Annotated in this window: 54 protein-coding genes, 4 tRNA genes and 1 pseudogene (1 of these 59 cut by a window edge); 24 read left to right on the top strand and 35 right to left on the bottom strand. The window is 67.8% G+C overall.

From position 1 onward, the window contains the following. The 3 genes in view from ABEA30_RS10565 to ABEA30_RS10555 are tightly spaced (at most 8 nt apart) and all read left to right on the top strand, a layout consistent with a single transcriptional unit that may run on beyond the window. Positions 1–652: the 3' portion of a Mu transposase C-terminal domain-containing protein gene (locus ABEA30_RS10565; RefSeq protein WP_312721201.1), read on the top strand. The gene continues 1415 nt to the left of window position 1, outside the view; the window shows 652 of its 2067 coding nt (coding positions 1416–2067); the start codon falls outside the window, past its left edge; it ends in the stop codon at positions 650–652. An 8-nt stretch (positions 653–660) separates the two neighbouring features. Beyond that, the gene (locus ABEA30_RS10560) at positions 661–1713 is read left to right on the top strand and encodes a TniB family NTP-binding protein (RefSeq protein ID WP_345582599.1); all 1053 of its coding nucleotides are present in this window, start codon (positions 661–663) and stop codon (positions 1711–1713) included. Next, positions 1714–2586: a hypothetical protein gene (locus ABEA30_RS10555; protein ID WP_345582597.1), complete on the top strand. Its 873-nt coding sequence runs from the start codon at positions 1714–1716 to the stop codon at positions 2584–2586. Here the strand turns inward: ABEA30_RS10555 and ABEA30_RS10550 are convergent. Beyond that, a complete protein-coding gene (locus tag ABEA30_RS10550) occupies positions 2530–3321 on the bottom strand; it encodes a hypothetical protein (protein WP_345582595.1) in 792 nt (263 codons plus the stop codon). The two genes, ABEA30_RS10555 and ABEA30_RS10550, sit on opposite strands and share 57 nt — an antisense overlap. 277 nt (positions 3322–3598) lie before the next feature. Here ABEA30_RS10550 and ABEA30_RS10545 point away from each other — a divergent pair, with 277 nt between their 5' ends. The 9 genes from ABEA30_RS10545 (at position 3599) to ABEA30_RS10505 (ending at position 13254) form a co-directional block, all read left to right on the top strand. Next, positions 3599–3802, top strand: coding sequence for a hypothetical protein (locus ABEA30_RS10545; RefSeq protein WP_312721216.1), 204 nt, complete (start codon positions 3599–3601; stop codon positions 3800–3802). 42 nt (positions 3803–3844) lie between these two features. After that, the gene (locus tag ABEA30_RS10540) at positions 3845–4921 is read left to right on the top strand and encodes a hypothetical protein (protein ID WP_345582592.1); all 1077 of its coding nucleotides are present in this window, start codon (positions 3845–3847) and stop codon (positions 4919–4921) included. 17 nt (positions 4922–4938) lie between these two features. Then, on the top strand, positions 4939–7011 hold the full coding sequence (locus tag ABEA30_RS10535; protein ID WP_345582590.1) for a type I restriction-modification system subunit M: 2073 nt from the start codon (positions 4939–4941) through the stop codon (positions 7009–7011). A gap of 356 nt (positions 7012–7367) precedes the next feature. Continuing rightward, on the top strand, positions 7368–8273 hold the full coding sequence (locus tag ABEA30_RS10530) for a restriction endonuclease subunit S (RefSeq protein ID WP_345582588.1): 906 nt from the start codon (positions 7368–7370) through the stop codon (positions 8271–8273). Next, on the top strand, positions 8270–11521 hold the full coding sequence (locus ABEA30_RS10525; RefSeq protein ID WP_345582586.1) for a type I restriction endonuclease subunit R: 3252 nt from the start codon (positions 8270–8272) through the stop codon (positions 11519–11521). The genes ABEA30_RS10530 and ABEA30_RS10525 overlap by 4 nt, the downstream gene beginning before the upstream one ends. Positions 11522–11573: 52 nt before the next feature. Continuing rightward, a complete protein-coding gene (locus ABEA30_RS10520; protein ID WP_345582584.1) occupies positions 11574–12062 on the top strand; it encodes a TIR domain-containing protein in 489 nt (162 codons plus the stop codon). 2 nt (positions 12063–12064) lie between these two features. Continuing rightward, positions 12065–12511, top strand: coding sequence for an HIT family protein (locus tag ABEA30_RS10515; protein ID WP_345582582.1), 447 nt, complete (start codon positions 12065–12067; stop codon positions 12509–12511). Further along, positions 12508–12999, top strand: coding sequence for a hypothetical protein (locus ABEA30_RS10510; RefSeq protein WP_345582580.1), 492 nt, complete (start codon positions 12508–12510; stop codon positions 12997–12999). The genes ABEA30_RS10515 and ABEA30_RS10510 overlap by 4 nt, the downstream gene beginning before the upstream one ends. A gap of 63 nt (positions 13000–13062) precedes the next feature. Further along, the gene (locus tag ABEA30_RS10505; protein WP_312722383.1) at positions 13063–13254 is read left to right on the top strand and encodes a hypothetical protein; all 192 of its coding nucleotides are present in this window, start codon (positions 13063–13065) and stop codon (positions 13252–13254) included. On the opposite strand, the gene ABEA30_RS10500 is transcribed toward ABEA30_RS10505, so the two are convergent. Further along, positions 13251–13415, bottom strand: a complete 165-nt coding sequence (locus tag ABEA30_RS10500) for a hypothetical protein (RefSeq protein ID WP_169836084.1) — start codon at positions 13413–13415, stop codon at positions 13251–13253. The two genes, ABEA30_RS10505 and ABEA30_RS10500, sit on opposite strands and share 4 nt — an antisense overlap. A gap of 145 nt (positions 13416–13560) precedes the next feature. On the opposite strand from ABEA30_RS10500, the gene ABEA30_RS10495 reads away from it, so the two are divergent. After that, positions 13561–15003 carry a hypothetical protein gene (locus ABEA30_RS10495; RefSeq protein ID WP_345582571.1) on the top strand — a complete coding sequence of 481 codons (1443 nt, stop codon included), beginning with the start codon at positions 13561–13563 and terminating at the stop codon, positions 15001–15003. A gap of 608 nt (positions 15004–15611) precedes the next feature. Here ABEA30_RS10495 and ABEA30_RS10490 read toward each other — a convergent pair. Next, the gene (locus ABEA30_RS10490) at positions 15612–15983 is read right to left on the bottom strand and encodes a type II toxin-antitoxin system HicB family antitoxin (protein ID WP_345582569.1); all 372 of its coding nucleotides are present in this window, start codon (positions 15981–15983) and stop codon (positions 15612–15614) included. Beyond that, positions 15983–16120, bottom strand: a pseudogene (locus ABEA30_RS15955) (toxin HicA); the annotation flags it as partial. The pseudogene ABEA30_RS15955 and the gene ABEA30_RS10490, both read right to left, overlap by 1 nt. A gap of 784 nt (positions 16121–16904) precedes the next feature. On the opposite strand from ABEA30_RS15955, the gene ABEA30_RS10480 reads away from it, so the two are divergent. Together ABEA30_RS10480 and ABEA30_RS10475 are read left to right on the top strand one after the other, a co-directional pair. Beyond that, positions 16905–17600 (top strand): DUF937 domain-containing protein, encoded by a 696-nt coding sequence (locus ABEA30_RS10480; protein WP_345582565.1) that lies wholly within the window; start codon positions 16905–16907, stop codon positions 17598–17600. Positions 17601–17693: 93 nt separating this feature from the next. Beyond that, positions 17694–20555, top strand: a complete 2862-nt coding sequence (locus tag ABEA30_RS10475) for a putative mucin/carbohydrate-binding domain-containing protein (protein ID WP_345582563.1) — start codon at positions 17694–17696, stop codon at positions 20553–20555. A 3-nt stretch (positions 20556–20558) separates the two neighbouring features. On the opposite strand, the gene ABEA30_RS10470 is transcribed toward ABEA30_RS10475, so the two are convergent. From ABEA30_RS10470 to ABEA30_RS10455, 4 genes are read right to left on the bottom strand one after another with little or no spacing between them, the layout of a single operon-like run. Continuing rightward, positions 20559–21182: an L-threonylcarbamoyladenylate synthase gene (locus ABEA30_RS10470; RefSeq protein ID WP_345582561.1), complete on the bottom strand. Its 624-nt coding sequence runs from the start codon at positions 21180–21182 to the stop codon at positions 20559–20561. A gap of 9 nt (positions 21183–21191) precedes the next feature. Beyond that, a complete protein-coding gene (locus ABEA30_RS10465) occupies positions 21192–22079 on the bottom strand; it encodes an aldo/keto reductase (RefSeq protein ID WP_345582559.1) in 888 nt (295 codons plus the stop codon). A 10-nt stretch (positions 22080–22089) separates the two neighbouring features. Next, the gene (locus tag ABEA30_RS10460; protein WP_345582557.1) at positions 22090–22485 is read right to left on the bottom strand and encodes a TadE/TadG family type IV pilus assembly protein; all 396 of its coding nucleotides are present in this window, start codon (positions 22483–22485) and stop codon (positions 22090–22092) included. Positions 22486–22508: 23 nt separating this feature from the next. Beyond that, positions 22509–22880 (bottom strand): TadE/TadG family type IV pilus assembly protein, encoded by a 372-nt coding sequence (locus ABEA30_RS10455; RefSeq protein ID WP_345582555.1) that lies wholly within the window; start codon positions 22878–22880, stop codon positions 22509–22511. A gap of 112 nt (positions 22881–22992) precedes the next feature. Between ABEA30_RS10455 and ABEA30_RS10450 the strand changes: the two genes are divergently transcribed. After that, positions 22993–24213: a pyrophosphate--fructose-6-phosphate 1-phosphotransferase gene (locus tag ABEA30_RS10450; protein ID WP_345582553.1), complete on the top strand. Its 1221-nt coding sequence runs from the start codon at positions 22993–22995 to the stop codon at positions 24211–24213. A gap of 55 nt (positions 24214–24268) precedes the next feature. On the opposite strand, the gene ABEA30_RS10445 is transcribed toward ABEA30_RS10450, so the two are convergent. The 16 genes from ABEA30_RS10445 to ABEA30_RS10370 all read right to left on the bottom strand — a co-directional run bounded on the left by ABEA30_RS10445 (position 24269) and on the right by ABEA30_RS10370 (position 38350). Next, positions 24269–25450 (bottom strand): YihY/virulence factor BrkB family protein, encoded by a 1182-nt coding sequence (locus ABEA30_RS10445; protein ID WP_345582551.1) that lies wholly within the window; start codon positions 25448–25450, stop codon positions 24269–24271. A 47-nt stretch (positions 25451–25497) separates the two neighbouring features. Further along, positions 25498–26049 (bottom strand): MerR family transcriptional regulator, encoded by a 552-nt coding sequence (locus ABEA30_RS10440; protein WP_345582549.1) that lies wholly within the window; start codon positions 26047–26049, stop codon positions 25498–25500. Positions 26050–26198: 149 nt separating this feature from the next. After that, positions 26199–26675: a bifunctional nuclease family protein gene (locus ABEA30_RS10435; RefSeq protein ID WP_345582547.1), complete on the bottom strand. Its 477-nt coding sequence runs from the start codon at positions 26673–26675 to the stop codon at positions 26199–26201. A gap of 14 nt (positions 26676–26689) precedes the next feature. After that, on the bottom strand, positions 26690–27370 hold the full coding sequence (ftsR, locus tag ABEA30_RS10430) for a transcriptional regulator FtsR (protein WP_345582545.1): 681 nt from the start codon (positions 27368–27370) through the stop codon (positions 26690–26692). Further along, entirely contained in the window at positions 27370–27861 is a 492-nt protein-coding gene (locus tag ABEA30_RS10425; protein ID WP_345582543.1) for an FHA domain-containing protein, read from the bottom strand. Before ABEA30_RS10425 ends, ftsR begins: the two co-directional genes overlap by 1 nt. A 97-nt stretch (positions 27862–27958) precedes the next feature. Then, on the bottom strand, positions 27959–28744 hold the full coding sequence (locus ABEA30_RS10420; protein ID WP_345582541.1) for a DUF881 domain-containing protein: 786 nt from the start codon (positions 28742–28744) through the stop codon (positions 27959–27961). After that, the gene (locus tag ABEA30_RS10415; RefSeq protein ID WP_345582539.1) at positions 28737–29069 is read right to left on the bottom strand and encodes a small basic family protein; all 333 of its coding nucleotides are present in this window, start codon (positions 29067–29069) and stop codon (positions 28737–28739) included. Before ABEA30_RS10415 ends, ABEA30_RS10420 begins: the two co-directional genes overlap by 8 nt. A 9-nt stretch (positions 29070–29078) precedes the next feature. Continuing rightward, positions 29079–29849: a DUF881 domain-containing protein gene (locus ABEA30_RS10410; protein WP_345582537.1), complete on the bottom strand. Its 771-nt coding sequence runs from the start codon at positions 29847–29849 to the stop codon at positions 29079–29081. Next, the gene (locus tag ABEA30_RS10405; RefSeq protein ID WP_386085975.1) at positions 29846–30436 is read right to left on the bottom strand and encodes a CDP-alcohol phosphatidyltransferase family protein; all 591 of its coding nucleotides are present in this window, start codon (positions 30434–30436) and stop codon (positions 29846–29848) included. Before ABEA30_RS10405 ends, ABEA30_RS10410 begins: the two co-directional genes overlap by 4 nt. 5 nt (positions 30437–30441) lie before the next feature. Beyond that, complete coding sequence (locus tag ABEA30_RS10400) at positions 30442–31455, bottom strand: glycosyltransferase family 4 protein (RefSeq protein ID WP_345582535.1); 1014 nt, start codon at positions 31453–31455, stop codon at positions 30442–30444. Continuing rightward, positions 31452–32276 carry an LpxL/LpxP family acyltransferase gene (locus ABEA30_RS10395; RefSeq protein WP_345582533.1) on the bottom strand — a complete coding sequence of 275 codons (825 nt, stop codon included), beginning with the start codon at positions 32274–32276 and terminating at the stop codon, positions 31452–31454. Before ABEA30_RS10395 ends, ABEA30_RS10400 begins: the two co-directional genes overlap by 4 nt. A 1-nt stretch (position 32277) precedes the next feature. Continuing rightward, positions 32278–32820 carry an HIT family protein gene (locus ABEA30_RS10390; RefSeq protein WP_345582531.1) on the bottom strand — a complete coding sequence of 181 codons (543 nt, stop codon included), beginning with the start codon at positions 32818–32820 and terminating at the stop codon, positions 32278–32280. Further along, positions 32817–34853 (bottom strand): threonine--tRNA ligase, encoded by a 2037-nt coding sequence (gene thrS, locus ABEA30_RS10385; RefSeq protein ID WP_345582529.1) that lies wholly within the window; start codon positions 34851–34853, stop codon positions 32817–32819. Before thrS ends, ABEA30_RS10390 begins: the two co-directional genes overlap by 4 nt. An 81-nt stretch (positions 34854–34934) precedes the next feature. Beyond that, positions 34935–35759 carry an EamA family transporter gene (locus ABEA30_RS10380; protein WP_345582527.1) on the bottom strand — a complete coding sequence of 275 codons (825 nt, stop codon included), beginning with the start codon at positions 35757–35759 and terminating at the stop codon, positions 34935–34937. 34 nt (positions 35760–35793) lie between these two features. Then, positions 35794–37644 carry a pyruvate kinase gene (locus tag ABEA30_RS10375; protein ID WP_345582525.1) on the bottom strand — a complete coding sequence of 617 codons (1851 nt, stop codon included), beginning with the start codon at positions 37642–37644 and terminating at the stop codon, positions 35794–35796. A 22-nt stretch (positions 37645–37666) separates the two neighbouring features. Continuing rightward, complete coding sequence (locus tag ABEA30_RS10370) at positions 37667–38350, bottom strand: FMN-binding negative transcriptional regulator (protein WP_345582523.1); 684 nt, start codon at positions 38348–38350, stop codon at positions 37667–37669. Between the two features lie 97 nt (positions 38351–38447). Between ABEA30_RS10370 and ABEA30_RS10365 the strand changes: the two genes are divergently transcribed. Beyond that, positions 38448–39143, top strand: coding sequence for a trimeric intracellular cation channel family protein (locus ABEA30_RS10365; protein WP_345582521.1), 696 nt, complete (start codon positions 38448–38450; stop codon positions 39141–39143). A gap of 3 nt (positions 39144–39146) precedes the next feature. On the opposite strand, the gene ABEA30_RS10360 is transcribed toward ABEA30_RS10365, so the two are convergent. The 6 genes from ABEA30_RS10360 to ABEA30_RS10335 all read right to left on the bottom strand — a co-directional run bounded on the left by ABEA30_RS10360 (position 39147) and on the right by ABEA30_RS10335 (position 43458). Next, positions 39147–40802 (bottom strand): nuclease-related domain-containing DEAD/DEAH box helicase, encoded by a 1656-nt coding sequence (locus ABEA30_RS10360; RefSeq protein WP_345582519.1) that lies wholly within the window; start codon positions 40800–40802, stop codon positions 39147–39149. 17 nt (positions 40803–40819) lie between these two features. Further along, complete coding sequence (locus ABEA30_RS10355; protein ID WP_345582517.1) at positions 40820–42280, bottom strand: hypothetical protein; 1461 nt, start codon at positions 42278–42280, stop codon at positions 40820–40822. Positions 42281–42500: 220 nt separating this feature from the next. Beyond that, a tRNA-Val gene (locus ABEA30_RS10350) sits at positions 42501–42575 on the bottom strand. Between the two features lies 1 nt (position 42576). Then, positions 42577–42647 (bottom strand) — tRNA-Cys (locus ABEA30_RS10345). 51 nt (positions 42648–42698) lie between these two features. After that, positions 42699–42771, bottom strand: a tRNA-Gly gene (locus ABEA30_RS10340). A 111-nt stretch (positions 42772–42882) separates the two neighbouring features. Then, positions 42883–43458, bottom strand: coding sequence for an alpha/beta hydrolase family protein (locus ABEA30_RS10335; RefSeq protein ID WP_345582515.1), 576 nt, complete (start codon positions 43456–43458; stop codon positions 42883–42885). A gap of 56 nt (positions 43459–43514) precedes the next feature. Between ABEA30_RS10335 and ABEA30_RS10330 the strand changes: the two genes are divergently transcribed. From ABEA30_RS10330 to ABEA30_RS10310, 5 genes are all read left to right on the top strand, one after another. Beyond that, positions 43515–43586 (top strand) — tRNA-Val (locus tag ABEA30_RS10330). A 57-nt stretch (positions 43587–43643) separates the two neighbouring features. After that, complete coding sequence (locus tag ABEA30_RS10325) at positions 43644–44417, top strand: sirohydrochlorin chelatase (RefSeq protein WP_345582513.1); 774 nt, start codon at positions 43644–43646, stop codon at positions 44415–44417. 33 nt (positions 44418–44450) lie between these two features. After that, entirely contained in the window at positions 44451–44867 is a 417-nt protein-coding gene (gene msrB / locus ABEA30_RS10320) for a peptide-methionine (R)-S-oxide reductase MsrB (protein ID WP_345582511.1), read from the top strand. Positions 44868–44922: 55 nt separating this feature from the next. Continuing rightward, the gene (locus ABEA30_RS10315; RefSeq protein ID WP_345582509.1) at positions 44923–45507 is read left to right on the top strand and encodes a DUF3000 domain-containing protein; all 585 of its coding nucleotides are present in this window, start codon (positions 44923–44925) and stop codon (positions 45505–45507) included. A gap of 5 nt (positions 45508–45512) precedes the next feature. After that, positions 45513–46715 (top strand): HRDC domain-containing protein, encoded by a 1203-nt coding sequence (locus ABEA30_RS10310; protein WP_345582507.1) that lies wholly within the window; start codon positions 45513–45515, stop codon positions 46713–46715. Here the strand turns inward: ABEA30_RS10310 and dxs are convergent. The 5 genes from dxs to ABEA30_RS10285 form a co-directional block, all read right to left on the bottom strand. Further along, a complete protein-coding gene (gene dxs / locus ABEA30_RS10305; RefSeq protein ID WP_345582505.1) occupies positions 46706–48625 on the bottom strand; it encodes a 1-deoxy-D-xylulose-5-phosphate synthase in 1920 nt (639 codons plus the stop codon). The two genes, ABEA30_RS10310 and dxs, sit on opposite strands and share 10 nt — an antisense overlap. 54 nt (positions 48626–48679) lie before the next feature. After that, positions 48680–49069: a hypothetical protein gene (locus tag ABEA30_RS10300; RefSeq protein ID WP_345582504.1), complete on the bottom strand. Its 390-nt coding sequence runs from the start codon at positions 49067–49069 to the stop codon at positions 48680–48682. Positions 49070–49412: 343 nt separating this feature from the next. Then, on the bottom strand, positions 49413–52226 hold the full coding sequence (acnA, locus tag ABEA30_RS10295; protein ID WP_345582502.1) for an aconitate hydratase: 2814 nt from the start codon (positions 52224–52226) through the stop codon (positions 49413–49415). 112 nt (positions 52227–52338) lie between these two features. After that, positions 52339–53469, bottom strand: coding sequence for a class I SAM-dependent RNA methyltransferase (locus ABEA30_RS10290; protein WP_345582500.1), 1131 nt, complete (start codon positions 53467–53469; stop codon positions 52339–52341). Then, positions 53466–55460 carry an APC family permease gene (locus ABEA30_RS10285; RefSeq protein ID WP_345582498.1) on the bottom strand — a complete coding sequence of 665 codons (1995 nt, stop codon included), beginning with the start codon at positions 55458–55460 and terminating at the stop codon, positions 53466–53468. The genes ABEA30_RS10290 and ABEA30_RS10285 overlap by 4 nt, the downstream gene beginning before the upstream one ends. A gap of 114 nt (positions 55461–55574) precedes the next feature. On the opposite strand from ABEA30_RS10285, the gene ABEA30_RS10280 reads away from it, so the two are divergent. Continuing rightward, positions 55575–56222: a potassium channel family protein gene (locus ABEA30_RS10280; protein ID WP_345582798.1), complete on the top strand. Its 648-nt coding sequence runs from the start codon at positions 55575–55577 to the stop codon at positions 56220–56222. A gap of 9 nt (positions 56223–56231) precedes the next feature. Continuing rightward, positions 56232–56909, top strand: coding sequence for a potassium channel family protein (locus ABEA30_RS10275; protein WP_345582496.1), 678 nt, complete (start codon positions 56232–56234; stop codon positions 56907–56909). Positions 56910–57025: the final 116 nt, after the last annotated feature.

Genomic DNA, 57025 nt, shown 5'->3' with positions numbered 1-57025 from the left:
GACCACCCCTCGGAAGGGGCTGACGGTCCCCGCCATGCCGAAGAAGGCGCTGTCTCCGAACGAGGCGTACGCGGCGCTCTCAGGCATCGCCCCGACGCCTGCGGTCGCCCTCACCCGGGACGACTACATCAGCCTCCTGCCCATCGACTTCCGCTCCATCCAGCCCTACGGCATCAACCACTCCGGGCTCATCTACGACGCCCCCGAACTGCACCCGCTGCGCGGCCAGAAGTCGGGTCTGGGGGGACGGGCCAAGGACGGCTGGGAGGTCCGTTACGACCCTGCACGGATGAATATGATCTTCCTCCGGGACCATCGGGCGGGGCGCTGGATCGAAGCGCACTGGCTCTTGGACGACAAGGCCCTCGCGCCGTTCTCCAGCGCAGTCCTGGAGGCCGCACGCAAGGCTGTGGCGCGCAGGGACGAGACCACGCCGCAGCACAAGGTCCTGGAGGAGATCATCCGTATCCAGAGTGGTCTGGATGTGACCGGGAAGGAGCGCTCAGCGGCTCGACGCAGATCAACCCCCACGGTGCCGGACCTTGCTGTCCCTGAAGAGACCGAGCCGGTTGAGGTACCGACACCGAAGCCTTCGCGCATGCCTGAGAAGAGAGCACGCGCACTACCCGATCTACCCGACCGACTGCTGTGAGGAACCCCATGACGACCCAGACCGCCTGGACCCCTGATTCCCTCAGCACGTGGCGCACCTTCGTCGCCTATCGCGCCGAGCGACCTGACCCGCTCAGCGTCAAGGAGCGGGACTCCCTGACGCCGTTGCTGCGAGAGCGATACGACGACGCCCGCATCGAGTTCGTCAACACCCCCATCGTCCTTCCGACTCCGGACTTGGAGCGCCTGATCCGGGAGTCCAAGATCGTCACAGGTCTGAACCGGGGCGCTCAGTTCACTGCCCGCCAAGCGCTGGCCGTCTCAGGTAGTCAGACACTCGGCAAGTCCACCGCCGCGATGTATCTCGGACGCACCCATGAGGACCACGAGCGCGCCAAGCACTCCCGTGAGGACGACCAAGCATTCGCCCCAGTCCTCTACGTGAGCGCACCTCCCCAGACTTCCCCCAAGGGCCTGATGATGCGCTTCGCCTCCACCTTGGGCCTCCCCCTGCGGGCTCGTTCCACGACCGACCAGGTGATGGACCAAGTTGTCGACACCCTCCGTGAACTCGGAACGACCATGGTCATCCTCGATGAGGTGCAGCACCTGAAGACCCGGGCACAGGCGGGCATGGAGGCTGCGTCAGCCTTGAAGTCCTTCTCCGAGCGCGTCCCGGCAACTTTCCTGTACGTCGGGGTCGATCTCCCACAGAGCGACTTCCTCGGCGGAGCGATGGGTGCCCAGATGCAGGGTCGGACGACGATGATCCAGATGCAGCCCTATTCCATCGGATCGGCGGCGCATCGGAAGGAGTGGGAGAAGGTCATCGCGCTCTTCGAGCGTGAGTTCCCGCTGGCTGAGCACGAGGTCGGCGCGCTCATGGATGAGGCCGCCTGGCTCCATGCCGTGACCGGAGGGGTGATCGGGTCGCTGCGCACACTTCTGCGCAAGGCTCAGATAGCCGCAATCATCGACGGTCGCGAACACTTGGACCGTGCCGCTCTGGAGCCGATCCTCCCGGACTACCGCGCTGATCTTGCCCGGGAACGCAAGGAGCGTGCGAAGGCCGAACGGCCCCGCAAGGAGGCGTCCGCGTAGGTGAGGATCGAGCCCCTACCGATTCCCACCCGGCTTCTCGGCGGCGAGGTGGTGAACTCCTACGCCGGTCGCCACGCTCGCAACAACGGCCTGCGAACCGACGAGATCGAGCAGGCCCTCCGAGAGACCGACCAGTTCCCACGGTCGAAGGGAAAGCGGCACCCCGAGCGCCTCGCTGCGTGGCGCGCGCTTGGTGGGCTGCATGAGCGAGCCTTCACCGAACCCCAAGCCGTCCATGGGAACTGGGTCATCGAACGCCCCCTGTGTTCTCGTTGCGTGCCACGCCCGGAAGAAGGCACTGGACGCCTCCCGTGGGTCGGCTGGGTCTGCCTGAAGCACAAGCGATGGACGCGGGGCGACCAGCAGGTTGACCTCGCTGGGTTTGGGGCTGCCCTCGTAGCCGAGCGTCATTGGCGAGGTACGCTGAGAGGGCGCGGGATCGTCGTGGACTCCCCGCTCCTGCTTCTCGCAGAAGAATGCGCAACGGTTGGTCTCTCGAAGGCCACACTGGAGGAGCGGGCTGAGCGCGTCCGACACCCCTCCCCTGGCCTGCTGGTCTACCCCGAAACCGTGAAGATCACGCGACTGCTGACGCGCACGTCCTTCCTCGACAGCGTGCTGAGCGAGGCTCCGTCGCGGTGGAAGCGGGCGATGGTCGAGCGCGAGGTCAGCGCGATCCTGCCTGATTCCCCGGACGCCGAGTCGTGGCGCGCGCTGGCGCGCATCTGGGACATGGTGCTCGACCTTCAGGACGTGCTTAGGGACGCGCGCTGGCTCGGACATGAGCCCAGCGACCGTTGGAACGTATTGCGCTACTCACGCCTTGCGCAGGCGCAGGACGGCAGGGTCTCCAGCGTCGACCAGATGATGTAGGTAGCGGCGGCGGAGAGCACCCTCAGTCTCGCCATCATCGGCCCTCACGACGCGCCAGCGCAGGCGCTCCTCGTCCACGGGCTCGATGCGCTCGATCATCCACGCACCCAGGACGAAGTTCGAGGGCAGAACGCCTCGCTCCGTCCGGCCCTCGGCCACGAGGAAGAGCGGCAACGGTCCACCGTCCGCGAGTCGGTTGGACACCTCCCGGGGCGAGTTCCGCCCCTCCACGAACTCGACCTGCTGCTCGAACAGATGGTCGGGGTCAAGCAGCGGGAGCGTCGCCACGGGCACACTCCCCTGGTGCCTGCGGATGATTACCCCGCCGTCCGGAACGGGCACCTCACGGGCGCTCTCGACCTTCTGGGCGAGCGCTCCCGGCCAGCGGACGCCAGCATGCCGAACGTTGAGCGGGGCAGGGTGCAGCGTGGCGCACAGCGTTCCGACGACCCGTGGGAGTCCGGGTGGCCGGGCCGACTCCTGCCACTGCTCCGGGATGACCTCCACGAGGACGCGGATACCTTCGCTGTTGAGGCGCTCCAGCCGTTCGCGGGCAGGCGTCTCTTCTGCTGGGAGGGCCTGTGGCTCCGTCGCCTCGCGAAGGTCGACCGGCTGCGGGAGTTCATCTCGAAGGCCCACGTAGAAGATCGTGCCCAGTGGGTGGTTGGTCGGCCTGGTGCTCGGGTCGATGAGCAGGAAGATGCGCCACGGGGCTGATGCGGTGGGCGTGGGCATGAGTTGGGTTGCCGGCCTTCCGGGCTGGGTGTGTCGGTCTCTCTGCTCCGCAGTCTAGGGGCTGGCCACACCTCCCCTGGCTGGTCATGGACGTCCGCGACGCGCCCAAGCGTCGAAAGAATCCCGAGACGCACGCTCCGTGCTCGTCACTGAGGTTCTTCGGCGTACCAACGGCTGAATAGCAGGGTCTCCACCCCGAGAGAAATGCCGCGAAGGGCGAATAGGACTGGCTATGAGCGAAGGAAACTACTTCTCACACGACTTAGGAGGTGGACGAATGGCTCGGAGCCGTTCCGCGTTCGTGGACAAGATCAAGAGAACCGTCGCCATGGAGCCGGACATCTACAACCGGCTCACCGAGATGGCCGGTGCCGAGCGTCGTTCGATCTCGTCGCAGATCGAGACCCTGATCGAGGACGGCGTAGCGCGCTGGGAGAAGCAGCAGCGACGCGAAGAGGCAGCGAGGGCGAAGGCCCAGTAACAAGGACGAAGCGCCCCCTTGCTTGGCGGCGGAGGGCGCTTCGTGAAGTCCGTTAGGAGGACACTGATGACGATAGCACCTGGGTCTGACCAGGCTGATAAGCCGCCGGGGAGCGTGTCGCGGCCCGGGCACTCAGAGGCCGTGAACCGGCTCGTGAGCACCCGGGCACAGATCATCGCGCTGATGCGTGACCCCCGACTGCCCCCGCTGGCGAAGCAGGTCGGCTCTCTCCTCTGGGCGATCACGGAGACCTGGGAGCGCGGGGAGACCAAGACACTCACCTACCAGCAGTTGGCCGAGCAGATCGTCTGGGAATCCCGAGATGGTGTCGTGCAGACCGCCTCGGCAGAGGGCGTGCGCAAGGCCGTGAAGGCACTCCGTGAGGCGGGCTACGTAGCGGTGGCCTCCGTGCAGCACCCCGGCAACGGCAAGCCCTCCAGCATGCAGTGCATCCCGAGGGCGACCAGTCACGCCCTCACACACGACGAGTCGGGGCCCTTCCGGGTCTGGACCAACGGCACCTTCTCGCAAAGTGCCGGTTCCTGGGAACCGGGAGTTTCCCCTAGTTACGACGAAGTGCCGGTTCCCCGGAACCGGGAGTCTGAAAGTGGCGGTTCTGGGGAACCGGGAGTTGGCAAGGTGCCGGTTCCGGGGAACCGCCCTAGTAAGGAGACCTCCTGGAAGAGCACCTCCCTGGATGAAGACGACCAACTGACCCCCCCTCCTCGCGGCGATGCCGCTGATGCCGCCGCCCTGGAGAGCGTGGACTGGGACTCCCTCACGACCGCTGGCGACGTGGTGGAACTGCTCTCGCAGGCCCTGACGACGCATGGACAGGCGGAGGTGCGCAAGCGCGCCAAACGCCGGGAGATCGAGCGAGGGGTCGGGACGCTTATGGCCAAGGGCTGGGACATGCCGAGAGTGCTCGCTGGTGTGGGGCTCTGGGCTGGTGATCGGGAACTGCGGAACGCCGATGTGCTGGACGAGATCGCCTCACGGTTGATTCGGACACAACTGGCCTCTCCCGCACGGCTGGTCTTGCACCAGCCGCTAGACCTGCTGCGCCAGTCGTTCGCGCTGGGCGAGGAAGTCCGACGTGAGCGGGAGAACGCTGCTTAGAGAACGGTGGTGGGCCAGTGAGGGTGGAGGAGTTGGGTGGGTCGCTTACTCACCGGACCCGCGCGTCTGGCTGTCGGCCCTCGCCAGTTCTCATAGCATCGAGACAATCATTCGTACAGAAGGCGAGCCGCACGTTGATCAAGCCAGACGCAAACTTCATCTGGAGCATTGCAGACATGCTGCGAGGGCCGTATCGGCACAAGGAGTTCGGCACAGTCATCCTGCCCTTCACGGTGCTGGCGCGGTTCGACTCAGTGCTGGCCGACACCAAGGAGGCTGTGCTCGAAGCCTCTGAGCGGTACGAGAAGTCCCCCAGCCTGATGCGCCACGAGATGCTGCGACGGGCCTCCGGTCACTCGTTCTACAACACCTCGCCCTTCAGTCTCGCCAATCTGGGCGACCCAGCCAACAAGGCAGCGAACCTCCTCAACTACGTGGAGGGCTTCAACGACGAGGTGCGCGAGGTCTTCGAACGCTTCGACATGCCGAAGATCATCAGCGACCTGGACGAGCGGAACCGGCTGGACGGCATCGTGGCCAAGTTCGCAGCCCTCGATGTCCACCCTGACCGGGTGAGCAATGCCGAGATGGGCGACGTGTTCGAGGAACTGATCCGCCGCTTCATGGAGTCGAGCAAGGACCTCGCTGGTGACTACTTCACCCCGCGTGAGGTCATCCGGCTGATGGTCTCGCTGCTCTTCGCGCCGGACAGCGAGGACCTATCCGACCCGCACCTCATCCGGCAGGTCTACGACCCCACCTGTGGCACGGGCGGCATGCTGTCGGAGGCCCACACGTGGATGAGGGATCACAACGGACAGGCCACGCTGAGTCTGTTCGGGCAGGAGTTCAACCGGCAGTCCTTCGCCATGGCCAAGGCCGACCTCATCATCAAGAATCAGGACTCCTCGAACATCTACTTCGGGGACACGCTGCTGGACGACGGCCACGCCGATAAGACCTTCTCCTACTGCCTCGCCAACCCTCCCTTCGGACAGGAGTGGAAGGTGCAGCAGAAGGCGGTTCTGGAGGAGCGCGAGCGGGACGGCGAGGACGGGCGGTTCGCCGCTGGCGTCCCGAGCGTCAACGACGGGGCGATGCTGTTCCTCCAGCACCTGGTCTCCAAGATGCGGCCCGCCTCTCAGGGCGGCGGACGCGGTGCCATCGTCCTCAACGGCTCCCCGCTGTTCACTGGCGACGCAGGGTCCGGTCCCTCAGAGATTCGCCGCTACCTGCTGGAGAACGACCTCGTGGACGCCATCATCGGCCTACCCACCGACCTCTTCTACAACACGGGCATCGCCACCTACATCTGGATTCTCGACAACGACAAGCCCATCGAGCGCCAGGGCAAGGTGCAGTTGATCGACGGCACTGCCCAATGGGTCAAGATGCGCAAGTCCATCGGCAGCAAGCGGCGCATGTTGTCCGAGGCAAACATCGACACCATCTCGAACCTCTACGGGGCATACGAAGACGCCGACCCTGAACTCTCCCGAGTGATGGCCACGGAGGACTTCGGCTACCGCACCATCACGGTCGAGCAACCGCTGCGACAGGTCTTCTCCGTCGACCAGGACAAGATCGACCAAGCGCTTGGACTCACGGCAATCAAGAAGTTGGACGACGACACCCGCCAGCGGCTCCGGGCCGCGCTGGAGTCACTTGACGGACAGACCACGTGGAAGTCGAAGACCGAGTTCGACAAGGCATTCGGTCCCGCACTGGCCACTCAGGAGATCGGCCTCACCCCGGCCAACCGTCGCGCCGTCGCCTCGGTGTTCGCGGGGTCAGACCCTGAGGGCGAACTCGTGACGGACCGGAAGGGCAACCCTGAACCAGACCCCTCGCTTCGTGACACCGAGAACGTGCCCCTCACCGAGGACGTGGACGCCTACGTCGAGCGCGCAGTCCTCCCCTGGGCCTCGGAGGCGTGGGTGGACGATTCCAAGACCAAGATCGGCTACGAGATTCCCTTCACCCGTGTCTTCTACAAGTACGTCCCGCCCCGTCCGCTCGCAGAGATCGACGCCGATGTGCAGGTAGCCATCGCACGAGTTCAGGCTCTCTTCGCGGAGGTTACGGCGTGACCCTCACGAGAGGATTCTGGCTGCCACAACTGCCACCAAGGTGGGCCGTGTCGCCCGCGAAGTCTCTGTTCGGGAACCGAACCGAGCCGAGCCACGATGACGACGTTCATCTCACGCCGTCCCAGAAGTACGGCGTCCTGACTCAGGAGGCGTACATGGAGGTCTCTGGGTCATCAGTCGTCCTGAATCTGACTGGCTCGGACCGGATGCGTCATGTTGAGCCGGACGACTTCATCATTCACCTCCGATCATTTCAAGGTGGAATCGAGCGGTCTGAACTCCGTGGGAAAGTCAGCATGGCTTACACAGTCCTAGCCCCTCGACGCCTTCTTGTGCCACGGTTCTACCAGTACCTAATGAAGTCGGCCATCTACGTGGGGGCACTCGGTTCAACCACCGACCAACTAAGAGACGGTCAGTCCATCAAGTACGACGGCTTCGCGCGTCTCGACCTACCCGAACCGCCCCCGGGCGAGCAGCAGGCCATCGCAGACTTCCTCGACCGTGAGACTGCACAGATAGACGCCATGATCGAAGCACAAGAAGGTCTGGTGAGCGGTCTTGCTGAGCGCCGTTCAGCCGTGATCAGCACGACGCTGGATGCGGCTCGCCCCGTTTCTCGCCAGCGATTCAAGCACGTAGTGAGTTCCGTCCGGCAGGGCTCAAGCCCACAATGCGAATCATTTCCTGTCTTGGACGATGAAGACTGGGCCGTACTTAAGGTGGGCTGCGTAAACGGCGGTGTTTTCAACCCGCGTGAGAACAAGGCCCTGCCGCCTGAGAGCATCCCGTCGCCGCAACACGTTGTACGTGAAGGTGAACTACTGGTTTCGCGCGCGAATACGCGCAACTTGGTTGGGAGCGCAGCCGTAGTTCGCGGACGGTTCGAGCACCTGCAACTTTCCGACAAGTTGTATGCCTTCGCCTTAGGCGAGAACTCACCGGAGTTCGTAGCGAACCTCTTGGCAACTCCTGCCTACCGAGAGCAGATCGAGTTGCAGGCCACGGGCGCGAGTCATTCGATGCAGAACATCACGCTTGCCTGCTTGCTAAATCTACCTATGGCCCTACCTTCGCCGGACGAACAGCGAGAGGCAGTCAAGGCGATTCGCAGCCGAACGAAGGTAATGGAAGAAATGAGCAACGAGGCCGAGCGGATCGCCGCCCTCCTCCGTGAGCGCCGAGAAGCCCTCATCACCGCCGCTGTCACGGGCAGGATCGACCCCCACACCGGCATCGAACGTCTGGAGGACGCATCGTGAGCGAGGCGTACAAGGAACTGGCCATGGAGGAAGAAGCCGTGGCCATGTTGGTGGAGCAGGGGTGGGTGCACGAGGAGGGGTCTGCCGCGCGCTACGACAAGCAGCGAGCGCTGTTCCCCGAGGATGTGTTCGCGTGGCTGGAGGCAACGCAGCCGGATGAGTTGGCCAAGATCATCAAGCCGACGATGGACACGGCAGCCCAGGCCAAGGCTCGTGAGGGCATCCTTGATGCCCTGGCGGACAGCCTCAGCAACGTGTCTGGGGGCGGGGGTGCGCTGACGGTTCTGCGCAAGGGCTTCCGCAGGGTTTCGGCTCGGTTCAAGATGGTGCAGCCAAAGCCCACCGAAACGATGAACGCGACCACGGTGCGTGACTACGAGTCGAACATCCTGCGTGTCGTTAGACAGGTGCACTACTCGACCACCAACCCGCAGAAGGCCATCGACCTGGTGCTGTTCTGCAACGGCGTCCCGGTGGCCACCATCGAGTTGAAGACCGAGTTCACCCAGTCGGTCGTACGCGGTCAGGTGCAGTACAAGAACGACCGCAACCCCGGAGCAGACGGCAAGGACGTGCTGCTGGTGTGGGGTAAGCGGGCGCTGGTGCACTTCGTGGTCACCGACAACGAGGTCTCGATGACGACCAAGTTGGACGGCCCGAAGACGACCTTCCTGCCGTTCAACCAGGGCAACGGCACCGGCATGGGCAACCCCCTCAACCCGAACGGAGCCCGCACCGAATACTTCTGGCGCAACGTCCTCGACCGCGATGCGTTCCTGATGATCCTCACCAAGTACCTCGTCATCCGCACCGACGAAAAGCCAAACCCGGTCACGGGCAAGGTCGAGAAGTCCACCTCGCTGCGCTTCCCCCGCTATCACCAGTGGGACGCCGTGGAGAAAGTCATGGAGGCAGTCTCCGAGCGAGGCGTGGGCGAGCGCTACCTCATCGAGCACTCGGCGGGCTCAGGCAAGACTGACACCATCGTGTGGACTGCCTTCCGCCTCGCCGCCCTGCACCGCGACAACAAGAAGGTCTACGACTCGGTGATCGTCGTCACCGACCGCAACGTCCTTGACAAGCAGATGTCGGCTGCGATGCGCCAGTTGGACCCCAACGGGGCGCAGATGGTGCGGATCGACGGCACCGGAGCCTCAAAGTCGGAGGAACTCGGTGAGGCTCTTCGCCTGAAGACGCCGATCATCGTCGTGACGATCCAGACGGCTCCCTTCGCGTTGAAGTACCTCCGGCTTCAGGCCGAGAAGTCAGGTGGGCACTACGCCGTGATCGCGGATGAGGCGCACTCGTCCCAAACCGGCACAGCGGCGGCGAAGTTGAAGACGGTCCTCAGCCCGAGCGAGCAGGCGGACGTGGAGGATGGGGGCGAGGTGGACGCCCAGAGTCTGCTGGCGGCGGAACTGCCCCAGCGCGCCGAGACACCCAACCTCTCCTACCTCGCCTTCACCGCGACTCCGAAGGCGAAGACCCTCGAACTCTTTGGCACCCCCGACCCGGACGACCTGGACGAGAACGGCGAGCCCCGTCCCAAACCGTTCCACCGCTACACGATGCGGCAGGCCATCGAAGAAGGATTCATCCTCGATGTGCTCCAGAACTACACCGAGTACGAAGTCGCCTACGAACTGGGGCTGAAGGCTCGCGATGAGGACATCCCCTCGGTCGACAAGGAGGCCGCGCGCAAGGCCGCACAGCGCTGGGTGATGCTGCATGAGCACAACATCTCCCAGAAGGTCGACATCATCGTCCGGCACTTCCGCGAGACCATCGCGCACCTACTGGGCGGTACGGCCAAGGCCATGATCGTCACCTCTTCGCGCAAGCACGCGCTGCGCTACTACAAGGCCATCGAGCGTTACACCGCCAAGCACGGCTACGACGACGTACACGCCCTCGTGGCGTTCTCCGGCAAGGTGATCGTCTCCGGGGAGGACACCGACATCGCCCCGGACGATCTGCTGCACGAGGGCGAGTACACCGAGGCCAGCGTGAACACAGGCACCAAGGGCAAGCCCCTCGATGAGGTGCTCAACGGTCCCGCCTACCAGGTGATGATCGTGGCCAACAAGTACCAGGTCGGCTTCGACCAGCCGCTGCTCTGCGCCATGTACGTGGACAAGCGCCTCGACGGAGTGATGGCTGTCCAGACGCTCTCCCGCCTGAACCGGACATGGGCGGGCAAGGACAAGGTGTACGTCCTCGACTTCGTGAACAAGGGCGAGGACATCCTGAAAGCCTTCCTGCCCTACTACGAGGGCGCTCAGATCGAAGCGCGCACCGATCCCGACCTGCCCAATCGCCTGGCCATGCAACTCGATGCCGAGGGGCTGGACCGCATCTACACCCATGCAGAGATCGAGCAGGCTGCCCATGCTGTAACAGACCCGGAGGCGACCCACAGTGCCGTCGTGGGTGCTGTGGACCCCGGCACGGAACGCTTCTCCAACCTCATGCGCGAAGCCCGCGATGCCGACGACGAGGAGGCACGCCTGCGCCTCGAAGCCTTCCGGTCGAATCTCTCGAACTACACCAAGGCGTACGACTTCCTGTCCCAGATCATCCCCTACGACCTGGAGATGGAGAGCCGTTCGATCTACTACCGCCTCTTGGCGAAGCGCCTGCGCGAGGAGAACGAGAGCATCATCGTGGAGATCGGCAGCGTCGCGCTGGCCAAGTACCGGGTCGAGAAGACGGGCACCCAGTCGCTGAACCTCAGCAAGGGGGAAGCGACGCCGCTGACGCCCTTGGCCGAGATGGGCACTGCCGAGGCGCGGGAGCGCGATACTGCCCACTGGTCGGAGATCATCGACGCCATCAACAGCCTGTTCGCAGACAGCGGCCTCAGCGCCGACGACGTAGTGCCTGAGATCGAGAGCGTGCTCCGAGACGCCAAGAGGGACGAGCGTCTGGTGGCGAAGGCGAAGGCCAACTCGGATGCCGACTTCAACGCGGACGGGACGGTCGTAAACGAGGTCCTCAGCAAGTTCATCGACAGGCGGGAGAAGAGCGAGGAGATCATCGCGGCCCTGCTGAGGGGCCAGAACATGACCACCTTCTCGAACCTGCTCGCCATGCTCGGTTTCCGCGAGTACCTGGCCACCGTTGACTACCAGTTCCCGGAGAACGTCGAGGTCGAGTTGACGCCGGAGAACCAAGGTCGAGCGGTTGCTGGCCACGGGGGCTCTGTGGCCGGGCGTCAGGACCCTAACTTTGTCGGACCTGTCTGGTAGGCATTGGCGAGAGCACGGGAGAGGCCCGAGGCTCGCGGAAAGGGGGCCAACTATGGCCAAGTCAGTCTTCTACTCGTTTCACTACGACCGTGACGTCATGCGCGTCCAGCAGGTGCGCAACATCTGGGCGATCCAAGGGCAGCCTCTGTTGGAACCCCAAGACTGGGAGTCCGTGAAGGGTCGGGGCAAACAGGCCATCAAGGACTGGATCGCAGACAAGATGTCGGGGGTAGACGCAGTTGTCGTGCTCATCGGTGCCCAGACCTCTACCCGGGATTGGGTGAAGTACGAGATCGCCTACGCCTGGAACAACCACCTTCCTCTGGTCGGCGTCCATATCCACGGGCTTGCCGACCCCCGAACCGGCACTGACCACAAGGGCCAGGACCCCTTCTGGGAGATGCGAGACGACAAACTCGGCGTTATGGGCCAGTACCTCAACACCTTCGATCCGACTGGAGCGAACGGATCGGAGACCTTCAGGAACTTGGAGAGGTATATGGGCTACTACGTCGAGCAGGCGAGGCCGGGGCAGGGTTGAGCATGCCTCCGCTCCAGCAAGACTGCCCCTTCTGCGAGATCGTCCAACGCGACGATCCAGACGCACGCGAGGTCTACAGGGACGAGCACGTCGTAGCCTTTTTCCCGACCGAGCCTGCCGTCCTGGGCCACACGATGGTAGTGCCACGTGAGCACGTCCCAGACGTGTGGTCGCTCTCTGAGGAGACCGCGAGTCACCTCGCCCGGGCTACGGTCCGCCTTGCCGGGGCAGTCCGGGAGGCTGTCGAGCCCGAGGGGCTGAACATCATCCAGTCCAACGGTGAGGCTGCCACCCAGACCGTCTTTCACCTCCACGTGCACCTCGTGCCACGTTGGGAGGGCGATGCGATGGGACCGATCTGGCCGGAGGAGACCGACTACAGCGAAACCGACAAGGACCGTATGCAGGGGCGACTGCGGGACGCCTGTCGAAGGATTACCCGCCCATGACCGACGAAAGCACGACCTCTCCACCGCCCGACCCTGAAGACAGGCGCAAGCACCTCGACTTCATCCAGGCCATCGTCACGCGCATGTCCGCTGCGTCCTCCAACGCTAAGGCGTGGCTCCTGCCAGTAGTGACCGCCGCGTACGGCTACGCCCTCACTCAGAAGGCGGACTCCGTGGCTCTCCTTGGCCTTGGAGCCACGCTGCTCTTCGCGTACCTCGACGCCAACTACCTGCGTCAGGAGAAGCGGTTCCGGAGCCTCTACAAGGCTGTTGCCTCTGGGCGGTACAACATCGCGACCTTCTCGCTCCAGCCAGACGACCTGCCATCCGAGGTACCGACGAAGGAGAAGGGGGATTGGCCCGCTGGCACGCCGCGATGGATCAACCGACTGCTGCCCGGGCCGAACGTGTGGCTCTCATGGTCGGTCGGCGTGTTCTACGTCCCCGTCGCGCTCTTGGGTGTCGTGATCGCCTGCATCGTCCGGTAGAACATCTGTGTGCGTACCCTCGGCAGCACCAAGTCATCCAAGGTCGATCCGAGAGGGACCGTCATGACCCAGCACCACACCCCCGACGACGCCCTCCAGGCCGACCTGGAGGCCCTCGGAGAGCAGTTTGAAGCCGAGGAGCGCGAGGACCGTCGCGTCGACGCCGAGCGCCGTCGCAAGGGCCTCCCGGAGCCTGAGCGGGACATCAAGACTTACCCCGGTTTCGCGGACGGCGGAGCGACTCCCCGGAACTAGCGACCCACGACCCAAGCCTCTTCGAGAAGCAGAGTCGCAAGCGCGTACTCACACCGATCTCGGTCGATGTCGGGCACGAGGTGGGTGAGCCGGTCGAGGGCGGCATTGCTCGCCTCGAAGACAGCGGTGATGAGGGTCTGCTGACTGGTGTCTCTCTTCATGCGCCTGGACTGTAGCCAGGAGGAAGGACAATCCCAGCCGCTTCAAGGATTCCGGGATTGAGGCAGTCCCCTACGGCTGCTGGCCTAACCGTGAGGTCGGCGCGTCGAGCCCGAGCAGACCACCATCCTCCGGGGACAATGGATCATGCGGTTCACAGAGCAACACGAGGTCGAGCGGCCAGGAGACGCCGACTGGTTCGATCTCAACGTCGAGATGGACAGCCCGCTCTACGTGGACCCCTTCCTCCTCTTCGATGACCCCGACCCCTTCTGGAGCGCCGGGCACGACGAGATCATCGACTTCTTCGACGCTGTCCTGGACCTGCTGAAGAAGGCTGACGGCCAGCGCGAGTCGATGCACTGGAAGAAGGCAGAGAGGTTCCTCCAGTTCCCCGAGCCCAAGGAGTTCGCCCTTGGGCTCTCCATGGGCCACCCAGTGGGCGCGGGCATCGGCCCAGACCTCGCACGGGAGATGTGCGAGGAACTGGAGTTCTTCAGGGAGCGTGGTCGAGGCTCGGACGACCGGCTCCTCGGGATGATGGCCGTGATCGTGAACGGCCTCGGGGTGGACCGCATCAGCGACATGGTGTGCAACATCCTGAAGCAGCGCTTCCTCACCTACACCCAGCAGGTCTGCGAAGCACTCGGCATTCCCATGCAATCGCTGAGCCTCCCGAACGCCTCCTGGACCCGGCAGGGATGCCGCTGGCAGTCCTCCACGGTTGACCTTCCGGTGAGCCCCGTCTTCAGGGGCGGAGTGCTGCTGACGCCTCAGAGGTTCCTGAAGGAGATTCCTCGCGTCACTCCCGATGGCTTCTGGTCGTGGGCCGAGAAGAACGAGAACGAGACCCTCAGGTTCGACCTCAACTACGACCTGGCCGACTCGCTGGACCGGCGCGAGAAGGCTCGAAGGGGTCGCGAGTTAGCCCACCGCGCCCTCCACCTACTGGAGGACTACGTGGACGAATCCACGAGCGAGATCGCACCCTATGACGTGGATGGTGACCCCAAGGGACTCGTCCGCTGGGAAGAGGCGGGCAAGGAGATCGCCCACGCCAGTACACCTCCTGTCGCGCCAGAGACCCAGGAGGAGTTCGAGCCCTGGCTCCGAGGGCTGGCGGAGACCTTCAAAGGGGCCGTCGAAGACAACGGCCTGTGGCGGGCGCTGTGGGACGACGGCATCACCAAGCACCGGCCCGAGAACATCGCCCAGGTCATCGCCCGCTCCACGTGGATCGAGCACTGCCGTGCCCGTGACATCGACATCTCCCGCGAGGCAGACTGCGGGCGTGGCCCCGTCGACTTCAAGTTCGCACGCGGTTGGCAGATGCGAGGGCTGATCGAGGTCAAGCACATCTCCAGCACTCAGTTCGCCCATGGGGCCGAGACCCAACTCCCCATCTACCTGAAGGGAGAGAAGGCACCCTTCGGCATCTATCTCTGCATCGGCTACCGGGACAGAGACTTCGAGGAGGAGCGGTTGGGACTCGTCAAGAGCACCTGCGAAGCCATCACCGACCAGGGCAACACGCGGCTTGTGCCGGTGTTCGTGGACGCACGCCCCAAGAAGTCTGCGTCGAAGGCTTAGGAGCATGGCGTTTACCGAACGACGCGCAGTCGAGCGATTACGGGCCGCTTGGGCGGTAACGTCGTGGCAGTGAAGCAATGGCCATGGGAGGGAGCCGTCCAAGAGGTTTTCGCGGACGTGCTTCTGCATCACGGGTGGCAGATCGAGTCGCTCACCAACACGGCAATCAAGGCCCCTGGGATCGACGTTCTGGCGCACAAACAGGATCGCTCCCTTGGGGCCGAGGTCAAGGGATACCCCTCCACCGCCTACGAAGACCCTGCGCGAGCGGGCGAGACCAAGCGCAGCAGCCCCAGCGGGCAAGTGCGGAACTGGTACGCCAAGGGCGTGCTCGCTGCGCTGATGCTCCGCGAGGCCCAGCCCCGTCGGGAGTCACTCCTCGTCCTTCCCGACGAACCGCGCTATCGCGCTCTCTTCGCTGCAACACGGACGCCGCTAGCGGGTGCTGAGGTCCACGTCCTCCTGCTCCGCAACAACGGGGACATCTGCTGTGGGAGTTGGCATCCGTGACCACTACGGACTGGCCAGATTTCACGTGATCTCAGAGTGCCAGTTCGCATCGCCAACTCTGGCCACTTACATAGACGTGTTGACCAGTTTTGATGGGATCAGACAGCCTGCGGTGTGATCGTGCATGAGGTGCTGGTGAGTCGGCGCACCACGTACTGGTTGAGACTCAGATGCTCGGCGGCGGCTTCCATGGAAAGTGTGCGGTGCAGGCTTTCGCCTACCCGAAGATTGAACTTTCCGGAGTACGCCCGCTCCGAAAGCGGCCTAGGAACGATTTCCCCTGCGTCTTCCAGGTCGGCCACGGACTCAGCGACCAGATCCACCAGACCCTGCAAGGCGGAAGCCTGCGAGTCGGCGAGCCACGTCAGCGACGGGAACTCCGCGCAGGTTGCCACGAACTCCCCGTCTTCTGCCGACCACGTCACCCGGTAGGTGTACCGGGACGCGTCAACGTGCTGGATCGAGGACATCACTTCTCCTCCTTCTTGTCGATTGCAGCGAGGACTTGCCGCACTTGGTAAGGCTTGGCCCGCCCTTCGCTGTTCTGAATGTTCACGCGTGGGTCCCCCGGCCAAGGAGTCTTGAACACTGCATGTGAGCCACCCGATCGTCGAGCAGGTCCGAAGTAGTGTTCGCAGACCCTATGGAGATCGTCGTAGCGCACATTCCGCGGGTTCTTACGCATCGCAGCCACGATCCTGTCTACCGACGCCACATCATCATGGTACCGCCTGTAGTACCATTAGACAACAGGCTGGACCTAACGGTGACCGTCGGCGCCGACGAGCACGCCCATCGGCGTCGTAGACCAACAAGCCGTACGACATCATTGGCAACCCACACCTGTGTTGCCCTGATAGCGGGGCCGCTTTTCATCGCGGCGTAGGCGGCCCCCTCCCACTCCGCCTTGTAGCAGTGGTGTGCGCTGGCGGTCACTGCAGTGACGGCCATGATTCCCGACACGGCGACGGCCGTGAGGCCGATGCGCCGGTTCAGCTTGGACATGTCTTCCCTTTCCCCCAAGACGCCCGCTCAGGCGCTGGTGGCACCAGCCTTCAGGGAAAACTTGAACGTGCCAATACGCACAGGTACGTACTTGACCGTTCCAGCGACGGTTTGCCCGGCCCGTGTCTCAGCGGCCGAGCATGGCCTCGGCCACGCCGTCGATGTCCTGCGGCTCATCTGCCACGATCAGCCACTTGTCCTCCACCGGACGGCTGGGACGAGGAGCCCAGCTGTCCAGGTGGCGCCCACGCCGCTCCGGACCGTCGTACTCGACGAGCGGGAGTCAGCGCGCCCCAGCTTCGCCACTTTCCCCGTGGCTGCCCGCCTCCCTTGGGTAGCGTGGTGCATCTGCACCCGTGGGTGCCGAACAGAGAAGGAGCACGCTCATGTTCAACTACGAAGAGATCATCGAGGAACTCCCGATGGACCAGATCGCCCATCAGGTCGGAGAGCCCCGCTCCGAGGTCGAGAACGCCGTCCGCAACGCACTGCCCGCCCTGCTGATGGGGATGGGCGCCAACGCCCAGGACCCGGCCGGCGAGGCCTCCCTGGCCCGCGCGTTGCAGGACCACGACCCCGGACTCCTGCGTGGCGGCGTCGACCTCGCCAGTGTCGACACGGCCGACGGGGCCAAGATCAGCCACCACATCTTCGGCCGAAACGAACAGGCCGTGATCAACCAGCTGGGCGGCGTCGGCGGCGGCAGCGGCCTGATCCAGAAACTCATCCCGATCCTCGCACCCATCGTCATGTCATGGCTGGCCGGCAAGCTCATGGGCCGCGACGAGCGGCAGGGCGACGCCGGGCAGCGCTCCGGCGGCGGGCTGGGCGACATCCTCGGCCAGGTGCTCGGCGGCAACCGCGACGAGCCGGCGGCCCCGCCGTCGACCGAGCAGACCAACCCGCAGTTCCGGGCCCCCGAGCCGTCCAACCGGCCAGGCGCCCCCACCATGCCGTTCCCGGACGACAACGAGAACCCGCTCCCCCAGACCCAGCAGACCAACCAGCCGAGCGGCGGCGGGCTCGGGGGCGGCGTGCTCGGCCAGATCCTCGGTGGCCTGCTGGGAGGCGGCCGCCGCTGAACTGACGACCCCGGTTGCCCAAGACCGGTCCAAGCAGTGCGTCGGGACGCCAGGCCTCAGTAGCATCGCGGCAGTCGATCTCTCGGAGCCTGCATGCGATTCGGACGCGCCCTCACCACCCTCCTCCTGGCCCTGGCACTCCTGGGCACGCCATCACCGGCGCACCCGGCCACAGGAGTCCTCTCCCGGACGCTCGAGGTGCTGCCGACGGGCAACACGGTGGTGCTCGACGTGGGTACCGGTCGCGGTACGGGCATGGCGAGGGAGTCCGCGGGCATCGCCGTGGCCACCGGCGCAGTGGTGGAGGCGCGGGTGGCCAACGGGGTGGGCAGCGTCCAACTGCAACTGCTCACCGATGCCAGTCAGACGGACCGTTCCGTCGACGTGCCGGCCAGCGGTGCCTGGGTCCGGGTCGACGCCGCAGCAGACTCCGGCCTCTTCTTCCGGCTCAAGGACGCGCGGGTGTGGACCAGCGCGCCCGAGGTCGAGTTCCGTGTCGCGAGCGGCACGCACTACACGATGCCCGAGTACCGCCTCGGCGATGGGCACGCCCGGTTCATGACCCGCTGGGACCAGAGCGCCTCCCCGTTCGCCGTGATCGTCGACCAGAGCGTGTCCATCCTGGTGCCACGGGCGGACAAGGAGACGGTCAGGACCATGCAGGGCGGTCGCTTCGCCGACCTGGACGAGGTGATCGGCTTCTATCGCGACGTGATCGACACCTACGACCACTGGCTCAGCCTGAGCGCCGACGACCCGGCCCCCCGTCACCGACCCCTTGCCCATCGCTACTTCGTCCGCCCGGACCGCACCGGTGTCGGCGCTGCGTACTACGCGGGCGGCAACTTCCTGGGCCTCAACGGCGCCACCTCCCTCCCCTACATCCTCGGCAACGACCAGTGGTTGATCCTGCACGAGATCGGGCACGGCTACGACGGCTTCATGACCTCGGCCGTGACGGTGGGAGACCTCCAACTGGGTGAGGTCTGGAACAACATCTATGCCCACGCGTACGAATCACGGGTCATGTCCGTCAGCCGCGGTTGGCTCCACGGTGAGGACAAGGCCGGGGCCCAGGCTTCGTTCGACCAACAGCGACGACAGGCCGGCGGGGTACTCGACTTCAACCGGATCGACCACCGCGCCCGACTGGACGTCTTCGCCCGGATCACCGACCTGACGGGTACCGAGGGCCTACGCCAGTTCAACCGGCACCTGCGGGACCTCCACGTCGAAGGGGCGCAGCCGAGCACCATCCGCCGCGCCGATCTCGTCGCCCTCCACTGGGGGGCACCCAACGGGGTGAACCTCATCCCATGGCTGGAGAGCCACTCCGCGGCACTCAGCCCGGACGCTGCAGGTCGGCTCCTCGACCTGGCTCCGCTCACCATGGCGATGCCACTGCGCGACCTGCTGCCCGAGGCTGAGGCCACCTCCGCCGCCTCCGCCCTGGGGCTGTCCAGCGCCGGTGACCTGGCCACGACCGAGCAGCTGCGCCAACTCGGTCCCACCACCACTGCCCGAATCCGCGCGGAGGGCGCACCCGACGCCGTCGAGGGCAGACACGTGTCGCTGCACGACGGGCCGCAGCAGGTGGCCACCGCCCCCTTCATCGACGGCGTCGCCACCTTCACCGACCTGCCGATCGGCACCTACACGGTGCGTTACCCCCAGTCCCGCAGCACCGGTTTCGTCCCCGCCTCGGATTGGCTCCTCGCCGGCACCGCGACACCGGCCGACTCCACCGTCGCCTATGCCTCGGACGCCGACTTCACCGCGGTCGGCGACGTGGAGCTGCGCCTCCTCGGGCTGGCAGACGGTCTCTTCGCACAGGTCTCCTACGACCGGAGCGGGGCCCGGGTGACGCTGACCGATCCGATGACCTCCCGCCCCCACCCGTACTTCCCGGCGTCGTCGCACCCCGACGGCTACGCCGACGTGCGCGTCACGGACCCAGACGGGCAGGTCTCCCTGCAACGCTCCTTCCTCGGCGACGGGAAATCCGCCGGTCCGATCGAGACCGTCGTGCCAGCACCGGTCGGGACGAAACTGACGATCACGCACCAGGAGGCGGCGAGCCGATTGCGCCCGGTCTCGCCCACCACCGGCGGCCCTCGCGCCGACCTGGCACCCCTCGGCCGCACCACCACCTACGTGGTCACGCCCTTCGGCCTTGCCAGGGAGGGCGACACCGCCACGCCTGCGCACGCGCTCATCGCCGAGACCACCGCCGTCCTCGAAGCCGTGGCAGCAGATGCGGCCGACCACCCCGGCGGATGGCTCGCCCCCAGGGCGGCCGCGGCCCGGGCCGCCGTCGAACTCCTGCCAGCGGACGAGCGGGAAACACTGCTCACGCGGTTCGGGGATCTTCTGGACGCCGCGCTGACACCGGCTGGCGACCCCCTCCCCAGCAGCCCGCCGCCGTCGCCCGAGCCGTCGCCCTCCGCCTCACCGACGCCGACGCCCACCCCCACCCCCACGCCCACCCCGACGCCGACACCAACCGCACCGAAGTTCGTCCCGACGGCGCCGTACACCAAGGCGGGAGTGCACCACGTCAACGGCCGCACCTGGCAGACCTCGTGTGAGCCCTACTCGCGCACGGTGCGCTGCCGCACCGACATCTGGGCCACGGTGGTCGGCCTCGAGGACGGCCAGTTCGTCCGGACGCAGGGCTGGGCCTTCAACAACCTCACCTACCTGCCCTACATGACCGAGGACGCTTGGCGCGGCAACCCGTTGGCGGCCCACGACATGGACGGCTTCACGTCCGGCGGGCGGCAGTGGCGCACCGAATGCCACACACCGCAGACGGGTAGGGGTGCGTGCCGCAGCTACACCCTCACGACGGTGTACGCGGCCACCGCCGAACCCGCGGGCGGCTACTCCTTCAGCCAGTCCAACCAGTGGGTGTTCAACAACATCGTCCTGTTCGGGGGTCCGTCGTTGCGCTGAGCCCTACTCCTCGAACGGCGCCGGGTCTCCGGCCCCGACCCGGGCCACCTCCGGCGCGTCGCCGGTCATGTCGATCACGGTGGTGGGCTCGATGCCGCAATCGCCTGAGTCGATGACTGCGTCGACCTGGTGGTCGAGGAGTTCCTTGATGGCCCACCCGTCGGTCTGCGCCTCCTCGTGCCCCGGCAGGAGGAGGGTCGACGACAGCAGCGGTGCCCCGTAGGTGGCCAACAGGTCGAGCGTGGTGCGATGGTCCGGGATCCGCACGCCCACCGTCTTCTTCTTCGGGTGCATCATCATCTTCGGCACCTCGCGGGTGGCCTGCAGGATGAACGTGTAGGGCCCGGGCGTGGCCGACTTCACGGCACGGAAGACGCGGTTGTCCATCTGTACGTACTCGCCGAGCTTGGCGAACTCGTCCACGACGAGGGTGAAGTGATGCTTGTCGTCCAGGTCGCGGATGCGCCTGATGCGCTCGATGGCCTCTGCGTTCCCGAGGGCACAGCCAAGGGCGAAGCAGGAGTCCGTGGGATAGACGATCAGGCCGCCGTCGGCGAGGATCCGGGCCGCCTGAGCAAGTGCGCGTGGCTGCGGGTTGTCTGGATGCACATCGAAGTACTGAGCCATTGATACAGGCTACTCACGGGCCAGGAGCTCGTGGCTGATCCGGGCAACTTCCTGCGCGGACAGCGTGAGTTCCATCGCGGCCGCCGAATCCGCGATGGTCTCCGGCCGCGACGAGCCGGGGATGGGGATGATGTGCTCGTCGAGGGCCAACATCCACGACAGCAGCGCACGCTGGGGGCTCACGCCGTGGGCCTCCCCCACCTCCGCGAGCACCGGGTAGTTCTCCCCCACCCGCGACGCGGGGCCACCGGTGCCGCCCAGCGGGGAGAACGGCAGGAAGGCGATGTCCCGGGGCGAGCAGAAGTCGAGTTCCTGCTTGCTGGTGTGGTTGAACCGCGGCGAGAACTCGTTCTGCACGGCGGCCAGGTTGCCCTCGCCCAACACGTCGAGCGCGATGGCGATCTCCTCCACGTTGGCGTTGGAGATGCCGACCTCGGACACGAGCCCCTCGCGCTGGAACTGCGCGAACGCCTCGACCTCCGCGGCGTAGGTCATGGTGCGGTCTGGTCGGTGCAGGTAGTAGAGGTCGATCGACGAGACGCCGAGGTTCCCCAGCGAGGCCTCGAGGCGGCTGCGCAGGTAGTCTGCAGAGCCGTTGCGGCCCCACCGCTCGCCCTCGGCGCGGGTGATGCCGGCCTTCGTGGCGATCACGACGCCGGAGGTGTCGCCGTCGTAGCTGCGCAACGCCTCGGCGATCAGCTGCTCGTTGTGTCCCATGGCGTCCCACGACGGTGCGTAGATGTCGGCGGTGTCGATGAGCGTGATGCCGGCGTCGAGGGCCGCGTGCACCATGGTGATCCCCTGCTCCCTGGACGCGCCCTCGAACGAGGCAGGCATGCCGCCCAGGCCGATGGGGGAAACCGTGAACTGACCGATGCGTCGCTGCTGTGCTGTCATGGCACCGATGCTACTTGCCACGCAGTGGGTCGACGGGGGACGTGCGTTCAGCTGTCACCGAAATGGTGCCCGGCACGAAGGGCAGCGACACGTCGGCCAGCTCGACGGCGCACGTGACGGCGACGCTGACCTCCGCATGGGTGCCCAGTTCGCGGGCCACGCCGGCGGCATCGGCCACCACCGCCGTGGTGCGACACGCGACGTTGCGCTGCTCCAACGCGCTGCCGACGGCCGACTCCGCGGAGCTCTGTGCCACGGCGGCGCTGCGCTCCAACGAGGCCGCCCGAGCCCCGGCAGCAGCGGCCGCGCCCACGTGCTGGTCTGCCAGCGCCACCCTGGCCAGCGTCAGTAGCAGACCGATGAACAGCACCAGCGCAGGCAGGACGACGGCGGCCTCGACGGACACCGCCAGGCCCCTCTCCCCGCCCCTCACGACTGCGTCACCCGCTCCGTCGGCACCATGACGCTGCCGCTGACCTCACGCGGCCACACCACGACGACGGCCCGGCCGGTGACGGTGGCCGTCGTGTGGGCGGCCCCGCGCTCGACGGCGACGGCCACGCCGGTCATCGACCCGTTGGCCGCGGCCTCCAGCGCGGCGTGCCGCCCCTCCCCCGCCGTCGCCCCGTGGACTGCGGCGACGGAGGCGCCCTGCTGGGCCGCGGCGATCGCGGTGGCCTGCGCCCACGACACGAGCGCCCACTGCAGCAGGCCCAGGAACAGTGCCAGCCCCAAGGGGAACAGCAGGGTCGTCTGGATGGAGTTGCTGAGCCCGCGTTCGTCGCGCCTCGACTTCCTCATGGGGCCATCCTCGCAACGCTCAGGGTCATCGACCCCCTGGCCGGTCTTCCCTCCGCGTGCAATAGGCTGGCTCCTGACGCGCTACGCGTCGCATACTCACGAAAGGACACTCATGGTCAAGAAGGTAGCCATCCTCACGGCCGGCGGCTTCGCTCCCTGCCTTTCCTCGGCGATCGGCGGGCTCATCGAGCGCTACACCGAGGTCGCACCAGAGGTTGAGATCATTGCCTACCGCCACGGGTACCAGGGCCTCCTCCAGGGCGACTTCCTCGTCGTCGACGACGCCGTCCGCAAGAACGCACACCTGCTGCACAGGTTCGGCGGCTCCCCCGTCGGCAACTCGCGCGTCAAGCTCACCAACGCCAAGGACCTCGTCAAGCGTGGTCTGGTCGAGGAGGGCGCCAACCCGCTCCAGGTGGCCGCCGACCGCCTCGTGGCTGACGGCGTCGACGTCTTGCACACCATCGGTGGCGACGACACCAACACCACCGCCGCAGACCTCGCCGCCTACCTCGCCGAGCACGACTACGGCCTGACCGTCGTCGGCCTGCCGAAGACCATCGACAACGACGTCATCCCGATCCGCCAGTCGCTGGGCGCCTGGACGGCCGCAGAGCAGGGCTCGATCTTCGCCCAGAACGTGGTGGCCGAGCACAACTCCGGCTCGCGCATGCTGATCGTGCACGAGGTCATGGGCCGCCACTGCGGCTGGCTGACCGCGGCCACCGCACAGAAGTACCGCGAGTGGCTCGACACGCAGGAGTGGCTGCCGGAGATCGGCCTCTCCAAGCCGGCCTGGGACGTCCACGGCGTCTACGTGCCGGAGGGCGAGATCAACATCGCCAAGGAATCCGAGCGCCTCGGCAAGATCATGGACGAGGTCGGCAACGTGACGATCTTCCTGTCCGAGGGCGCCGGCCTCGACTCGATCGTCGCCGAGATGGAGGCCGCGGGCGAGGAGGTGCCCCGTGACCCCTTCGGCCACGTCCGCCTCAACGACGTCAACCCCGGCGCCTGGTTCGGCGACCAGTTCGCCAAGAAGCTGAACGCCGAGAAGGTGCTGATCCAGAAGTCCGGCTACTTCAGCCGTTCCGCAGCCGCCAACGACGCCGACCTGGCGCTGATCAAGCAGTGCACCGACCTCGCCGTCGACAAGGCGCTCGCCGGTGAGCCCGGCGTCATCGGCCACGACGAGGAGAACGGCGACGTGCTCAGCGCGATCGCCTTCGACCGCATCAAGGGCGGCAAGGCCTTCGACATCAACCAGGACTGGTACAAGGACATGCTGGCCGACATCGGCCAGGAGTTCCCCTCCCCGGCCCAGGCGCACTGACGAGGTACGCACATGTGACACCGGCCGCCCGTCTGGGCGGCCGGTGTCACGTTCCTCAGCGGCGGAACACGAGCTTGAGGAGGCCGACGATGAGCGCGCCGACCCCAAGGCCCGTGGCGGCGCCGACGCCGTAGCCGATCCCCAGGTTGGTCTTCATCCCGCGGGCGGCGACGTCCTGCCGGACGTAGGTGTCCGGGTCTGGTTCGGGGACGGCGGAGGTGGCACCCCGCAGGTCGTCGAGGCTGCGGGTCGCGGCCCAGCGCCGACTGGCGCGCTGCGAGGCCAGCAGTTCCTCGTCACCAGCGCGAGGTTCCACCTCGCCCGACAGTTCCGAATGCTCGTCGACGTACTTGCGGTCCCGCTCCGCCTGCCACACGTCGTCGGTGCCCACCCAGGCGGCCGTCATGAGGATGATGGTGGCCAGCAGGTTGAACACCAACATCATCACGATGATGGGGCCGAACACACCCACTGCCGCGTTGCCGCCGAACACGCCCATGATCAGTCCGGCCGCCGACTGGAGCACCGTCAGCAGGGTGGCACCGATGAGGGTGCCGATCAACCAGGCCCTGGGCCGGGCCGCCTTGCGCGGCAGCGCGATGAAGAGGAACGCGACCAGCAGCCAGCTCACCACGAACGTCAGGCCGATCGTGATCACGCGCCACAGGATGCCGATACCGGGAACGCCCTCCCAGCCGAGCCAGTCGATGATCTGCTGGCTGAGGCCATGCCCCACCTGGGACACGCCCACGCCCACGCCCAGCGCGAGGAGCAGGCCGAGGAAGATGCCGAGGTTGCCCAGGAGGTCGAGGAAGAAGTTCTTCTTCGCGGTGGCCTCGGAGAACTTGTCGGCCCACATGACCCGCACCGCGCGCTTCAGGTTGCCCGCCCAGTTCGAACCCGAGTAGGCCGCTGTGAGCAGACCGATGCCGAAGACGCCACGCCAGCCCGAGAGGGTCTCCTTGATGAACTCACCGATGTCCTTGGCGACGCCGTCCTCGCCCAGCTGGTCGACGATGGCGGTCTGCACCTGCTCCATCAGGTCGGGCCGCAGGACGGTGAGGGTGAGCCCCAGCATCGCGAAGGCGAACATGAGGATGGGGACCATCGACAGGACGGTGAAGTAGGTGACGGCGGCGGCGAACTGAGGGCCCAGTCTCTGGCCGTACCGCTCGTTGGCGGCCATGGCATGCGCCACGACAGGCTTGTTCGTGACCTTCTCGATCCAGTCCTTCATGCGTCGGACACTACCCGCCGACAACGGCAGGAGACAGACCCTTTGGGTCAGACGGCGCGCGAACGGCGGCGCGCGGCCAACTCGTCGTCGGGGTGGTCCTCCGCCGGCACATCGGCCGCGGTGCGCTCGCCGGGCAGCTCGGAGAGGGTGCCTTCAAGCTCACGCCAGACGCTGCTGACGGAGATCATGAACATGCCCTGGCCACCGCGCGACAGGTCGAACAGCTCGTTGGCAGAGGTGACCTCGTAGACGCTGAAGCCGTCGGAGACGAGGGTCAGTTCGGTCAGGTCGTCGACGCCGCGCTCGCGCAGGTGCTCGATGGCCAGGCGGATCTGCTGCAGCGAGATGCCGACGTCGAGGAACCGCTTCACCACCCGCAGGAGCAGGATGTCGCGGAAGGAGTACAGGCGCTGCGTGCCGGAGCCCTCGGCGTTGCGGATGGACGGGACGACCAGACCGGTGCGCGCCCAATAGTCGAGCTGGCGGTAGGTGATGCCGGCGACGCGGTGTGCGATGGGGCCGCGGTACCCGGTGTCGCTGGGCACGGGCGCGAAATCGCCGTCAAAGAGCACTTCCTGCAGCGCTGCCTTCTTGGTCACGATTCCTCGCTTTGCTCACCGTGCCGATGGGGGATCACCGACGACTCTCTGACGCTAACCCTCGACCCCGCTGGAGGTCAACGACACGCCCAACACCGGTGAGATTTACACCGATGTGGTTCGACCTCAACTTGAGGGTTTGCGGCGCGTCAGTGGTTGTTGTCCTCGTCGTCGAAATCCTCCGGCGTGACGCGGTCCAGGAACGCCCGGAACGCCTCCACCTCGTCGCTGGGGGCCGTGTCGACCTCCACCCCGACGTGGTCCATCAACGACCGCGTGCACTCGATGCGCCACCCCAGCCGGACCGCCACGGCGACCAGGTCGCTGGGCCGGGCGTCGATCTCGTGCCCTCCGGCGTGCAGCGTGGCTTGGTAGATGCCGTCGTCGACCGATTCGATCACGACGGTGCCCTCCCCCGGCTCCAGGAGTTGCAGGACGGCGCCGAGCAGGTCATGCGTCATGGGGCGTTCCGGTTGCTGGCCCTCGATCGCCACGGCGATGGCGGCGGCCTCCGGCGCCCCGATCCAGATGGGCAGGCAGCGAGTGCCCCCTTCCTCCTGCAGCAGGAGCACGGGCGGGTCCTCCGGGGAGATGATCCGGATGCCGAGCACTTCAAGGCCGATCATGGACACACAGTAGCTCAGTGGATCTGCCCGTGAAGCAGCGCGGCATGAGCCTGCAGCACGGATCTGTAGAGGTCTCGCACCACCTCGGGCGGCGGCCCCTGGCGGCGCCGGTACTGCTCGAGGATCTGTTCCACGAGGGCCGCCTCCATGGCGGCCGCCTGCTGGAGCACCCGCATCTGGCGGAGGTCGACGCCGTAGTCGGCGAGCTTCTTGGCGGACTGGGCCAGCGCCACCGCCTCCGGCCCGTAGAGCTGCGAGCCGCGGCGGGGCTGGATGATGCGCAGTCGCTCGAGTTGGATCAGGGCGGCCTCGCCCAGGCCGGATTCGGCGAGCACCTGGCGCCGAGCCATGAGCCCCGCGCCGCTGCCGCCACCGCGCTTGGCGCGCTGCCTGGGCTCCGAGGACTCCTCCGCCGGCTGTGGGTGGTGCACCGGGGGCTCCTCGCCCCGGTCGATGGCCTCGAGTTCCTCCCGGATGACCTTCAGGGGCAGGTAACGATCCCGCTGTGCCCGTAGGACGTACAGCAGTCTGTCCACGTCCTGTTGCGAGAAGCGCCGGTAGCCGGACGGTTGCTGCCGGTCCGGCGAGATCAGACCCTCTGCTTCGAGGTACCGCAGCTTGGACACGGAGATGTCGGGGAACTCCGGGCGGATCATCTCCAGGACGACGCCGATGGTGCGCGCCGCTCCCGACATCAGCTCAGTCCGGGCTCACTCAGCGAGATCGTGGCGCGGTACTTTCCGATCTGGATCTCGTCGCCTTCGCGCAGGACGGTGCGCCCGTCCAGCAGGGTGCGGTTGACGTAGGTGCCGTTGAGGCTACCGAGGTCCTCGAGGTACAGCTTGCCGCCGCTGCGCACGAACTTGGCGTGGTGGCGCGAGACCGTGATGTCGTCGAGGAAGATGTCCGACTCTGGGTGGCGGCCCACGTTGGTGATGTCGGAGTCGATCAGGAACCGGTTCGAGTTGCCCGGACCCCGGTTGACGATCAGCAGGGCATTGCCGGGGGCGAGGGTCTTTGCCGCCTCGCGCTCCTGGTCCGTCAGTGCCACGGATTCGGTGGGCTCCTCGGAGGCCACGGGGAACATCGTGGTGGTGTCACCGGTCGGGTCCGTCAGAGGCGCACCGCAATTGCTGCAGAACCTTGCCTCGGCCGGGCTGTCAGATCCACAAGTGCGGCACTTCATCGGAGTCACTTCCTCGTCTCAGCGGGGTGGGCTCAATCCCCTGTCTCTGGCCATGTCAAGGCTACCTGAGGAAACTTATCACCCACGGGCAAGCCTGTTAACGGGGGCGCGCGAACTGCGGCTCGGCAATTTCGACGACGGAGGCGACGTCCACCTCGTCGAGCTGCTCGATCTGGACCCGTCCACCGACGCGTTCGCCCTCGACCTCGCTGACCAGGCCACCGCGGAACCGTGCGCCCGCCTCCAGGGTGGCGGGATCGCCGATGGCGTCGATGACGTACGGTTCGGCCAGCGCCACACCGTCGGCAGTCACGGCGCCGTCCTGGTCCGTGGCGAAGTACGAGTTCATCACCAGCCGCACGGAGTCGTTGAGCTCGATCACCTCGGCGCCGGCGTCGCGGAGTTCCTCGACGGCGTTGAGGAGCAGTTCGGCCGACATGTTGTGGGAAGGGTCCTGGATCACGATGCGGATTCCCGGGCCGACGGCGGGCACGGTGCCCGCGATGATCCGCGCCTGCTCGAGCCGTCGGGCCGCCTCCTCGCGCGCCGCCTGGTCGCGGTCGGCTCCGCTCACCAACTCGGTACGGGCGCGTTCGAGTTCGCGGACCTGCTCCTCGAGCCGCCTCGTCTCGCCGGTCACGTTGTCGAGCAACTGGATGAGGTCGGCCTGCCGGACGTTGGAGAACTCGGGTTGCGTGGCCTGCGAGCGCAGCGTCATCACCACGATCAGCGCGGTGAGGAACAGCGCGACGCCCACGGCGAACTGGCCGCGGCTGGGGCGGAAGAAGTCGCGCAACAGGTTGCGGTCACCCGGGGTGGCCGCCCGCCGCGGCTCCAGTGCCTCATCCACACCCTCCGTGGGGGAATCCGTGGGCTCAGGCATGCAGGATCGCCCTCCGGATGGCGGCGGCATTGGTGAAGATGCGGATGCCGAGGACGACCACGACGCCGGTCGACAGTTGCGAGCCGACACCGATCTGGTCGCCGACGAAGACGATGAGGCCGGCGATCACCACGTTCGAGAGGAACGAGACGAGGAACACCCGGTCCGAGAAGATGCCCTCCAGGTAGGCGCGCGTGGCGCCGAGGATGGCGTCGAAGGCCGCCACGATCGCGATGGGCAGGTACGGCGCCAGCACCGGCGGCAGGGTGGGCTGCAGGACGACGCCGAGCACGACGCCTGCGATGAGTCCGAGGATGGCGAACATCTGCTGCTCCTACTTCTGTTTCGCGTGCCGAACGGTCATGCCCGGGTCTGCCGGGAGGACCAGGTCGTCGTCGGCCCGGGTGATCGTCATGGAGAGCCCGTAGTTCTGGGTGATGAGGTGCCACCACGCGGCGGCGGTGGTCTCGTTGAACCTGGCCTGGAGCGTATCAGGGTTGCCGATGACCTCCACCCGGTAGGGCGGGCTGAGCGACACGTAGTCGACGGTGATCGCGGCGCCGGCGCTGCGGATGGGGGTCAGCACCGACAGGCGCCGCCCGTTGATGGCGATCGCCTCGGCGCCGGCCTGGCGCAACCCGTTGACGAGCCGGCTGAGGTCGCCGTCGAGCACCATGCCCTGCGCCGACGTCGCATCGTCCGCGTCGTCGACCGTGACGACGATCCCCGGCCCCGTCACCGCCGACGCGCCGGAGACGCGGTCCAGGAGGAGCAGGAGTTCGCGTTCGGCGGGATCACCGAGCGCCCTGGCACCGAGCTGGCTGACCTCGTCCTCCAGTTCCGACGCGGTGTCACCCAGCGCCGACTGCCGTTCGCGGGCGGCGGTCACCCGGTCGAGGAGTTCCTGGCGCTGCTCGGCCGCACTGCTGGTGCCGGTGGTGGTCTGGAGCACGGCGATCGTCAGCAGGACGGCGAGGAGCAGCACCACCACCATCAGGCGCCCGGGCTGGTGCCGGGGCGCGGTGGTCGAGCGGTACTCGGGTTCGAGCGCTTCGGCCTGCAGGTCGTTCAGCAGGCTCATGCTGGCGTCGGGGCGACGCCTCACCGCGGTGCCCTTCCCAGACGCACCGTCTCACGCACGTAGAAGAAGCCGGCCGTCCAGTAGGCGACGGCACCCAGCCAGCCGAACACCCAGCCGGCCCAGTGCGCCCAGCGCCAGTCGAGCGACGAGTCGGCCCCGAGCAGGATCAACGGGAACGCCAGCAGCAGCAGGAGCGTGCCGGCCTTGCCCACCCAGTTGACAGGCAGCGCCACCATGCCGTGGCGCTTGAGGGCGGGCACGAGGAGGGCCAGCATCACGTCGCGGGCGACGAGGATGATGACGAAGTACAGCGGCACGATGTCGCGCACGAGCAGCGAGACGACGGCCGCGATGATGTAGAGCCGGTCGGCGACGGGGTCGAGCTTGGCGCCCAGGGGGCTGCGCTGCTTGAGGCGGCGGGCGAGGAAGCCGTCGACCCAGTCGGTGGCGCCGAACCCCGCGAGCAGCGTGACGGCTGCCACGTCGTGGCCACTGATGATCAGCCAGGTGAAGAGCGGCACCCCGAGCAGGCGGATGAAACTCAGCACGTTCGGCAGCGTGAGCACGGCGTCGGTGTCGAACTCCTGAGGAGGAACCAGCGATGCTTGCACAATCCTCAGCCTAGCCCGTATGCCGCCTCCACCTGCGGACCGACGACGTCCCAGCCATATCTGCTCGCCAACCGCCAGGCGCAGCCCGGATCGACCGGCTCCGCGAGGCGGGCCCTGACGCGGGTGGCGGCGGTGGCCACGTCGTCGACGGGGAAGAACGACGCGACCCGCTCGTCGGTGCCCACGGCGCGGAAGGCAGCCAGGTCGCTCGCGACGACGGCGCAGCCGTGCGCCAGGGCCTCGACGAGGACCATGCCGAAGGACTCGCCGTAGCGGTTGGGGGCCACCAGGACGCCGGCCCGCGCCAGCCACTGGTTGCGGTCCTCGTCACTGAGGACGCCCACTTCCCGTACGTGCGCCGCTCCCCCACGGCCGGGCCCGACGGCGACGAAGTCGGCCTCCGGCACCTGCTGCGCCAGCGCCGCGAAGGTCCGGTAGCCCTTGCGGGGCTCGTCGAGCCGGCCCAGGAACAGGACCAGCCGGGCGTCGCGCGGGCCTGCCGGCGCCGCGGGCGGCACAGCCACGGCGTTGGGGATCACCGCCGGCACCAACCCCGTCACGGCGACGGCGGTCCGGCAAGCCGCCTCGGACACCGCGATGCTGGTGCGCAGCGGCAGTAGCGAGGCCCGGAGGCGTAGCGGGGCAGTGAAGAGGCCCGGCCGGAAGTGCGCGTGGTGCGTCACGACGAGTCGCCCTCGGGCTGCGCGAGCGGCCGCGAAGGCGATCCCCGGGGTGAGGGGTTCGTGGACGTGGACGACGTCGGCGTCCGCAATGGCCGTCAGCGTCCTGCGGGCCTGCGCCGGGAGGACGGCCAGTTGCGCCACCGAGCCGTTGAACGGGACCCCCACCGCCGGCCCCACCAGCTGCGTCCCGTCGCCGGGCACCCCGGTGCCCGGCGCCACCACGAAGGCATCGTGGCCCCGGTCCCGAAGCCAGCTGGCCAACCCCAGCACGTGCGTGGCCACCCCGCCCGGCCGGTCCAGCGAGTACGGGCACACCAGCGCGATGGCTGCGGTCACACGAACACCCTGCGCAGCATCAACCAACTCTCCGGATGCCGGCGCACCGCGTCGGCGAACACCGCGACGGCGCCCGTCATGAGCTCCTCCGCGGTGCTTCCGGTGAGCGGCTCGGACACCTGCAGCCGGAGGTGCTCGCCGTCGAAGTGCGTGGTGGCCACCCGAAGGTCGGCACCTGTCCGGCGCGCAAGCAGCGCAGGGCCGGCCGGTACCCCGATGCGGGCGTCGGCGCCCGGCCAGGGCACCCTGACACCGCGCGCGCTCAGGTCGCGGTCGGCAAGCAGGCAGACCAGGCGATGTGCGGCCACGTCCTCCGCCAGGGTCCGCATGAGGTCGGGCCGGTCCACCGGGTGGATGGTCATGCCCATGCCCGCACGCGCCTTCGAGAAGCGCTCGTAGACGCCGTTGGGCAGCCGTTCGGCGACGCTGACCACCTTGATGCCCACCCGAGCGCACCAGGCGCCGGCCAGGTCCCAGGAGCCCATGTGCGGGAGGGCCAGCACCAGGCCGGGCCCCGCCAGCGACTCCTTCAGCTTGCCCTCGTCAGCGGCCGATATCCTCGCCACGCGCAGCACGTCAGCGTCACTCCACCCGGCCAGGCTGAGCGACCACAGGGCATTGCGGAACCAGTTCTCGAGCAGCCTGCGGCGCTGGCCCTTCGTCGGGCGGCGCCCGGTGGCGCGCTCGACGGTCTCGGCCCACGCGTCGACGGCGGGCAGCCGCCCCAGCGAGACCAGCGGGGCGGCCACTCGGGCCAGGGCGTCGCCGACACGGCGGGGCAACCGTCGCCCCACCGCCCAGACGAGCCCGGTGAGGTCCACGTCAGCTGTGCCAGGCCTCGGCGAGCAGGCGCCGGGCATCGCCCAACAGTTGCGGCACGGCCCGGGTCTGGCCGATGACCGGCATGAAGTTCATGTCGCCCTTCCAGCGCGGTACGACGTGCTGGTGCAGGTGCATCGCGATGCCGGCGCCGGCGACGTCGCCCTGGTTCATGCCGAGGTTGAACCCGTGGGGGTGCGACACGGCACGCAGCACGCGCATCGCCTGCCGCGTCAGCTCTGCAACCTCGCGTGACTCGTCGGCGGTGAGGTCGGTGTAGTCGGCCACGTGCCGGTACGGGCACACGAGGAGGTGGCCCGGCGAATACGGGAACAGGTTCATCACGACGTAGGCGTGCTCGCCGCGCGCGACGACCAGGCCCTCCTCGTCCGAGCGCGTCGGCGACGTGCAGAACGGGCAGTCGTGCCCGCCGGTGGGCTTGCCCTCACCCTTGATGTAGACCATCCGGTGGGGCGTCCAGAGCCGCTGGAACGCGTCCGGTACGCCCGGCAGCGTGCCAGCGGCCTCGAAGTCGTCCACGCTCACTCGCCGACGGTGGGCGACTCGTTGGAGCGCGAGGCGATGAAGTCGACGATGGTGGCCACCGCGTCGTCGACGCTCACGCCGTTGCGCTGCGAACCGTCACGGAACCGGAACGACACCGTGCCGCCGTCGCGGTCCTCGGCGCCGGCGATGAGGATGAACGGCGCCTTGCCCTGGGTGGCGTTGCGGATCTTCTTGCCGAAGCGGTCGTCGGAGGTGTCGAAGTCCACCCGCACCCCCTTGGCGCGGAGCTGGGCGACGACGCCGCCGAGGTAGTCGTCGAACTCCGACGCGACCGGGATCGCCGTGACCTGGACCGGCGACAGCCAGGCCGGGAACGCGCCCGCGTAGTGCTCGATCAGCACGCCCATGAACCGCTCGATGGAGCCGAACTTGGCCGAGTGGATCATCACCGGCTGCTGGTGCGAGCCGTCAGAGGCGGTGTAGTGCAGGTTGAAGCGCTCGGGCTGGTTGAAGTCGTACTGGATGGTCGACATCTGCCAGGTGCGGCCGATGGCGTCCTTGGCCTGGATGGAGATCTTCGGGCCGTAGTAGGCGGCGCCACCCGGGTCTGCGACGACGGGCAGGCCCGACTCGTGCGCGATGCCCTCGAGGATGGCGGTGGCCTCGGCCCACTGCTCGTCGGAGCCGATGAACTTGTCCTTCTTCTTGCCGTCCTCGTCGCGGGTCGACACCTCGAGCGCGACGTCGGTGAGGCCGAAGTCGGTGAGCAGCGACAGCACGAACTTCAGCAGGTGGCGCACCTCGTCGGGTGCCTGCTCCTTGGTGCAGTAGCTGTGCGAGTCGTCCTGCGTGATCGACCGGACGCGGGTGAGCCCCTGCACGACGCCCGAGGCCTCGTCGCGGTAGACGGTGCCGAACTCGAAGAACCGCAGCGGCAGGTCGCGGTAGGAACGGCCCCGCGACGAGAAGATGAGGTTGTGCATGGGGCAGTTCATCGCCTTGAGCCGGTACGCGGTGCCGCCCTTGACGACGTTGCCCTGCTCGTCGCGCTCCGCGTCCTCCAGGATGGGCGGGAACATGCCGTCGGCGTAGTACGGCAGGTGCCCGGAGGTGTAGAACAGGTCCTCCTTGGCGATGTGCGGGGTGCCGACGTAGTCAAAGGCCTCCTCGATGTGGCGCGCGCGGACGTAGTCCTCCATCTCGCGCTTGATCACGCCGCCGCGGGGGTGGAACAGCGGCAGGCCGGAGCCCACCACCTCGTGGAAGCTGAACAGGTCGAGTTCGGTGCCGAGCTTGCGGTGGTCGCGCTTGGCGGCCTCCTCCAGACGCGTCTTGTACGCCTGGAGCTCGTCCTTCGACGGCCACGCGGTGCCGTAGACGCGCTGCAGGCCGGCGTTGCGCTGGTCGCCGCGCCAGTAGGCGGCCGAAGTGCGGGTCAGCGCCCAGCCGTTGCCCAGGTAGCCGGTGTGCGGGACGTGGGGGCCGCGGCAGAGGTCCTTCCACGCCACGGAACCGTCGCGGTTGACGTTGTCGTAGATGGTCAGCTCCCCGCCGCCGACCTCCACGGACGACCCGTCGTCGTCCGAGGCGCTGCCCTTGTCCTGGATGAGCTCGAGCTTGAACGGCTCGTCGGCCAGCTCCGCCCGGGCCTCCTCGTCGGTCACGACGCGGCGCAAGAAACGCTGGCGCGACTTGATGATCTGGCCCATCCTCTTCTCGATGGACTTGAGGTCCTCCGGGGTGAGGGGGGCCACCTGGAAGTCGTAGTAGAAGCCGTCGGTGATGGGAGGGCCGATGCCCAGCTTGGCGTCGGCGTGCAGTTCCTGCAGCGCCTGGGCGGTGACGTGGCCGCAGGAGTGCCGCAGGATCGACAGGCCCTCGGGGCTGTCGATGGTGATGGGCTCGACGACGTCGCCGTCGACCAGTTCGCGCTGCAGGTCCTGCGCCTCACCGCCCACCCGCATCGCCACGACGGTGCGGTCCTCCCCGTAGAGATCGAGCCCCGTGGTCGTCGTGGTCAGCTCCACCTGCTCCGCCTTGTCGTTGCGGTGGACGGTGATGACGCCACTCATGGGGCACTCCTTCGGGTGTGGTCGGTTGTCTGACGGACCCCATTGTGCCGCGTGCGGCTCATGGGTGGTAGTCGGGTCCCATCACCGCCGCGCTGTCCGGATGGCGCCGATGGATGCGACGATGACGCACGTCATCGCCACCCACTCCGGCCAGGCGAGCCACTCGCCGAGCACCAGCCAGGCGAACAGGGCGGCCGCGGCGGGTTCCAGGCTCATCAGGATCGAGAACGTCGCCGCCTTCAGGGTGCGCCGGGCCTGCAGCTCCATCGCATAGGGGATGACGGTGCTGAGCAGCGCGACGGCCGCCATGACGCCGAGCACCGTGAGGTCGCCGAACGCGCCGTCGGCGAGCAGCGCACCGGGCACGGCGAGCGCGGCGGCGCCGACGAGGCTGCCGACCGTGAGGCCGCTCATGCCGTCCCACCGCCTGCCGACCGGGCCGGCGAGCGCGATGTAACCGGCCCACAGCGCCCCGGCGGCCAGCGCGAGCGCCATGCCGAGGGGATCGACGACGGTGGGCCCGGCCCCGAGGAGCACCACACCGGCGGCCGCGAGCGAGACCCAGATGACGTCGAGGAGACGGCGGGATCCGATGACCGCCAGCGCGAGCGGGCCGACGAACTCGAGCGTGACCGCCAGGCCGATGGGGATGCGCTGGAAGCTGAGGTAGATGAGCGCGTTCATGCCGGAGAGGCACAGCCCGTAGGCCAAGACGACGAGCCAGTCGCGGCCCGTGCGCCCCTTCAGGGACGGTCGCGCGAAGCCGAGGAAGATCAGGGCGCCGATCGCGGCCCTGAGGAACGCCAGCGTGACCGGGTGTGCCGAGTCGAAGATGGACTTCGCGATGGCGGCGCCGAACTGGACGGACGCGATCGCGATGAGGACGAGGACGACAGGGCGCGGCACGGCCCGAACTCTACGCGCTGACGCCGAAGCGTCCTCAGTGCTGCTCGCCCCACGCCTGCAGGTCCCAGGAACGCAGCCTGCGCAGCAGCGTCTGCTTCTTCGACAGGTGCGCCTGCATCCGCTGCAGCACGTCGTGCAGGAAGCGGATGGCCTCCACGATGTGGGGCCCCTTGTTGAGCATCACGCACTCGGCGCGCATGCTCATGGCCGCGTCGGTCACCTCCGCCCTCGTGGCGAGCCCCTTCTTCGCCAACGACTCCAACACCTGCGTGGCCCAGATCACGGGGATGTGCGCAGCTTCGCAGAGCCACAGGATCTCCTCCTGCACCTCCGCGAGCCTCTCGAACCCGGCTTCGACGGCCAGGTCGCCGCGCGCGATCATCACGCCCACCTCGCGCCACCGCATCGCTTCCAGGAGCAGTTGGGGCAGGTTACGGAACGCCTCGACGGTCTCGATCTTCAACACGACGGCCAGGTCGTCACGGCCCAGCGCCGTCACCCGGTCGAACAGTTCCGCCACGTCGCCCTCGTCGCGGACGAAGGAGTAGTTGACCAGGTCGGCGTGCTCCACGATGAACGGCAAGGCCGCGCGGTCCTCGTCGGTCAGCGCCGGAATCCCCAGGTGCGTGTCCGGCAGGTTGATGCCCTTCTCCGGACGCAGCTTCACCCCGTCGGCCCCTGCGGAGGTCACCTCGATCTCGAGGCGGTCGGGAAACACTGCGGTGATGACCCCGCTGATGCGCCCGTCGTCGAAGGAGATCCGCTGCCCCGCGGCCGCGTCGTCGAAGACCTGCCCCAGCGTGCAGCCGATCCTGTGCGGGCCACCGGGCACGGGTACGCCGGGCTCCAACGATCGGGTCAACACGATCTGCTCGCGCACGCGAACGACGTGGAAGCCGGCACGGGCGGGCAGCTCCGCCACGGTACCGGCGTCTCCCCCGCCGTCGGGCAGCAGGCGCAGCCCCGGCCGGAAGTAGGCCGTGCGGCGCAGCTCTGCGACGACCCGGGCCGGGCCTTCGTCCTCCGCGAGGATGTCGGTGACCAGTAGCTTCCGCTTCGGACCGCGCCCGTCGGTGAAGCGCAACACCTCCCCCACCTCGCGCTCGGCCAGCCAGGCCGCGTCGGTGACCGGCACCTGGTGACCGGGGCCGGACTCGTCGGCGACGTGCGCCGCGGCCAGCACCACCGTCGCAGGGTCGACGACATGGCCCGACTCGTCGCGGTGCGGCCGCACCTTCAGGACCTGCGCGCCGGAGTGGATGGGCCCCGTGCGGAGCTTGGGCCCGGCCAGGTCCATCGCGACGAGGCAGCCGCCACCGGCGGCCGTGCGCAGGTGGCCGATCATCGCCGCCCACTCGTCGGGCCCGTCGTGCGCGCAGTTGATCCGCGCGATGTCCATCCCCGCCTCGACCATCCTGCGCACCAGGCCTGCATCAGTGGCGGCCTCTGAGGGGAACGTCACCATGATGCGCGGGGCGCGGTCCTCCGTCTGGCTGCCGAGCAGTTCGACGGCGTTGCGGCCCAGCCTGGCAGGGCCCAGCGGCATGTCCGTGGCCCATGAGCGGTCGTCCTCCGCCGTCGTCTCCTCGACGCCCGCCATCAGGTCCAGGGCGCGCAACAGCGTCTCCAGCGTGGGCATGACGCGGGACTCGAGGCGCCCGAGGGACGACAGCCCCAGTTCGGCCAGGTCGGCCTGCAGGTCACGGACGTCGCGACCACGCAACCAGACGTAGTGCACCAGGTTGACGGCGCTCAGCCGGTGTTCCGGCCGCACGGCAGACAGGTGTGGTGCGAACTCCTCCTCGGCTGCGGTGGCGCCGTCGATCAGTTTCCGCACGCGGACGCGCAGCGCAGCAGCCTGTTGTGACATCGTCGGCGTCGCCACTGAACTGTCCTCCTCGGAAGGTTCAGCCCATTGTCCCATGCACCTCGATGCCACGGGCGCCCGCGCGGAGCATCTCCAGGGTGCCGTAGCGGCGCTCGGCATGCGGAAGGCTCACCTCGCGCAGGTACTCGGCGATCTCGCGGGGGCCTGAGTGCTCGAAGTGGGCGATGAGGCTGCGCAGGTCGTCCGGGTGGCGGTTCTGGCTCATCTTGGCCTTCGCCTCGATCCGCTCGATCTCCAGTTCGACGCCGACGATCGCCCGGGACATCAGGTCCAGCTTCTCCTCACCCACCGCCTCGAGCACCTCGTGGCCCTCCATGCGCTCCGTGAGCGCGCGGGCGGCGCGCAGTGCGCCTTCCGGGGTGGCGTCGATCCGCACCGTCCCCCAGGCGTGGATGGTCACGTAGTCCCACGTGGGCACGCTCGGCAATTCGTCGTTGGTGGCATACCAGTGCGGCGAGATGTAGGCGTCCGTGATGTCCAGGATCGCCATGGCGCGCCCGGTGACCGGGGTGAGGACCTGCGGGTTGTTCCTGACCAGGTGCGTGACCAGGACCTTGGCGTCTCTCCTCACCTCGCAGTGCATCGGCACGAACGTGGCGAGCGGGCCGTCGTCGTGGACGGTGACGAGGTTGCCGGGGCGCGCGCCGGTCAGCAGCTGCTCGAGGCGCTCGTCGGGAAGGCGGAAGTGTTCTGGCACGTGCACGAGGCCACCCTAGGCCAGCCGCCTGGCGGACAGGGGCGGGGGCCGACTCTGGGCAGACCGGGTCCTTCGGGCATCATGGGCCACGGAAGGAAGATACGTGCTGACAATTCTCTGGACCATCGGCGTGGCCGCCGAGGGAATGACGGGTGCGCTCGCGGCTGGCCGGGAGCGGATGGACCTCTTCGGCGTGATCATGGTGGCGTTCGTCACGGCCCTGGGCGGCGGTTCGATCCGTGACATCCTGTTCGGCCACTACCCGCTCACCTGGGTCCGCGACCCGGAGTACGTCCTGCTGGTGGTGCTGGCCGCCGTCGTGACCATCTCGGTGGCCGGGATCATGAAGTACTTCCGTCAGCTCTTCCTCGTGCTCGACGGCCTGGGCCTGGTGGTGTTCTCCATCCTCGGCGCGCAGCTGGCGCTGGAGATGGAGTTGGGCATCATCATCGCGGTCGTCGGCGGAGTGGTCACCGGCGTGGCGGGCGGCATCCTGCGCGACCTGTTCTGCGACCGCATCCCGCTCGTGTTCCGCGAGGAACTCTATGCCTCGGTCTCCGTGGTGGCGGTGCTGCTGTTCGTCGGATTGCTCAGGATCGGCGTCGCGGAGAACGCCGCCGTCGCACTGACGCTGGTGATCGGCTTCGCGCTGCGCATGCTCGCCATCCGTTATCGGTGGCGTCTCCCCGTGTTCGACTACCAGGATTCGTTCGTCGACAGCCGCAAGGCGCTGCGGAGCCTGGTGCAGGGGTTGCGGAAGCTGCGGCTGCTCGGCAGGCGCCCGGCCCTCGAGGAGTGAACCTCAGCGCCTGAGCCCTGCAGCCACCTCCGGGTGGGCCTTGGCGATGACATCGAGGTCACCCACGACGATCAGCCGGTCAGTCGCGCGTGACAGGCCCACGTAGATCCGCTCCTTGAAGCGCTCCATGCTGCCGTCCTCGTTGACGCACAGCACGACGGCGCGGCGCTCCAGCCCCTTGAACCCCAACACGTGTCCGTAGAACATGTCGCCGCCCCAGAACGTCGCCCAGTAGCCGGCCTGCCCGAGCAGTTCCTGCTGGTTGGCCTGCTCCGGGTGTCGCCTGCCGGTGGTCAGCAGCGCGATGTGCCCGGGCTCCCAGCCTTCGTCGAGCAGGGCCTCGACGTGGTCGTCTGCGACCTCGACGGCCTCCTCCGGCGCGGCCTGGACGTGCACCACCTCCGGCCCGTCGCCGCCGTTGAGCCACATCCGTCCCGGGGCCAGGGGCTTGAACACCTGGGCGATCTGGCGGGTGTTGCGCAGGTTGTGGTCCAACACCAGGGGCACCAGCGGCACGGGAGGCTTGCCGAACCGTTCGAAGAGGGCCTGGTTCTCGTCGGAGTAGACGAACAGGCCGCCCTCCTCCTCATCGGACAACGCAGCCAGCAGCGGCCGCCACCAGGACTCGGCGAAGTCCTGGCCCTCGTCGACGACGATGGAGTCGAAACGCTCGTTGGGCGGCAGTTGGGCGGCCTTCTCCAACATCAGGCGGGGCAGTTCCTCCTCCCAGAAGCGGGGGTCGTCGCGCGAGCCGGAGTCGATGCCCCACGCATTGGCCAACCCCTCGAAGCTGCCGACGAACACCGGCTTCGCGTTGTACTTCCACGAGGCCGTCTCCCGCTTGAAGTACCCGGCCAGACCCAGGGAATAGCACAGCAGCGCCACCCGTTCCCTGGGTCGGCCCAAGCGCCCGGCGCTCAGCTGGTGCGCCTGCGTGAGTGCCAGGACGGTCTTCCCGCTGCCCGCTCCCCCGCGCACCTCGACCCTCCTGAGTTCGCGCGTGACGCGGAGGATGAGGTCCTGCTCCCGCGTCAGCCGGTCCGCCCGCTCGAGCCGCTCGTCGGACTCGTCCACGACGGTGGCCACGGCCTCCGTGCCGCGGGCCGTGAGGATCTCGGCGATCAGTTCGCAGTCGTCGACGGTGGGTGGCCGGTAGGTGTCGAAGCTGAGGGGGATGTCGGTCAGGCGTCCGGCGAGCCGGGGCATGTCGGTCTTGTCGTGCAGCATCCACCGCGGTGCATCCGGCAGGTGGAAGCCGGCGGGGAACGAAGTGAACGGCGTGACGACCGCATGCGCGGTCAGCACCCTGCCGCGGGAGCTGTCGGCCCAGCGGCGGTCGCTCTCGACGAAGTCGCGGATGGCGTACCGGGCCGCACGTGCCTGCTCAACCGGGTCCATGTGCGTGGCCACGCCGCGGCGCGTGATCGTCCAGCCACCGTCGGAGAATCCCGTGCCGGCGCCCTTGACCTCGACGACCACCGCCCCGATGTCGGGCATCAGCACGAGCAGGTCGACCTCGTGGTCCTTCGCCAGTGTCGTCAGCCGCACGTTGGCGATGAGGATGTCCTCGTCGCGGAGGCCGTCGCGCAACGTCTCCCACACGACTCGCTCCGAATCGGTGGTGAACGAAGGGTCGGCCGGGATCAGTCGCGGTGCCATGGCGACACCCTAGCGAGCTACTTCTGGGCGGGCCCCCCGAACATCACGATGTTGTTGAACACCCACTGGTTCGACTGGCTGAACGTGTATCCGCCGCCGCTGGCGGCGGTGGCCGCGTACACCGTCGTCATGGTGTAGCTACGGCATGCACCACGCCCCGTCTGCGCGGTGTCGCACTCGGTGCGCCACTGGCGGCCCCCGGACGAGAACCCGTTCATGTTGTGCACCGCCAGAGGGTTGCTGCCCCACGACGCGCGAGTCATGTACGGCAGGTAGGTGAGGTTGTTGAACGCCCACCCGTCACGCCGCACGAACCGGCCGTTGTCCATCGCCACCGTCGTCGCCCGGATGTCGGTACGGCACCGTTCCGTCCGGGAATACGGCTCACACACCGTCTTCCACTCACGCCCATTGATCGTGTGGGTGCCGGGCAAGGTGTACGGCGCGGTGCGGACGTACTTCGAGCTGGCCACCTTCGTGCTCCATTCGATGACGCTGCTGCCGCAGACCCCAACGGAAGCCCGCACCGTACCGGACGCGGAACCATCCGCATCGACCTGGCCGATCAACGTGTACGCCGTGGAGACGGTCTCCCACCGGATCTCGAAGGGCCGACCCACGGTGATGGGTGTCAGCTGCAGGCCGGAGAACTCACTGGTGCCGGACCCGTGATAACCGCCGCCAGCGACGCACGCCCAGAAGTACTCACCCACGAGGTTGCTGATGCGCCCCGCGGCATCCACGTCGAACGCAATCGGACGCGTCGTCCTGCTCTCCAGCACCCGGCTGCTGGCCTGGGTCTGAACGCCGGTGCCCGTGTACTTGCCCGCTGTGGGAGGCGTGCCCTGCTTGTCCGGCACGACGTCGAGCTTCACGGACCTCACCCCCGCCGGGTGGGTCGCGCTGATGGTGTAGGACGCAGCCGAGAGTCGCTCGGTCAGCGAGTAGTCCGCAAACCCGATGGAGTTCGTCGAGACGGTGTCGACGACCCGTCCGTTCAGCGCGATGTCCACCGACGCCCTCGACGGCCAGTCACGCAGGGTGAATGTCACGGGCGAGGCCGCCAATTCCGAGACCTTCACGACGCGGCGGTTGGCGAAGAACACCGGGTCATGGTCTGCGGGATCGAAGACGGCGGAGTCTGCCAGTACCCGTAGCACCGCCGACGTCCGGTTGGCGCCCGAGGTGAGGACCACCTCCGTGGTGCCGACGGGCAGCGAGGCTGTCAAGTGGAACTCGATCTCCCCGGCGGCGCTCGCCGCGGCCTGACCGGCGACTCTGCCTCCGATCGTGACCGTCACGGTGCTGCCTGCCGCGAATCCGGCTCCGACGCCCGTGACGCCGGACCGCGCGATCTCCCACTGCGAGGCCTGGCTCGGTGTCAATGCCAGGGACGCGGCCAGGACTTTCGCCGTCCCGCTTCCGTCCGCTGAACGCTCCGTGAAGGTGATCGCGTGCGCGGTCGGCCTCATCCGCATGGGCCGGGATGAGGCCGACCAGCAGCGTGGTGCAGGCCAGCGCGAGGGCGGCCGATACGCGTCCATCGGCTGCCCCAAGTCAGTGTCGTGTGCATGTGTGCCCCCAAGATCAAACTGGCTGAGCGACCACCCTCTCCCATGAGGGGGTCATCTCGCCGAAGGGCGGGGGGTGATGCGTGGGAAATGAAAAAACCCCTCACCAGGAGGGGTTTTTTCATGTTGGTGGGCGATGCCAGGTTTGAACTGGCGACCTCTTCCGTGTCAAGGAAGCGCGCTACCACTGCGCCAACCGCCCGAGGTGGAGACGGGATTTGAACCCGTGTACACGGATTTGCAGTCCGTTGCCTCGCCTCTCGGCCACTCCACCGGGTGGAGGTTTACCCTCCCCGTATGGGTCTGGGAGAGACCTTAATCTCCGAGCGGACGACGAGATTCGAACTCGCGACCCTCACCTTGGCAAGGTGATGCTCTACCAACTGAGCCACGTCCGCCTTGCGTTTCCCGCTGCTTGCCTTTCGGCCTGCTGCGTTCGGCGCGTAGAGAACATTAGACCATGCTTTCCGCAAAGTGCAAATCGGGGGCTCTGTGAGCGTGAATCGCGCTCACAGGCACTCCCGCAGCCATTCGGAGACGACGCGCGAGATCCGGTCCCCATCCTTGTTGAGGGTGTGTGTCCCCTGCACGACGACTACCGTGCGCCCCTCGCCCTCCTCCGGAAGGCCGAACGGATCCCTCTCCCCCTGCACGACCAGAACCGGCAACCGCACCCCGTAGAGCTCCGGCCCGCGGTCGGCGCCCTTGGGCGAGACCAACGGGAACGCGAGGCACAGCACGGCGTCCGCGCCGACCTCCACCGCAGACCGGCACGCGACCCTGCCCCCGAAGGACCTGCCGCCGGCGACCAACACACCGTCGGCGAACCGCTCCCTCAGGTGCTGCACCACCTCGACCCAGGCCTGCGCAGCAGCCGCGATGGGCGGCGGGACGCGCCGGCCGGCCACCCGGTACGGCTGCTCGACGAGCGCCACGGCCATGCCCGAGTCAAGGCCGGCATCCCTGGCGGCCCGCAGATCCGGGGAGTCCACTCCCCCACCCGCGCCGTGACCCAGCACCAGAAGGCCGGCCGACGCCTCATCCAGCTGGACGTGCACGCGGGCCATGCCCTTGCTGGTTGGCACGTCGAGAACCTCAGTTCGCATTCTCGTTTCCGATCCGCTAGAGTTTTTCTTCGCTAGGGCGATTGGCGCAGTGGTAGCGCGCTTCGTTCACACCGAAGAGGTCGGCGGTTCGAAACCGCCATCGCCCACTCTAGTAGGGCTTCCGTTGGCGGAGCTGCCCTGCGGGGCCCCGAAGGAATGAGGCGATGACAGCACCGGCAATCGTTCTCGTGGCCGACGGCCCCGATGACGATGCCGTGAACTCGTCCCTCGCAGCAATCCGCGACGACCTGCGCGCAGCGCGTCCCGATCTCCGCATCTTCCTGGGCCGGGTTGGCGGCCCTGAGCCGAGCCTGGAGGGCGTGGTCGCAGCGCTGGTCGAGGACGCCGTCGGGGAGGCCGTGCTCGTCCCGCTTGACCTCGTTTCTGCGGCAGACCACCGACCCGAACTCGACACGTTCCACCGCTCCCCCGACATCCATCTGGCCGTCAGCCGCCCCGTCGGCCCCGCCAGCGAACTGCTCAACATCCTCGACGAGCGGGTCCGCGAGGCGCTGCACCGTGGTGGTGCCCTCGAGATCGACGGGCTGATCCTGGCCGCCCCGGCCGGTGGTGACGTCCGGGGTTCATCCCTGCTCGCCCGCCGGGCACGGCAGTGGGCGGCGCACCACCGCATCCCGGTGCAACTCGCCGTGGAGGAGGGCAGCGGCCGCGCCACCGCCTCTGCCGTCGCGTCGCTGCGCGCCCAGGGCCGCCGCCACATCGCGGTGGGCAGCGTGTACCTCACGCCCACGCCTGACTACCAGGTGCACGCCCACGCCGCGCTGCGGGCCGGCGCCATCGCCGTCACCGCCCCGATCGGCCCCACGCCACACCTGAGGCAGCTCATCCTGGCGCGCTACGCGTTCGGGGCCATGGAGTTGCTGGATGGTACGCCCACCCAGCTCTCCGCGGAGGTCCTCGAGGGCGAGGAGTCCTGACCGGGCTTGTCACGGCGGATTAAGATCATCCACATGACAGACCAGTACGTCCCGAAGCTGATCAAGCCGGATTCGGAGTGGCGCGAGCAGCTCAGCCAGATGGAGTACCACGTGCTCCGGCAGTCCGGCACTGAGCGTCCCTTCACCGGTGAATACACCGACACCGAGGACGAGGGCGTCTACGAGTGCAGGGGCTGCGGCGCCGAACTGTTCCGCAGCCATGAGAAGTTCCATTCACACTGTGGCTGGCCCAGCTTCTTCGCCCCGCTGGCAGAAGACCGGGTGCGCTACATCGAGGACCGGTCGCTGCCCGGCCGCCCCCGCGTCGAGGTGCGCTGCGCCAACTGCGACGGCCACCTCGGCCACGTGTTCGAGGGCGAGGGCTACGAGACCCCCACCGACCTGCGGTACTGCATCAACTCGGTGGCGCTGAACCTGCGCCGCTCCTGAGGGGCGGTCGGCGCGCCACCCACGAATCCGGGGCCGCCGCGCTTAGAGTGGCTCCGTGCCCGCGAATGTCACCAGCCTCACGCCCGAGCCGTTCGCCCGGGCCCTCCAGGAGTTGACGGAGATGCGGTGGCGAACGGGAATCTCTGCAGACGAGATCGGGTCGCCCCAGCGCATCGCCCCGCATTCCGTGGCGATCGCCGCTGAACTCGTGCTGGACGACGAGCCGTTGGCCACGGGCCGCCTGATCCTCCTCCACGATCCGGCTGGCAACGACGCCTGGGGCGGTACGTTCCGGCTCGTGACCTACGTCCGCGCGGAGGTGGACCTCGAGATGGTCACAGATCCCCTGCTGCCCGACGTGGCCTGGTCCTGGTTCACCGAAGCCCTCGAGAGCCACGGGTGCGACGCGTCCGCGCTGGCCGGCACGGTGACAGCCTCCTACGGGCGGGGTTTCGGCGAGATGGACCACGACCCTGACCGGGCAGAGGTCGAACTGCGCTCCTCCTGGACCCCACTCCTCGACCCCACGCACCCCCTCACCCCGCACCTCGCGGCCTGGCAGGACCTGCTGGGCCAGGTGGCGGGCCAACCACCGTTGCCGCCCGGCGTCGCCAGCCTGCCGGTGGGCCGCATCTCATGACGTTCGTGAACCACAGCCGGGAGCCACTCCGGCCCGTCGTCGACACCCCCGAACTCCTGACCCAGTGCCTCGGTTCGCTGCGCGCAGGCCGCGGCCCCGTCGCGTTCGACACCGAACGCGCCCACGGCCACAGGTACTGGGCGAAGGCCTACCTGCTGCAGATCAGGCGCGAGGGTTCGGGCACCTGGCTCATCGACCCCGTCGCGTTCGAGGACGGCGGGGAGCGGGCAGACCTCGCCAGCCTCGTCGAGGTCTGTGGCACGGCCACGTGGATCGTGCATGCCGCCACGCAGGACCTCCCCTGCATGCAGGAGATCAACATCATCCCGCCGCGGATCTTCGACACGGAGCTCGCGGCACGGTTGCTCGCCAAGCCCGGCGCCTCCCTGGGCGCGCTGCTCGAGGCCGAACTCGGGATCAAGCTGCGGAAGGCCCACTCAGCCGACAACTGGTCGCGGCGGCCGCTGCCGGAGTCGTGGCTGATCTACGCCGCGCTCGACGTCGACTACCTCATCGAGTTGTCCTCGGTGCTGGCCACGCACCTGGTGCTGGCGGGGCGCGCCGAGTGGTCGGCGCAGGAGAACGACGACATGCTGGCGCGCCACAGCCAGCCCCCGGTGCCGCGTGAGGACCCGTGGCGGCGCCTCAGCGGGCTCACGAACCTGCGCACCCCGCTGCAGTACGCCGTCGCCCGGGAACTGTGGCTCGCCCGCGACGACGTGGCCCGCCGTCGTGACCGGCCGCCCAGCTGGATCCTGCACGACTCGGCGATCCTCGCGGTCGCCGCGCTGGCCCGAGACGAGGTGCCGTCCGAGAGGCAGGTCACCGGCCTCGCCGGCTTCGCCTCACAGCCCGGGCAGCGGTACGTGCGCCACTGGCTGGCCGCGCTCGACCGGGTACGGGCAATGTCGCCGTCCAGCTACCCGGCCAAGCGGCTGCGTGCCACGGGCGTGCCACATCCCCGTTCATGGGACAAGGTCAACCCGGAGGCCGCTGCCCGCTGGGCGGCGGTCCGGCCCGTGGTCGATGAACTGGCCTGCGACCTGGGCGGGCTGCAGCCCAGCCTGATCGCCCCGCCTGCCGTGCTGCAGGAGGCGCTGTTCAACCATGCAGAGGTGCCCCATGAACTCCTGGTGGAGTTGGGTGCGCGGCCATGGCAGGCCGACTTCCTCGCCCCGGCGATCGCGGAGGCCCTCGGTCAGGACTGAGCGTCCTCCACGACGCCCTCACGTGCCTCGACCGCCAGGAGGTCGCCCAGCACGGCCATCGCGGTGGCGGCGGCAGTGAGCCCGATGCGCTCCAACACCTCGTCGCGCGAACCGTGCGTGAGGAAGGCCTTGGGGATACCGAAGTTGCGTACCTTGACCGGCGCATCCGCAATGGCCAACTGGGCCGCGAGCCGTTGCCCGATGCCGCCGTCGACGAGGTTGTCCTCCATCGTGACGACGAGGTCGTAGCCGCTGACGAGGGCCACGAGGTCGGGGCTGATGGGCAGCGCCCACAACGGGTCCACGACCGCTGCAGCCACGCCCTGGTCATCGAGGCGCTCCGCCAGGTCGAGGGCCGCGCCCACGAACTGCCCGTAGCCCACGATGAGCACCTTGGCACCCTCGGGCCGGCTGAGCACGTCCACGCGGTTGAGGCCCTCGCCGACGTGCGCGATCTCCGGCATCTCGTCTGGCAGCCGCTCCTTCGAGTAGCGCACCACGGTGACCGCATCGTCCACCTCGACGGCACGGTCCAGCGCTGCCACGAGTCGGGACTGGTCGCGCGGAGCGGCCAATTGCAGACCTGGGACGATGCCCAGGAGCGTCATGTCCCACATGCCGTTGTGGCTGGGGCCGTCCGTGCCGGTGACGCCGGCCCGGTCGAGCACCAGCGTGATGCCGGCCTTGTGGAGGGCGGCGTCCATCAGCACCTGGTCGAATGCCCGGTTGAGGAACGTGGCATACAGGGCGACGACGGGATGCAGGCCGGTACGGGCCATGCCGGCGGCGGAGACGACGGCGTGCTGCTCGGCGATGCCGACGTCGAAGATGCGATCCGGGAAGGCTGCCGCGAAGCGGCCCAGGCCCGTGGGGTTCAACATGGCGGCCGTGATCGCCACGAGGTCCGGACGTCGTTGGCCCAGCTGGACGATGGCCTCGGCGAAGGCATCGGTCCACGTGGCCTGCACCGTCGCCGAGAGCGGCTCACCCGTGAACTCGTTGATCTTGCCCACGGCGTGGAAGCGGTCCTCCTCGTGCTCCTCCGCCGCCTGGAAACCGCGGCCCTTGCGGGTGACGCAGTGCACGATCACCGGGCCACCGAACTGGCGGGCCTGCTCCAGGTGGTTGGTGAGCGCAGTGATGTCGTGGCCGTCGATGGGGCCTGTGTACTTGATGCCGATGTCGGAGAACATCGTCTGCGGGGCCAGGACGTCCTTCACGCCGGTCTTGAAGCCGTGCATGAGGTCGTAGACCGGGCGGCCGAAGACGGGCACGCGCGTGACGGTGCGCTTGATGATGCTCAGCGTCTTCTCATAGCGGTGGTCGGTGCGGAGCCCCGCGAGGTGGTTCGCGAGGCCGCCGACCGTGGGCGTGTAGGAGCGGCCGTTGTCATTGACGATGATCACCAGACGCAGGTCCTCGGCGTCAGCGATGTTGTTCAGGGCCTCCCACGCCATGCCGCCGGTGAGCGCTCCGTCGCCGACGACCGCCACCACGGTGCGGTCCTCGCCGCGGAGCCTGAAGCCCTTGGCCAGCCCCTCGGCCCAGGACAGGGCCGACGAGGCGTGCGAGTTGCGCACCCAGTCGTGCTCCGACTCATCGGGCTCCGGGTACCCGGAGATGCCGCCCTGCTGGCGGAGGGTGTCGAAGCGGTCTGCTCGTCCGGTGAGGATCTTGTGCACGTAGCTCTGGTGGCCGGTGTCGAAGATGATGGGGTCTGAGGGAGAGTCGAAGACCTTGTGGATGGCGATGGTCAGTTCGACGACGCCGAGATTCGGGCCCAGATGACCCCCGGTGCGGCTGACCTTGGTGATGAGGAAGCGCCGGATCTCCTCAGCCAGCTGCACCAGTTGTTTCCTTGACAGCGCCCGCAGATCGCGGGGTCTGCGCACCGAATCCAACAGAGACATGCCGTCAATAGTAGGCCCTAACCCCCGATTGGCAGGACCAACGTGCTGCCCGCCTCACAACCGCGGGGTGAACCGGACGTCCCTCAGCGCCTGTTCAACGAGCTCGACTCCCCTTGCCACCCGCACCAGACGGGCCTCCTCCTGCTGCAGCACTGCGGCCGCCTGGTCCACCGTGCCCGTGTCGACCACGCCCGCCAACGAGGTACGCACGCCCGCCAACCCGCTGCGGGTGGCGACCAGTTGCGACGCCACGAACTCCCGCGCCATGCGGGCAAGCACGACGGGGTGGCGCCGCAGCACCTGGTACCCGCGGTACTCCGACGGACAGCAGTCCAGCAGGAACGCCTCCGCCGTCTTCAGCCAGCCGTTGGAGCCCGGTGGGCGGACGGCTCCCGGCCAACCCGGTGGGACGTAGACCCGGATGACTTCATCTTCATCGAACATACCCACTATTGAAACGCACGACACCCACAAAATCGAGTGGGGGCCCGCCTGGGGTCGTCCGCGAACGGGTCACCCGCGGTCAGTGGCCACCTCGCGCTCGCTGGGCTCTGCGGTGCCGGTGAGCAGCCCCACCACCACCGACGCCACGATGCCGACCAACACGAAACGCTTCATCGATGCGAACATTCATCCTCCGATCAGTCACGCCCCATGACAACGGCCCCGGGTGACGTGATGCCCACCGACACGTGAACCGCGGATGTAGATCGGGTGACGTCTCGGCGATCGGAAACGCCAACCGGGCCGGCTCACGTGAGGGAACCGGCCCGGTTTCGCGCTGTGGTCAGGCCTTGGCCAGGTTGCGCAGCACGTACTGCAGGATGCCGCCGTGCTGGAAGTAGCTGCGCTCTCCGGGGGTGTCGATGCGGACGACCGCGTCGAAGGCCGTCTCCTTGCCGTCAGGCGCCACCGCGGTGACCTTGACGGTCTTCGGCGTCACGCCGTCGTTGAGCTGCGTGATGCCCTCGAAGGAGAAGGTCTCCTCACCGGTGAGGCCCAGCGACTCAGCGCTCTCCCCGGCCGGGAACTGCAGCGGCAGCACGCCCATGCCGATGAGGTTCGAGCGGTGGATGCGCTCGTAGCTCTCCGCGATGACGACCTTCACGCCCAGGAGCGCGGTGCCCTTGGCGGCCCAGTCACGCGAGGAACCCGAACCGTACTCCTTGCCCGTCAGCACGACGAGCGGGGTGCCCTGCTCGGCGTAGTTGACGGCCGCATCGTAGACGCTGGTCACCGGCCCGTCGGGCTGGGTGAAGTCGCGGGTGAAGCCGCCCTCGGTGCCCGGCGCGATCTGGTTGCGCAGGCGGATGTTGGCGAACGTGCCGCGGATCATGACCTCGTGGTTGCCACGACGGGAACCGTAGGAGTTGAAGTCGCGACGCTCGACGCCGTTGGCCGTCAGGTACTGGCCCGCCGGCGAATCCGCCTTGATGGAACCGGCCGGTGAGATGTGGTCCGTCGTGACCGAATCGCCCAGCTTCAGCAGCACGCGCGCACCCGTGACGTCCTCGATGGGCGCCGGCTCGGCCGGCATGCCCTCGAAGTACGGGGGCTTGCGCACGTAGGTGGACTCGCCGTCCCACTCGAAGGTGTCCCCGTCGGGCGTGGGCAGCGAGCGCCAGCGGTCGTCGCCGCTGAACACGTCGGCGTAGCGGGAGGTGAACATCTCGGCGCTGATCGAGCCGGAGATGACCTCCTCGATCTCGGCCTGCGTGGGCCAGATGTCGGCCATGAACACGTCGTTGCCGTCCTTGTCCTGGCCGAGCGGCTCGTTGAACAGGTCGATGTCCATGGTGCCCGCGAGGGCGTAGACGATGACCAGCATGGGGCTGGCCAGGTAGTTCATCTTCACGTCGGGGTTGATGCGGCCCTCGAAGTTGCGGTTGCCCGAGAGGACGGCGGACACGGCCAGGTCGTGCTCGTTGATGGCCTCCGACACCTCGGTGATGAGCGGGCCGGAGTTGCCGATGCAGGTGACGCAGCCGTAGCCGACGAGGTTGAAGCCGATGGCGTCGAGGTACTGGGTCAGGCCGGCCTTCTCGTAGTAGTCGGTCACGACCTGCGAGCCCGGGGCCAGCGACGTCTTCACCCACGGCTTGCGGGTGAGCCCCTTCTCGACGGCCTTCTTCGCCACCAGGGCGGCGCCGATCATGACGCTCGGGTTGGAGGTGTTCGTGCAGGAGGTGATCGAGGCGATGGTCACGGCGCCATGGTCGAGGTCGAAGCTCGAGCCGTCGGCGAGGGTGACGGGCACCTTCTTCACGACGCGGTCCGGCGAGGCGCCGTCGCCGGCCCCGTGCGGCGCGGGAGAGTTGTCGGTCTCCCCGGGCGTGGGCTCGGTCGGGTCGGAGGCGACCATCGTGTCGTTGACGGCCTTGTCGTAGCCGCCGTAGTCAGCCTCGGGCTCGCCGGCGTAGGCCACGAGCTCCTGGTGGAAGGCCGTCTTCGACTGGTCGAGGCGGATGCGGTCCTGCGGACGGCGCGGGCCGGCGATCGACGGGACGACGGCGGACAGGTCCAGCTCGATGTACTCGGAGTAGACCGGCTCGACCGAGGGGTCGTGCCACAGGCCCTGCGCCTTGGCGTAGGCCTCGACGAGCGCGATCTGCTCCTCGTCGCGGCCGGTGAGGCGCATGTAGTCGGTGGTCTTGGAGTCGATCGGGAACACGGCGATGGTGGAGCCGTACTCGGGGCTCATGTTGCCGATGGTGGCGCGGTTGGCGAGCGGCACCTCGGCGACGCCGTCGCCGTAGAACTCGACGAACTTGCCCACGACCTTGTGCTCGCGCAGCATCTCGGTGATGGTCAGGACGAGGTCCGTGGCGGTGGTGCCCTCGTTGAGCTTGCCGGTGAGCTTGAAGCCGACGACGCGCGGGATGAGCATGGAGACCGGCTGGCCCAGCATGGCCGCCTCGGCCTCGATGCCGCCCACGCCCCAGCCGACGACGCCCAGGCCGTTGACCATGGTGGTGTGCGAGTCGGTGCCCACACAGGTGTCGGGGTAGGCCTGCAGCACACCGTCGACGGTGCGCGGGAACACCACGCGCGCCAGGTGCTCGATGTTGACCTGGTGCACGATGCCGGTGCCCGGCGGGACGACCTTGAAGTTGTCGAACGCGGTCTGGCCCCAGCGCAGGAACTGGTACCGCTCGCGGTTGCGCTGGTATTCGATGTCGGTGTTGATCTGGAACGCGTCGTTGGTGCCGAAGACGTCGGCGATGACGGAGTGGTCGATGACCATCTCGGCCGGCGAGAGCGGGTTGACCTTCGACGCGTCGCCGCCGAGGCCGACGACGGCCTCACGCATCGTGGCAAGGTCGACGACGCAGGGGACGCCGGTGAAGTCCTGCATGATCACGCGGGCCGGCGTGAACTGGATCTCGTGGTCCGGCTCGGCGTTGGGGTCCCAGTTGCCGAGGAACTCGATGTCCTCCTTGGTGATGTTGGCACCGTCCTCGGTGCGCAGCAGGTTCTCCAGGAGGACCTTGAGGCTGAAGGGCAACTTCTCGGAGCCCGGCACGGAGTCGAGCCGGAAGATCTCGTACGAGGTGCCGTTGACGTCGAGGCTCGCCTTCGCCCCGAAACTGTTGACGCTCATCCTTCTCCTTAAGCTTGGCTGACGCCAGATTATCTTGACATCAAGATACCGCACAAGTCTTCAACGCGCGGCGACGTCGCCGTCTCACGCCATCCTAGGGGCTGGGTGCCGTCTACGAGGCGGGGTGGAGGATCGCCACGCATTCGATGTGGTGGGTCATGGGGAACAGGTCGAAACCCCTGATCGAGACGGGCTCGTACCCCGCCTCCGCAAAGGTCCGCAGATCCCTGGCCAGCGCAGCGGGGTCGCAGGCGACGTAGGCGATCGCGCGGGGTTCCCTGGCCGCGACGGCCCGCACGACGGCGGCTCCGGCGCCCTTGCGCGGCGGGTCGAGGACGATGAGGTCTGCCCAACTCGGCATCTTCCGGTCAGCCCGCTCGACGGGCAGCGCCAGGAATTCGCCCTCGGGCACGTTGTGCCGGGCGAGCTCGACGGCGCCGCGCCCCGCCTCCACGCCCAGCACCATGCAACCGGCGCCGGCGAGCGCCCCCGCGAAGAGCCCGACACCGCAGTAGAGGTCCATGGCCCGCTCCCCCGGCTCCGGCCGGAGCCCGTCGAGCACCGCCCGGGTGAGGGTTTCGGCCGCGGCCGGATGGACCTGCCAGAAGCCGGTGGCCGCGACGGCGTAGGTGCGGCCGAGGACGTGCTGCCGGACCGGGTCCGGGCCCGTGACCCGACGACCGCTGGTCAGCGTGACGCCGCCATCGGCGACGGTCACCTCGAGGTCGACGCCCGGTTCAGCGGCGGCCTCGAGCTCGGCGACGGTGGGCCCCGGCGCCGCGATCAGGCAGCCCTGCTCGGGCAGCGCGACGATGTCGTGCGATCGACGGGCCCTCAGGCCGACCGTGCCATCGTCGTCGACGGCGTACCGCACGCGCGTGCGCCAGTCGAGCAGCCCGCCGGGCACCGCTTCGACCTCACCCTCCCAGGCGATGCCGGCCAGGCGCTGCAGCTGTTCGGCGACCACGGCGGTCTTGAGTTGGAGCTGCGTGGCGGCGTCGGCGTGCTGCCAGTCGCACCCTCCGCAGCGGCGCGCGATGGGGCATGGCTCCACCACCCGGCCAGGTGCGGCCTTGAGCACCTCCGTCACCCAGCCACGGTCGAAGCGTGCGCCGCGGTCGGTGATCTCGACGCGAACCATCTCACCCGGAAGGCCCCCGGTGGTGAAGACCACCTTGCCGTCCAGCCGCCCCACGACATAGCCGCCATGCGCCACCCGCTCCAACACCATCTCGGCGTTCATCGGCGGATCCTGGGCTCAGAGGCGCGGCGCGTGATGTCCCTGCGCCGGCCCGAACTGCGCAGTTGGTAGGGCACGGAGGTCACCATGACGCCCTGCATGAAGTGCAGCCTGGTCCGGATCAACAGCGCGGTCTGGTTGTGGAGCACCTGCTCCCACCAGTGGCCCACGACGTATTCCGGGATGTAGACGCTCACCACGTCGCGTGGGTTCTCCGTGCGCAGGTCGCTGACGTAGCGGATGAAGGGGCCGGTGATCTCGCGGTACGGGGAGGCGATGACCTTCAGCGGGACGCCGAAATCCTCCTCCTCCCACTCGTCCAGAATCTGCTCGACCTCGTCGTCGTCGATGGCGACGGTGACCGCCGTCAACGTGGTGGGGCGGGTGGCGCGGGCGAACGCGATGGCCTTGGCCGTGGGCAGGTTGACACGCTGGACGAGGATGACGCCCCGCACCCGGCTGGGGAGCGCGCGGTCCGACTCCGGGGTCAGCCGCAACTCGCGGGCCACCGCCCGGTAGTGGTTCGAGATGCCCAGCATGACGACGAAGATCAGCCCCATCGCCACGAGGGCCAGGTAGGCACCGTGCGTGAACTTGGAGATCAGGACCACCACCAGCACGACGCCGGTCAGCATCGCGCCGATGAAGTTGACCACGCGGCTGCGTTGCATCTGCCGCTTCTCGGCCGGGTCGTGCTCGGTGCGCAACTTCGTGGTCCAGTGCCGCACCATGCCCCACTGGCCGAGGGTGAAGGAGATGAACACGCCCACGACGTAGAGCTGGATCAGGGCCGTGACCGAGGCGTTGAACGCGAGCACCAGCACGATCGCGCCCAGCGAGAGCATCACGATGCCGTTGGAGTAGGCCAGCCGGTCGCCCCGGGAGTGCAGCTGCCGCGGGAGGTAGCCGTCCTTGGCGAGGATCGAGGCCAGCGAGGGGAACCCGTTGAACGCGGTGTTGGCGGCCAGGAACAGGATCAGCATGGTGGCGGTGACCATGATGTAGAAGCCCGGCTGGAACCAGTCCATGAACACCACACGGGCCAGCTGACCGGTCACGGTGGTGGCAGCGCTGTGGATGGTGTTGCCCGCCTGGTCGACGTAGTGCGTGCCGGTGAGCTCGTCGATGAGGTGCACCTTGGTGAGGTTGGCCAGCGCGATGATGCCCACCAGCATCGTGATGGCCATGAGCCCGAGCATCGCGAGGACGGTGGCCGCGTTGCGGCTCTTCGGGGGCCGGAACGACGGGACGCCGTTGCTGATGGCCTCCACGCCGGTCAGCGCCGCGCAACCGGAGGAGAAGGCCCGCGCGAGGATGGCGATCAGCGCCCAGCCCGCCAGGTCGTCGGCGCCGTCGGGGCGGACCACGATGAGGTCGGCGGTCTCTGAGCGGAGGTCCTGCCCCAGCAGGAAGATGCGCAACAGCCCGATGCCGATCATCGTCAACATCGAGAACATGAACACATAGGTGGGCACGGCGAACGCGCTACCGGACTCGCGCACGCCGCGCAGGTTCATCAGCGTGAGGAAGACGATCACGCCGACCGCCGTCCAGGCCTCATACCCCTGGAGGAAGGGCGCCATGGCCTTGGCGTTGATCACGCCGGCCGACACCGACACCGCCACGGTCAGCACGTAGTCGACCATCAGCGCCGACGCCACCGTGAGGCCCGCATGGCGGCCCAGGTTCTCGCGGGCCACCTCGTAGTCACCGCCGCCGCTCGGATACGCGTGGACGGTCTGCCGGTACGAGGCGACGACGACCGCCACCACGATGGCCACCATGACGCCGATCTCCCACGAGAACAGGAATCCGGCCATGCCTGCCAGCGACAAGGTGATGAGGATCTCGTCCGGTGCATAGGCCACCGAACTGAGCGCGTCGGACGCGTACACGGGAAGCGCGATGCGCTTGGGCAGCAACGTCTCGCCCATCTGGGCGTTGGCCAGACGGCGGCCCACCACCATGCGCTTGAGCGCGGAGATCACGTTCACAACGCTCAACGTAGACCTGTTGCCCTCAAATGTCACCGCCGCCTGGTGCTATGTTCGGATCACACTGGGCAGGGGTCCCAGCCTGCGGAGGAGACAAGGGTGCACATCGTCATCATGGGCTGCGGCCGTGTGGGGGCCATGCTCGCCACAGGCCTCGAGAAGCGCGGCCACAGCGTCGGCGTCATCGACCAGAACCCCGAGGCGTTCCGCAGGCTCGGCAACGAGTTCAAGGGCCTCACCGTGGAGGGCATCGGATTCGACCGCGAAGTGCTGGAGGCAGCTGGCATCCGCCGCGCCGACGCGTTCGCAGCCGTCAGTTCCGGTGACAACTCCAACATCCTCTCCGCCCGCGTGGTGCGCGAGAACTACCATGTCGACAACGTCGTGGCCCGCATCTACGACCAGGGCCGTGCGGAGGTCTTCGAGAGGCTGGGCATCCCCACCGTCGCGACGGTGAAGTGGACCGTGACGCAGATGCTGCGGCGCCTCCTCCCCTCGGGCAGCCAACCGGTGTGGTCTGACCCCACCGGCGACGCCCGCCTGATGCAGGTCCACGTGCACAACGGCTGGGTCGGGCGCCGCATCAGCGAGTTGTCGGCGGCAGCGGATGCGCCCATCCCCTTCGTGCTGCGCGTGGGCCGCGGCATCGTGCCGGACCGCGACACGATCTACCAGGATGGCGACCTCATCTACGTCGCCTGCTACACCGAACGGGTGGACGAACTCGAAACGCTGTTCGCCGCCGCGCCGGGCCGGAACTAGGAGAGCCAGATGCGTGTCGCCATCGCAGGAGCCGGCAACGTCGGCCGCTCCATCGCCCGAGAACTGATCGCCAACGGTCACCAGGTGCTGCTGATCGAGAAGGACCGCTCCGCCATCCACCGTGGTGCGGTGCCCGGTGCCATGTGGCTGGAGGCCGACGCCTGTGAGCTCAGCTCGCTCGAGGAGGCCGAGCTCGACCGGTACGACGTGGCGATCGCCGCGACGGGAGATGACAAGGCCAATCTCGTGCACTCGCTGCTGGCCAAGACGGAGTTCGGCGTGCCGCGCACCGTGGGTCGGGTCAACCACCCGGGCAACGAATGGATGTTCGACGACCAGTGGGGCGTCGACGTCTCCGTCTCCACACCGCGCCTCATGTCGGCGCTGGTGGGGGAAGCGGTCTCGACGGGCGACCTGGTCCGGCTCCTGACGTTCACGAAGTCGACGACACACCTATCGGAGATCCGCCTGCCCATCGGTTCCCGCTTCATCGGGCGACGCATCCGTGACATCGAGTTGCCCGGCGACGCCGTGCTCGTGGCCCTCATCCGCGACGGTGCCCCGCTGCCACCCGAGCGGGACCGTGCATTCGAGGCCAGCGACGAACTGCTCTTCCTCGTCACGCAGGACTCCGAGCCGGAGCTGGCCGAACTGTTCGACCCCGAAGGCGACGCCGTCGAGGACTGACTGGCAGGCCCCGGCTACGGGATGACTTCGAAGTCGGGGTTGAAGGCTCTTCGTACCTGAGCGTGGGGTCATAGTCGTAGACCGCCGCCGATGAGGAGCATTCTGAGGCGGTAGTT

The sequence above is a fragment of the Tessaracoccus lubricantis genome, assembly GCF_039544535.1.
GTDB lineage: Bacteria > Actinomycetota > Actinomycetes > Propionibacteriales > Propionibacteriaceae > Arachnia > Arachnia lubricantis.
This window is presented reverse-complemented; position numbering and strand designations above follow the sequence as displayed.

Coding starts and splice junctions, on each gene's coding strand:
- ABEA30_RS10560 (WP_345582599.1), top strand. CDS start 661: ATGACGACCCAGACCGCCTGGACCCCTGATTCCCTCAGCACGTGGCGC.
- ABEA30_RS10550 (WP_345582595.1), bottom strand. CDS start 3,321: ATGCCCACGCCCACCGCATCAGCCCCGTGGCGCATCTTCCTGCTCATC.
- ABEA30_RS10545 (WP_312721216.1), top strand. CDS start 3,599: ATGGCTCGGAGCCGTTCCGCGTTCGTGGACAAGATCAAGAGAACCGTC.
- ABEA30_RS10530 (WP_345582588.1), top strand. CDS start 7,368: ATGAAGTCGGCCATCTACGTGGGGGCACTCGGTTCAACCACCGACCAA.
- ABEA30_RS10520 (WP_345582584.1), top strand. CDS start 11,574: ATGGCCAAGTCAGTCTTCTACTCGTTTCACTACGACCGTGACGTCATG.
- ABEA30_RS10515 (WP_345582582.1), top strand. CDS start 12,065: ATGCCTCCGCTCCAGCAAGACTGCCCCTTCTGCGAGATCGTCCAACGC.
- ABEA30_RS10510 (WP_345582580.1), top strand. CDS start 12,508: ATGACCGACGAAAGCACGACCTCTCCACCGCCCGACCCTGAAGACAGG.
- ABEA30_RS10505 (WP_312722383.1), top strand. CDS start 13,063: ATGACCCAGCACCACACCCCCGACGACGCCCTCCAGGCCGACCTGGAG.
- ABEA30_RS10500 (WP_169836084.1), bottom strand. CDS start 13,415: ATGAAGAGAGACACCAGTCAGCAGACCCTCATCACCGCTGTCTTCGAG.
- ABEA30_RS10495 (WP_345582571.1), top strand. CDS start 13,561: ATGCGGTTCACAGAGCAACACGAGGTCGAGCGGCCAGGAGACGCCGAC.
- ABEA30_RS10490 (WP_345582569.1), bottom strand. CDS start 15,983: ATGTCCTCGATCCAGCACGTTGACGCGTCCCGGTACACCTACCGGGTG.
- ABEA30_RS10480 (WP_345582565.1), top strand. CDS start 16,905: ATGTTCAACTACGAAGAGATCATCGAGGAACTCCCGATGGACCAGATC.
- ABEA30_RS10475 (WP_345582563.1), top strand. CDS start 17,694: ATGCGATTCGGACGCGCCCTCACCACCCTCCTCCTGGCCCTGGCACTC.
- ABEA30_RS10470 (WP_345582561.1), bottom strand. CDS start 21,182: ATGGCTCAGTACTTCGATGTGCATCCAGACAACCCGCAGCCACGCGCA.
- ABEA30_RS10465 (WP_345582559.1), bottom strand. CDS start 22,079: ATGACAGCACAGCAGCGACGCATCGGTCAGTTCACGGTTTCCCCCATC.
- ABEA30_RS10455 (WP_345582555.1), bottom strand. CDS start 22,880: ATGAGGAAGTCGAGGCGCGACGAACGCGGGCTCAGCAACTCCATCCAG.
- ABEA30_RS10450 (WP_345582553.1), top strand. CDS start 22,993: ATGGTCAAGAAGGTAGCCATCCTCACGGCCGGCGGCTTCGCTCCCTGC.
- ABEA30_RS10445 (WP_345582551.1), bottom strand. CDS start 25,450: ATGAAGGACTGGATCGAGAAGGTCACGAACAAGCCTGTCGTGGCGCAT.
- ABEA30_RS10435 (WP_345582547.1), bottom strand. CDS start 26,675: ATGATCGGCCTTGAAGTGCTCGGCATCCGGATCATCTCCCCGGAGGAC.
- ftsR (WP_345582545.1), bottom strand. CDS start 27,370: ATGTCGGGAGCGGCGCGCACCATCGGCGTCGTCCTGGAGATGATCCGC.
- ABEA30_RS10425 (WP_345582543.1), bottom strand. CDS start 27,861: ATGAAGTGCCGCACTTGTGGATCTGACAGCCCGGCCGAGGCAAGGTTC.
- ABEA30_RS10420 (WP_345582541.1), bottom strand. CDS start 28,744: ATGCCTGAGCCCACGGATTCCCCCACGGAGGGTGTGGATGAGGCACTG.
- ABEA30_RS10415 (WP_345582539.1), bottom strand. CDS start 29,069: ATGTTCGCCATCCTCGGACTCATCGCAGGCGTCGTGCTCGGCGTCGTC.
- thrS (WP_345582529.1), bottom strand. CDS start 34,853: ATGAGTGGCGTCATCACCGTCCACCGCAACGACAAGGCGGAGCAGGTG.
- ABEA30_RS10360 (WP_345582519.1), bottom strand. CDS start 40,802: ATGGCACCGCGACTGATCCCGGCCGACCCTTCGTTCACCACCGATTCG.
- ABEA30_RS10355 (WP_345582517.1), bottom strand. CDS start 42,280: ATGCGGATGAGGCCGACCGCGCACGCGATCACCTTCACGGAGCGTTCA.
- ABEA30_RS10325 (WP_345582513.1), top strand. CDS start 43,644: ATGACAGCACCGGCAATCGTTCTCGTGGCCGACGGCCCCGATGACGAT.
- msrB (WP_345582511.1), top strand. CDS start 44,451: ATGACAGACCAGTACGTCCCGAAGCTGATCAAGCCGGATTCGGAGTGG.
- dxs (WP_345582505.1), bottom strand. CDS start 48,625: ATGTCTCTGTTGGATTCGGTGCGCAGACCCCGCGATCTGCGGGCGCTG.
- ABEA30_RS10300 (WP_345582504.1), bottom strand. CDS start 49,069: ATGTTCGATGAAGATGAAGTCATCCGGGTCTACGTCCCACCGGGTTGG.
- acnA (WP_345582502.1), bottom strand. CDS start 52,226: ATGAGCGTCAACAGTTTCGGGGCGAAGGCGAGCCTCGACGTCAACGGC.
- ABEA30_RS10290 (WP_345582500.1), bottom strand. CDS start 53,469: ATGAACGCCGAGATGGTGTTGGAGCGGGTGGCGCATGGCGGCTATGTC.
- ABEA30_RS10280 (WP_345582798.1), top strand. CDS start 55,575: ATGGGCTGCGGCCGTGTGGGGGCCATGCTCGCCACAGGCCTCGAGAAG.
- ABEA30_RS10275 (WP_345582496.1), top strand. CDS start 56,232: ATGCGTGTCGCCATCGCAGGAGCCGGCAACGTCGGCCGCTCCATCGCC.